44 protein-coding genes, 1 tRNA gene and 1 pseudogene (2 of these 46 only partly in view) are annotated in these 57671 nt (G+C 54.2%); 21 read left to right on the plus strand and 25 right to left on the minus strand.

All coding sequences use genetic code 11. The features are described 5' to 3' along the window. Positions 1-631: the 5' portion of a TIGR03915 family putative DNA repair protein gene (locus NST69_RS32600; RefSeq protein WP_342548114.1), read on the minus strand. The gene continues 239 nt to the left of window position 1, outside the view; the window shows 631 of its 870 coding nt (coding positions 1-631); the start codon lies at positions 629-631; its stop codon lies beyond the left edge, outside the window. Further along, complete coding sequence (locus tag NST69_RS32605) at positions 631-1941, minus strand: putative DNA modification/repair radical SAM protein (protein ID WP_342550246.1); 1311 nt, start codon at positions 1939-1941, stop codon at positions 631-633. Before NST69_RS32605 ends, NST69_RS32600 begins: the two co-directional genes overlap by 1 nt. A gap of 193 nt (positions 1942-2134) precedes the next feature. Between NST69_RS32605 and NST69_RS32610 the strand changes: the two genes are divergently transcribed. The 3 genes from NST69_RS32610 (at position 2135) to NST69_RS32620 (ending at position 6866) form a co-directional block, all read left to right on the plus strand. After that, positions 2135-2326, plus strand: a complete 192-nt coding sequence (locus NST69_RS32610; RefSeq protein ID WP_036726332.1) for a hypothetical protein — start codon at positions 2135-2137, stop codon at positions 2324-2326. 310 nt (positions 2327-2636) lie between these two features. Continuing rightward, on the plus strand, positions 2637-5423 hold the full coding sequence (locus NST69_RS32615; RefSeq protein ID WP_342548115.1) for a glycoside hydrolase family 3 C-terminal domain-containing protein: 2787 nt from the start codon (positions 2637-2639) through the stop codon (positions 5421-5423). A 156-nt stretch (positions 5424-5579) separates the two neighbouring features. Further along, positions 5580-6866, plus strand: a complete 1287-nt coding sequence (locus tag NST69_RS32620; RefSeq protein WP_036726365.1) for a glycoside hydrolase family 18 protein — start codon at positions 5580-5582, stop codon at positions 6864-6866. 102 nt (positions 6867-6968) lie between these two features. On the opposite strand, the gene NST69_RS32625 is transcribed toward NST69_RS32620, so the two are convergent. After that, entirely contained in the window at positions 6969-7364 is a 396-nt protein-coding gene (locus NST69_RS32625) for a hypothetical protein (protein ID WP_036726335.1), read from the minus strand. Positions 7365-7655: 291 nt separating this feature from the next. Here NST69_RS32625 and NST69_RS32630 point away from each other — a divergent pair, with 291 nt between their 5' ends. Together NST69_RS32630 and NST69_RS32635 are read left to right on the plus strand one after the other, a co-directional pair. Next, entirely contained in the window at positions 7656-10718 is a 3063-nt protein-coding gene (locus tag NST69_RS32630; RefSeq protein WP_155991487.1) for an S-layer homology domain-containing protein, read from the plus strand. A 135-nt stretch (positions 10719-10853) separates the two neighbouring features. After that, on the plus strand, positions 10854-11759 hold the full coding sequence (locus NST69_RS32635) for an AraC family transcriptional regulator (protein WP_036726336.1): 906 nt from the start codon (positions 10854-10856) through the stop codon (positions 11757-11759). Positions 11760-11877: 118 nt separating this feature from the next. On the opposite strand, the gene NST69_RS32640 is transcribed toward NST69_RS32635, so the two are convergent. Both NST69_RS32640 and NST69_RS32645 read right to left on the minus strand, forming a co-directional pair. After that, the gene (locus NST69_RS32640; RefSeq protein WP_340956759.1) at positions 11878-12864 is read right to left on the minus strand and encodes a hypothetical protein; all 987 of its coding nucleotides are present in this window, start codon (positions 12862-12864) and stop codon (positions 11878-11880) included. Then, a complete protein-coding gene (locus tag NST69_RS32645) occupies positions 12861-13235 on the minus strand; it encodes a helix-turn-helix transcriptional regulator (protein WP_051478092.1) in 375 nt (124 codons plus the stop codon). The genes NST69_RS32640 and NST69_RS32645 overlap by 4 nt, the downstream gene beginning before the upstream one ends. 254 nt (positions 13236-13489) lie before the next feature. Here NST69_RS32645 and NST69_RS32650 point away from each other — a divergent pair. Beyond that, positions 13490-13573: transfer RNA gene (locus NST69_RS32650), tRNA-Leu, on the plus strand. A gap of 409 nt (positions 13574-13982) precedes the next feature. Here NST69_RS32650 and NST69_RS32655 read toward each other — a convergent pair. Next, positions 13983-15269 carry a Gfo/Idh/MocA family oxidoreductase gene (locus NST69_RS32655; protein ID WP_342548116.1) on the minus strand — a complete coding sequence of 429 codons (1287 nt, stop codon included), beginning with the start codon at positions 15267-15269 and terminating at the stop codon, positions 13983-13985. Between the two features lie 127 nt (positions 15270-15396). Here NST69_RS32655 and NST69_RS32660 point away from each other — a divergent pair, with 127 nt between their 5' ends. Together NST69_RS32660 and NST69_RS32665 are read left to right on the plus strand one after the other, a co-directional pair. Then, the gene (locus tag NST69_RS32660) at positions 15397-16212 is read left to right on the plus strand and encodes an AraC family transcriptional regulator (RefSeq protein WP_339312299.1); all 816 of its coding nucleotides are present in this window, start codon (positions 15397-15399) and stop codon (positions 16210-16212) included. Positions 16213-16338: 126 nt separating this feature from the next. Then, positions 16339-17058, plus strand: coding sequence for a bZIP transcription factor (locus NST69_RS32665; RefSeq protein WP_340956753.1), 720 nt, complete (start codon positions 16339-16341; stop codon positions 17056-17058). Between the two features lie 66 nt (positions 17059-17124). Here the strand turns inward: NST69_RS32665 and NST69_RS32670 are convergent, their stop codons facing one another. The 7 genes from NST69_RS32670 to udk form a co-directional block, all read right to left on the minus strand. Then, positions 17125-18438: a 6-phospho-beta-glucosidase gene (locus tag NST69_RS32670; RefSeq protein WP_342548117.1), complete on the minus strand. Its 1314-nt coding sequence runs from the start codon at positions 18436-18438 to the stop codon at positions 17125-17127. A gap of 6 nt (positions 18439-18444) precedes the next feature. Further along, positions 18445-19440: a BadF/BadG/BcrA/BcrD ATPase family protein gene (locus NST69_RS32675; protein WP_342548118.1), complete on the minus strand. Its 996-nt coding sequence runs from the start codon at positions 19438-19440 to the stop codon at positions 18445-18447. A gap of 12 nt (positions 19441-19452) precedes the next feature. Beyond that, complete coding sequence (locus NST69_RS32680) at positions 19453-20445, minus strand: LacI family DNA-binding transcriptional regulator (protein ID WP_036726344.1); 993 nt, start codon at positions 20443-20445, stop codon at positions 19453-19455. 198 nt (positions 20446-20643) lie between these two features. Beyond that, positions 20644-22032 carry a sugar ABC transporter substrate-binding protein gene (locus NST69_RS32685; RefSeq protein ID WP_342548119.1) on the minus strand — a complete coding sequence of 463 codons (1389 nt, stop codon included), beginning with the start codon at positions 22030-22032 and terminating at the stop codon, positions 20644-20646. Between the two features lie 56 nt (positions 22033-22088). Further along, positions 22089-22967: a carbohydrate ABC transporter permease gene (locus NST69_RS32690; protein WP_342548120.1), complete on the minus strand. Its 879-nt coding sequence runs from the start codon at positions 22965-22967 to the stop codon at positions 22089-22091. Next, positions 22964-23857 carry a sugar ABC transporter permease gene (locus NST69_RS32695; protein ID WP_340827743.1) on the minus strand — a complete coding sequence of 298 codons (894 nt, stop codon included), beginning with the start codon at positions 23855-23857 and terminating at the stop codon, positions 22964-22966. Before NST69_RS32695 ends, NST69_RS32690 begins: the two co-directional genes overlap by 4 nt. 480 nt (positions 23858-24337) lie before the next feature. After that, a complete protein-coding gene (udk, locus tag NST69_RS32700) occupies positions 24338-24967 on the minus strand; it encodes a uridine kinase (RefSeq protein WP_036726376.1) in 630 nt (209 codons plus the stop codon). Positions 24968-25162: 195 nt separating this feature from the next. Between udk and NST69_RS32705 the strand changes: the two genes are divergently transcribed. Continuing rightward, complete coding sequence (locus NST69_RS32705) at positions 25163-26254, plus strand: beta-eliminating lyase-related protein (RefSeq protein WP_342548121.1); 1092 nt, start codon at positions 25163-25165, stop codon at positions 26252-26254. 129 nt (positions 26255-26383) lie between these two features. On the opposite strand, the gene NST69_RS32710 is transcribed toward NST69_RS32705, so the two are convergent. The 4 genes from NST69_RS32710 to NST69_RS32725 form a co-directional block, all read right to left on the minus strand. Then, entirely contained in the window at positions 26384-27898 is a 1515-nt protein-coding gene (locus NST69_RS32710) for an oligosaccharide flippase family protein (RefSeq protein WP_342548122.1), read from the minus strand. Positions 27899-27942: 44 nt separating this feature from the next. Then, a complete protein-coding gene (locus NST69_RS32715; RefSeq protein ID WP_342548123.1) occupies positions 27943-29049 on the minus strand; it encodes a polysaccharide pyruvyl transferase family protein in 1107 nt (368 codons plus the stop codon). Next, positions 29046-30035 (minus strand): glycosyltransferase, encoded by a 990-nt coding sequence (locus NST69_RS32720; RefSeq protein WP_209879324.1) that lies wholly within the window; start codon positions 30033-30035, stop codon positions 29046-29048. Before NST69_RS32720 ends, NST69_RS32715 begins: the two co-directional genes overlap by 4 nt. Before the next feature lie 210 nt (positions 30036-30245). Further along, positions 30246-31121: an aldose 1-epimerase family protein gene (locus tag NST69_RS32725; protein ID WP_342548124.1), complete on the minus strand. Its 876-nt coding sequence runs from the start codon at positions 31119-31121 to the stop codon at positions 30246-30248. Between the two features lie 195 nt (positions 31122-31316). Between NST69_RS32725 and NST69_RS32730 the strand changes: the two genes are divergently transcribed. From NST69_RS32730 to NST69_RS32740, 3 genes are all read left to right on the plus strand, one after another. Continuing rightward, a complete protein-coding gene (locus NST69_RS32730; RefSeq protein ID WP_342548125.1) occupies positions 31317-32546 on the plus strand; it encodes a Zn-dependent hydrolase in 1230 nt (409 codons plus the stop codon). Between the two features lie 58 nt (positions 32547-32604). Further along, positions 32605-32820: a hypothetical protein gene (locus NST69_RS32735; RefSeq protein ID WP_342548126.1), complete on the plus strand. Its 216-nt coding sequence runs from the start codon at positions 32605-32607 to the stop codon at positions 32818-32820. A gap of 101 nt (positions 32821-32921) precedes the next feature. Then, a complete protein-coding gene (locus NST69_RS32740; protein WP_340956730.1) occupies positions 32922-33653 on the plus strand; it encodes a class I SAM-dependent methyltransferase in 732 nt (243 codons plus the stop codon). A 581-nt stretch (positions 33654-34234) separates the two neighbouring features. On the opposite strand, the gene NST69_RS32745 is transcribed toward NST69_RS32740, so the two are convergent. The 5 genes from NST69_RS32745 to NST69_RS32765 form a co-directional block, all read right to left on the minus strand. Next, entirely contained in the window at positions 34235-35062 is an 828-nt protein-coding gene (locus NST69_RS32745; RefSeq protein ID WP_342548127.1) for a carbohydrate ABC transporter permease, read from the minus strand. Positions 35063-35074: 12 nt separating this feature from the next. Next, positions 35075-35956 carry a sugar ABC transporter permease gene (locus NST69_RS32750; RefSeq protein WP_342548128.1) on the minus strand — a complete coding sequence of 294 codons (882 nt, stop codon included), beginning with the start codon at positions 35954-35956 and terminating at the stop codon, positions 35075-35077. 234 nt (positions 35957-36190) lie between these two features. Continuing rightward, complete coding sequence (locus NST69_RS32755) at positions 36191-36988, minus strand: response regulator (protein WP_342548129.1); 798 nt, start codon at positions 36986-36988, stop codon at positions 36191-36193. A 27-nt stretch (positions 36989-37015) separates the two neighbouring features. Next, positions 37016-38788: a histidine kinase gene (locus tag NST69_RS32760; RefSeq protein ID WP_342548130.1), complete on the minus strand. Its 1773-nt coding sequence runs from the start codon at positions 38786-38788 to the stop codon at positions 37016-37018. Positions 38789-39583: 795 nt separating this feature from the next. Next, the gene (locus NST69_RS32765) at positions 39584-40903 is read right to left on the minus strand and encodes an extracellular solute-binding protein (protein ID WP_245368380.1); all 1320 of its coding nucleotides are present in this window, start codon (positions 40901-40903) and stop codon (positions 39584-39586) included. A gap of 312 nt (positions 40904-41215) precedes the next feature. On the opposite strand from NST69_RS32765, the gene ald reads away from it, so the two are divergent. Together ald and NST69_RS32775 are read left to right on the plus strand one after the other, a co-directional pair. After that, on the plus strand, positions 41216-42349 hold the full coding sequence (gene ald, locus NST69_RS32770) for an alanine dehydrogenase (protein WP_342548131.1): 1134 nt from the start codon (positions 41216-41218) through the stop codon (positions 42347-42349). Positions 42350-42866: 517 nt separating this feature from the next. Then, the gene (locus tag NST69_RS32775) at positions 42867-44138 is read left to right on the plus strand and encodes a helix-turn-helix domain-containing protein (RefSeq protein WP_342548132.1); all 1272 of its coding nucleotides are present in this window, start codon (positions 42867-42869) and stop codon (positions 44136-44138) included. Here the strand turns inward: NST69_RS32775 and NST69_RS32780 are convergent, their stop codons facing one another. After that, entirely contained in the window at positions 44139-44447 is a 309-nt protein-coding gene (locus tag NST69_RS32780; protein ID WP_081751072.1) for a GNAT family N-acetyltransferase, read from the minus strand. Between the two features lie 147 nt (positions 44448-44594). Between NST69_RS32780 and NST69_RS32785 the strand changes: the two genes are divergently transcribed. Both NST69_RS32785 and NST69_RS32790 read left to right on the plus strand, forming a co-directional pair. Beyond that, entirely contained in the window at positions 44595-46298 is a 1704-nt protein-coding gene (locus tag NST69_RS32785; protein ID WP_342548133.1) for a DUF4127 family protein, read from the plus strand. A gap of 123 nt (positions 46299-46421) precedes the next feature. Further along, the gene (locus NST69_RS32790; RefSeq protein WP_340978248.1) at positions 46422-47150 is read left to right on the plus strand and encodes a protein-glutamine gamma-glutamyltransferase; all 729 of its coding nucleotides are present in this window, start codon (positions 46422-46424) and stop codon (positions 47148-47150) included. A 12-nt stretch (positions 47151-47162) separates the two neighbouring features. Here NST69_RS32790 and NST69_RS32795 read toward each other — a convergent pair whose 3' ends face one another. Then, entirely contained in the window at positions 47163-48779 is a 1617-nt protein-coding gene (locus NST69_RS32795) for a response regulator (RefSeq protein ID WP_342548134.1), read from the minus strand. After that, a complete protein-coding gene (locus tag NST69_RS32800; RefSeq protein ID WP_340978251.1) occupies positions 48754-50646 on the minus strand; it encodes a sensor histidine kinase in 1893 nt (630 codons plus the stop codon). The genes NST69_RS32795 and NST69_RS32800 overlap by 26 nt, the downstream gene beginning before the upstream one ends. A gap of 81 nt (positions 50647-50727) precedes the next feature. Here NST69_RS32800 and NST69_RS32805 point away from each other — a divergent pair, with 81 nt between their 5' ends. From NST69_RS32805 to NST69_RS32825, 5 genes and pseudogenes are all read left to right on the plus strand, one after another. Continuing rightward, positions 50728-52203 carry an extracellular solute-binding protein gene (locus NST69_RS32805; protein WP_340978253.1) on the plus strand — a complete coding sequence of 492 codons (1476 nt, stop codon included), beginning with the start codon at positions 50728-50730 and terminating at the stop codon, positions 52201-52203. Between the two features lie 250 nt (positions 52204-52453). Continuing rightward, a pseudogene (locus tag NST69_RS32810) lies at positions 52454-55016 on the plus strand (collagen-like protein). 598 nt (positions 55017-55614) lie between these two features. After that, positions 55615-56544, plus strand: coding sequence for an ABC transporter permease subunit (locus NST69_RS32815; RefSeq protein WP_339257691.1), 930 nt, complete (start codon positions 55615-55617; stop codon positions 56542-56544). 46 nt (positions 56545-56590) lie between these two features. After that, the gene (locus NST69_RS32820; RefSeq protein ID WP_036723737.1) at positions 56591-57484 is read left to right on the plus strand and encodes a carbohydrate ABC transporter permease; all 894 of its coding nucleotides are present in this window, start codon (positions 56591-56593) and stop codon (positions 57482-57484) included. Between the two features lie 54 nt (positions 57485-57538). Then, positions 57539-57671: the 5' portion of an ABC transporter substrate-binding protein gene (locus NST69_RS32825; protein ID WP_339252957.1), read on the plus strand. 1421 nt of this gene lie beyond the right edge of the window; only the first 133 of its 1554 coding nucleotides appear in the window; it begins with the start codon at positions 57539-57541; the stop codon falls past the right edge of the window.

The raw sequence follows: 57671 nt of genomic DNA on the forward strand, positions 1-57671 counted from the left end.
GGTACGCTTCCTCCGTCTCATCCGGCTCGGGCGGGGTCCAACCGTTTAAAGGCACGATGGCCTCACGCCCGGGCTCATGAATCAGCGCAGCCCCATGGGTCTGATCGTAGATCATGAAGCTCTCCCCCTGGAACCGGTCACAGAAATGCTCCTGGATTACAGGCAGCACATAACCCTGAGGCTCAATCACTGCGGCCATGACCGGGCCGTATACGGAGAAGCGAACGAAGCCCGTATACAGATGCGCTTCATGCCGGAGCTGCTGGACAGCCTTCATCAGCGTGTTAACGGTGTCATCCGCCAGCATATTCATCACCTTGCGGCCATGCCGGAAGCCGAGATACAGGAAGTTCAGCAGCAGCATTTCCTTCTCGGGAGCGCAGCTCCAGAAGCCCAGACGCACCAGCTCCTCGGCTTCGCGGCTGATCCGCAGCGGCAGGGACTTCAGTACCCGTGCGGCCTTGTCTTTGTCGGTCTCAATCCATTTCGCTTCCAGCAGCAGGCCTATTTCCCCGCCTTCAGCATGAATCGCCAGCGGTATCTCCTTCCAGGCATAGCTCTCAAATACACAGCACAGCAGACCCTCGAAGCTTCCGTCATAGGTGTACGCCAGTGCGGACGGCTTGAACATCAGGCCTTCGCCCCCTTGTTGAAGCTGTTCCAGTCCCCGGCGGCGGGCAAGGTGGAGAGGTTAAAGTCGTCGAACAGCGTGAGCTGCTCCACCTGCGGCTGCTGGAGAGCGAGCTGCTCCCCGGACATGAGTGAGCGAAGCAGCGTATGCTCGCTTACCTTCAGCCCCTCCAGCGGCTTATCCTTACAGGTGATGAAGAACTGGGCACGCTTGAGGACCACTCCCAGCTTCTTCAGCGCATGGAAATCGAGCGATCCGGCCCGTCTGGCCTTCACGATCCGCTGTGCGCTTCTAACGCCGATGCCGGGTACACGCAGCAGCATTTCGTACGGGGCGCGGTTGATCTCAACGGGGAATTGCTCCCGGTGGTTAACGGCCCAGCTGCATTTGGGGTCCAGCAGCGGGTTGAAGTTCGGCACGGCCTCATCCAATAATTCATTCGCCTTGAAGCCGTAGAAGCGCAGGAGCCAATCGGCTTGATAGAGCCGGTGTTCCCGCAGCAGAGGCGGCTTGGTGTCTAGAGCGGGCAGGAGGGAATCCTCCACCACCGGGGTGTAGGCCGAGAAGAAGACACGTTTGAGTGCGTACTTGTGGTATAAGCCCTCCGTCAGATTAAGGATCTGGTAATCGGTATCTGGCGTGGCTCCCACGATCATCTGGGTGCTCTGTCCAGCCGGAGCGAAGCGGGGGGCGTGATTATACCGGACGATATCGGAGCGGTTCTCCTTAATCCGGTTCGTGATCAGCCCCATCGGCTTCAGGATGGACACCTTGCTTTTATCGGGAGCGAGCCGTCCGAGACTCTCCTGCGAGGGCAGTTCAATGTTGACGCTCATGCGGTCGGCAAGCAGCCCCAGTCTGGACAGCAGGGCATCGTCTGCTCCGGGGATGGCTTTTACATGAATATAACCGTTGAAATGATAGACATTGCGCAGCAGCTCAAGCGCTGAGATCAGCTGCTCGGTGGTGTAGTCCGGATTGCGCATAATGCCTGAGCTAAGAAATAGTCCCTCTATATAATTACGGCGGTAGAATTGCATGGTGATATCTGCGATCTCTTCAGGGGTGAAGGCTGCCCGGCGAATGGGGTTGGACTTGCGGTTGATGCAGTACGCACAATCATATACACAGCCGTTGGTCATTAGCACCTTCAGCAGCGAAATACAGCGCCCGTCCGCCGCGAAGCTGTGGCAGATGCCCATCGCGGAGGTGTTGCCGAGCGCCCCGGCCTGGCCCTTGCGGTCGGAACCACTTGAAGTGCACGCTACATCGTATTTGGCGGAAGCGGTCAGAATCTCTAGTTTCTCCATTACATCCACGGTCTCAATCCCCCTCATATGTGAGCATTATATATCGAACATACGTTCTTGTCAAAGGTATACCCCCCTTCTTGGCCGCGTGTAAAATGTATGCGCATTCCGTCTTGTGCTATAATAGAAACTGATGGTTCATGGAATGAGGAATCATACGGTTATTGAAATCCGGGTTAGGAGTGTTGCTGAAGTGAGAGGATATAACATATGGCGGCCCATCATGCTGATTGCGGTTGCGCTGCTGACAAGACAGTTAGTGACAAGTATTTGCCTTATGTTCGGCATGTCGCAGGAATCGGCAGGCAGTGTAGCCATGCTGGGCATGATCGTTGCCGCTCTTATTATGTACAACCGCATGATGAAGGGCCGCCGCCGCAGATAAAATCGATAGAAGATCCGGCCGTATCTCTTCAGGCGGAGCGGATTGCATAGGAACAGGCTTGAGAGACGCCCGCACAGGTGTCTTTTTTATTAGAGGTGTCTTTTTAGCTAAAAAAATTTATGCAGACAGATGTGCATCCCGGTGATCCGGCAAGCGGTGCTTGAATAATCTGGCTGGAGCTTATATTCTTAGAAGGATATGCTATATGATGGACCATACAGATTCAAGGCAACGTATATTCCCTGCAGGGAGGGCGTTATCTATAGAATCAACCCACAGCATGGGAAATGAACATACAGGAGGAAACCAATTGAGTACACAGAACATTGGAGTGCCGTTAGAGGGTTTTGCAGAATTTAGCCGGACGGTAGCCGCAGAGGGTGCGGTACTGCTTAAGAATGAGGGACAGGTGCTTCCGCTGGGTAACGGTGAGAGCGTCGCTGTTTTTGGCAGAATACAGGTGAGCTATTACCGCAGCGGTACAGGATCGGGCGGTAGCGTTCACGTTGCATATACGACGAATCTGCTGGATGGACTGCGCAGCAAGAAGAACATTAGCGTGAATGAAGAGCTGGCTGCAGCCTACGAGGCTTGGATCGGGCTTAATCCGTTCGATGACGGCGGCAAGGTATGGGCTGCGGAGCCGTGGAACCAGAAGGAAATGCCGCTTACGGACGAGCTGGTGAAACAGGCAAGAAGCCAGTCAGCCAAAGCGGTTGTGGTCATTGGACGTACGGCGGGCGAGGATCAGGATAATGCCGATACCGCAGGCAGCTACCGGCTGACGGAAGATGAGAAGGCGATGCTTGTCTCGGTTACGGCTCATTTTGAACAGACGATTGTGGTGCTCAACGTATCCAACATTATTGATATGAGCTGGGTAAATGACGCCGCTTATGTGAACCCTATCTCTGCAGTGATCTATTCCTGGCATGGCGGCATGGAGGGCGGCCACGCGATCGCCGATGTTCTGGCCGGCGAGGTTACGCCAAGCGGCAAGCTGACGGACACCATCGCTTATTCCATTGAGGATTACCCGTCGACCCGCAACTACGGCAATGAGTTCAAGAACCTGTACGAGGAAGATATCTATGTGGGCTACCGTTATTTCGAGACCTTCTGTCCCGATAAGGTTCAGTATGAATTCGGCTACGGGATCTCTTACACGACCTTCAAGCTGGAGCCGGAGGAAGCGAAGCTGGTGAACCAGGCGGGCGAGCCGCAGATTGAAATCGGCGTCACCGTAACGAATACGGGAGCAGTATATGCCGGTAAAGAAGTAGTGCAGGTGTATGTTGAAGCGCCGCAAGGACAGCTGGGTCAACCGGCCAAAGCGCTGGCAGCCTTCGCTAAGACTAAGCTGCTGGAGCCTGGCGAGTCTCAGCGCCTTACTGTAAGCTTCCCGCTCCATTCCATGGCTTCCTATGATGACGCCGGAGTGACCGGGCACGCTTCCGCTTATGTGCTGGAAGCCGGAACCTACCGCTTCTATGCAGGAACCAGCGTCAAAGCGGTATCAGCAGTGCTTCTGGATGGACAAGAAGGCTATGTGTTGGATGAGCTTAAGGTCGTGGAACAGCTGCAAGAGGCTATGGCGCCTACCGAGAGCTTCATGCGGATGAAGCCGGGTGCCCGCAAGGCAGACGGTTCGTATGAGCTTGTCTCCTCCGAGGTGCCAACGCGCAAGGTGGATCTGGCGGAGCGGATTGAACGCAATATGCCGCAGCAGCTTCCGCAGACTGGCAATCAGGGATATACCCTGAGAGATGTCCATGACGGAAAAGTCAGCATGAGCACCTTCATTGCCCAGCTAAGCGACCAAGATTTGGCGGCGATTGTCCGGGGCGAAGGAATGAGCAGCCCGCTGGTCACTCCGGGTACGGCTTCGGCGTTCGGGGGCGTGAGCGACAGTCTGTTCAGCTACGGCATTCCGGTTGCAGCTACAGCGGACGGCCCTTCCGGCATCCGTATGGACAGTGGAGCGAAGGCTACACAGGTATCGATCGGAACCCTGCTCGCCGCTACATGGAATGCGGAGCTGGTGGAAGAACTGTATGTCATGGAAGGCCAGGAATTATTGCGCAACCAGGTGGATGCGCTGCTGGGACCGGGGCTGAATATCCGGCGCAGCCCGCTGAACGGGCGTAACTTCGAATATTTCTCCGAAGATCCGCTGATTTCGGGGATCTTCGCTGCCGCATGCACACGCGGAATTATGAAGGGCGGCTCTAATGCGACGCTGAAGCATTTTGCCTGCAACAACCAGGAGAAGCACCGCAGTAAGGTCGATGCTGTCGTATCGGAACGCGCGCTTCGTGAGATCTACCTGAAGGGCTTCGAAATCGCAGTCAAGCAGGGCGGAGCCAATTCGATCATGACCTCCTACAACCCGGTGAACGGGCATTGGGCGGCTTCCAACTATGACCTCAACACCACGCTGCTCCGCGGCGAATGGGGCTTCCAGGGGATCGTCATGACCGACTGGTGGGCGATCATGAACGATGTGGTGAACGGAGGACCGGCAGACCGTAAGAATATGAACTGGATGGTCCGCGCCCAGAACGATCTGTACATGGTCGTTAGTAATTATGGGGCAGAGGTTAATGCTTACGATGACAATACAATTGCATCTCTGGAGAACGGCACGCTTACCCGCGGGGAGCTTCAACGCTGCGCGATCAATATCTGTGAGTTCATCATGAAGGCGCCGGTATTCTCCAGAAAGCACGAGATTATTGAAGCGGTCGATACGTTCAAGGCTGATCCGGCTATCGGGGCTGAGCAGGTGCAGGTGCTGAGCGAGAACGCTCAGGTAACCCCTGCTGTGTCCGGGCCGACCTATATTCAGGCTGACGAGGCGGGCCAGTACCGCATTATTGTCAGCATCATGTCTCCTGAGCCTGAGCTTGCGCAGAGCGCCTGCAACCTGACCCTGAATGGACAAGCGGTAACCACCATTCAGACGAACGGAACGGAAGGCCGGTGGATCCGGCAGAAGCTGGTCAAGGTTGAGCTGGAAGCCGGACGGTATGAGCTGAAGCTGGACTTCGTCAAGCCCGGCCTGCAGGTTGAATGGATTGAATTCAAACAGGTATAGCATCAGGATCATTTATAGCATGAGCAGCAAGGCACCCTCCGGGGTGTCTTTTTTTGCAAATATTGAATTTACATGATCCGCCTGATTCCGCATACCCGCAGGGCCGCCGAATAAAATAGAGATAAAACGGCTACTATGAAGGGATGGCAGGAACGTATGCAAATACATGTAGTGCAGCCGGGCCAGACGCTGTATGGCATTGCGCAGGCCTACGGAGTAAGCACTGATACGATAACTGAGGCGAATCAGCTCTCTGCGCCGGGAAGCCTGGTGGCCGGGCAGGCGCTGGTAATCCCGATTGCCGGGCAGTATTATTGGGTGCAGCCGGGCGACAGCTTCTACAGCATCGCCAAGCGGTTCGGCCTGAAGGCAAGCGAGCTGGCGGAGGTGAACGGGCTGACACTGAATCAGCCGCTGCAGGTTGGGCTCCGTCTGTACCTTCCCCCTGGACCGAGGCGGCAGGCGGAAGTGAACGCGTATGTGGAGCCCCGGGGGGAGAGTGTCTCCCAGCCGCTGCAGAATGCTGCGCGTGAGGCTGCTCCTGAGCTGACGTATCTCGCACCGTTCAGCTTCCGGATCAAGCGGGACGGAACGCTGGTCCCGCCGCCCCTGGACGGCCTCGCCTCCATTGCCGCAGAGCAACAGGTGACGCTGATGATGGTCGTGACTAATCTGGAGGATGCCCAGTTCAGCTCGGAGCTCGGGCGCATTATTCTGAATGATCAGGAGGTTCAGGACCGGCTGCTTGAGAACATCATTGCGGAAGCGAAGCGGCTGAACTTCCGGGATATCCACTTTGATCTGGAGTTTCTCCGGCCGGAGGACCGTGAAGCGTACAATACTTTTCTGCGGAAAGCGGCAGAGGTCATTCATAAGGAGGGCTTCCTGCTGTCCACCGCCCTTGCCCCCAAGACCAGCGCGTCACAGGTTGGGGCCTGGTATACGGCGCATGACTATAAGGTCCACGGAGAGGTGGCTGACTTCGTCATTATTATGACGTATGAATGGGGCTATAGCGGGGGGCCGGCGATGCCTGTCTCGCCCATCGGGCCTGTCCGTCAGGTGCTGACCTATGCAGCAAGCGAGATGCCTGCCGGTAAAATCATGATGGGCCAGAATCTGTACGGTTATGATTGGACGTTACCTTACGTAGCGGGCGGACAATATGCCAAAGCGCTCAGTCCGCAGGCGGCTATTGATCTGGCAAGGAACAGGAATGCAGCCATTCAATATGACTATAGAGCCCAGGCGCCGCATTTCAATTACACCGATGACGAGGGGCGGCAGCATAAGGTATGGTTTGAGGATGCCCGCTCGATTCAGGCCAAGTTCGATTTGATCAAGGAGCTCAGGCTGCGGGGCATCAGCTACTGGAAGCTGGGCCTGCCTTTTCCGCAGAATTGGCTGCTGCTTACGGATAACTTCAAGGTGGTCAAAAAATAGACCGGAGACCGTGCTGCCAGCGGCGGCGTAAGAAGCTCCACACCAAAACGGATGTGCCCCTGGGAAATGGCGGCACATCCGTTTTTTTTGAAAATATTAGTGTTAGCCCATTAAGCCCTTGAGCCCGCCCAGAAAAGGCCGGATTGACTTGATCATATTGTAGCCCATCTTCATCACCGGCATGGCCTTCTGCACCATTCCGAACATGCCCATGAACCGTCCGAGACCCCCGCCGACGATACCGGCTGCCCCGCCTCCCCCGCCCATCAGCGAGCCGAGTAGAGGCATGAAACCGGATACCTCTGCTTTCCGCGCAGCTGAAGAGGATTTCCGTTTCGGGGATGACCCCTTACGTGTGCCGGGTCTGGACAGAATCACCGCCTCCTGGTTCAGGTCTGTAATCCACCCTACATAGGAACGCCCATTATGCAAAGTGATGCAGACCGGCTGGCCCTTCAGCTGCTGTGCCCGCTTGCGGAGCTTTGTTGAATTTGCCATTCGTCATTCACCTCACTGTTCTATTTACTCTATTTTACTCAGAACCTGAGGGGCGGCTTGTGCGGGTATGGAGTTCTGCGGATTATTTTTGAACAACCCGGGGCTGTCTTTGGGGGCGGGATGATCTAAAAATATACAAATTGTGAATTCAGGTTAATTGTAGTGAAATATTTTACAGTGAAAAAAAGGGAAACGGATATGCTTGTAGAATTACCCAGAAGTACTGGGTTTGGAGTGAGAAAGCATGACTTTAGTCCCGGTTCTAATTCTATTGGGGAGTGACCTAATCTCTTGGCTATCCATCGTTCATTCAGAAATACTTGCTTCATCGTCTTATTATTTATTCTTCTACCATTTGCACGGAGTTACGCCGATGCCGGACAAATGGCAGACATCAAAGGACACTGGGCGGAATCCGATATTCAGCAGTGGCTGGATCAAGGACTTATTACCGGCTATCCCGATCATACCTTCCGGCCGGGGGCTGAAGTATCCAGAGGTGAGTTTGTAGCGCTAGTGAACAGAGCGTATAAGTATTCGGATACGAAGGCTATCAGCTTCAAGGATCTGAAGCCGGAGAATTTTGCGTACATAGAAGTGCAGAAAGCGACCGCTCAAGGATATATCAGCGGATTCAGCGACAATACCTTCCGTCCTGACAAGCCAATCACAAGACAGGAAACTGCAGTTATCCTATCCAGAATATTAGGCTTTGATAGTAAAGGAGCAACGGCCTCCATCTCTGCACAGGACGCGAATCTTATCCCTGCCTGGAGCAGACCCGCCGCTCAGTATCTTCTGGATCAGGGGATCATGAGCAAGAATGCGGCTGGAGCCTTCCAACCGCAGCGCAATATGACCCGTGCCGAGACTGTAGTGGTCATTAAGAAGGCGCTGGCGCTGAGCACAGTGGTCTATGATAAGGCGGGTACTTTTGGCGAGGCTGCAGTTAGCACAGTACAGCATAATGTAAGAATTATAGCTTCCAATGTCACGCTCCGCAATATGCATATCCGGGGTGACCTCGTCATTGCTAAAGAGGTGGCAGATGGGGATGCTTACCTTGAACAGGTTCAAGTAGACGGTGTAACACGTATTGAAGGCGGAGGCAGCAACAGTATTCATATCCGGAACAGCAAACTAAACACAGTATCTGTGAATAGGCTGAATCATGCGGTGAGAGTTGTAGCCGAGGGTACAAGTGTTGTGCAGGACGTACAGATTCTATCCAGCGCGGTTATTGAAGAGAAGGATCTTACCGGCGATGGTTTTGTGAATGTAACCGTGCTTCCTCCTGCCCAGACATCTTCATCAGAGCGCACAGTGGTGCTTGCCGGAGTCTTTAAGAAGGTTTCTGTAGGCGGCAGCCTCAAAGAGTTCAATGTTCGCTCAGGCAGCATAGCTAATTTGCTTATCCAAGAAAACCTGGTAATCCCTACTCTGAATTTCAGCAAGAATGTTGTCATTGATCAGCTGGAAATGAAGAGTAAGCTGAAGATTTCCGGCGAAGGCCAAGTCAAAAGTGTTGTATTGTCGGAAGGTGTACCGGACCCTAAGCTGCCAAAAGAACAACAACCTGCTGCACCTGTAACTGGCAGCGGGGGTGGAGGCTCCTCTAACCCTGGCCCAGGCGGCGGTAGTGGCGGTGGTTCTCCTGATCCGGGTACTGGTGGTGGGAACGGGTCAACTCCTGTACCGGCGCTATCTGTAACCGGAATTACCGCGGCCAATGGTATGGTTGAAGTTCAATTCAACCGGAACCTGGACAGCATACCAGATGCTGCTGATTTCGCAGTTCTCGAACAGGTCAATCATGGCGAGTTTCATAAGGTAGAGGTTACTCTGGTTACGCTGCTTGATAATAAAGCAACAGTACAACTTACAATCCCTTCGATAGCAATTAGCGAGGCTGAGCAATTGGCGGTATACTCCTTGTCATATAAGGGTGGAAGCCCTGTACTATCTGGAGCGATTACTGTGCCTAAGGCTAATGTAAGTGTAACAGGGCGCGTATTTATTCAGCCTTATACAGGGACCAAGCCGTTTCCTGCCTTCAACAAACATTTCTACTTAAGGGGAGCTAAGGATACAAAGGGAACTTATTCGGCTACCACTGTAAAGGACGGAGAGTTTTCTTTTGACAACGTGGTACCGGGAACTTACTTTGTATATATCCCTTTCTCTCCATACAACTATTATTCAGAGGAATTTACAGTGGAAGCAGGGAAGGACTTAGTTCTGCCTGATATCATCATCGTTCAGAAAACACCTGAACCAAAGGTTGAACCAGTCGTGTACACAGATGTTTCTTATCTGAGCGGTAGCATTATGTATCTAGCGCAGCCTTTTAAAGTTAAGGTTGAGCTTGAGGATGGGAAAGAACTGAATATTCACTCTGGAGAATTTTACTCTTTCTTCAGCTTCAGGCTATATGACTATAATCCTAACCTGCTTTTGAAGGACAAAGACAAATTATTTGTGACTCTTTATGATGACAACGGATGGACCTCTGAGCGTTTTGAGGTTACTGCAGTTGAGCGGCCACTGACGAAGATGCCTGTTGTGACTAGCGTGGTATATAATGATACCAGAATCATCAGAGGTACAACGGAAGATTCGTCGAGTGAAATTACGATAACCCGCGAAGATGGCAAACTTGTTCATAATTCCAGCAGTTATGGAGGCGTTTATCAATTATACCTATGGGGCGACACGCCATTTACTGTTGGTGAGAAGCTAATGGTCTATGCGCAAACTTTAGGAAAAAGAAAAAGTGAGCCTACCATTATCACTGTCGTAGCTGCTACTGCTGTAACGGCACGACCGGTTGTAACGGAAACAGTATACGAGGACGATTGGGCAATCTTCGGCACGGCTGAGGGAGAATCTATCGTTGTTGTCAAACGTGCGGACGGAACCATCGTTGGAGAGGAAAAGAGCAGCGGTCAGGAATACGGCGGGAAATATTCGGTTCCATTAAATCCGCGTCCTATTGTAGGGGAGACTCTATATGTAACCGCCAAGGGATACGAAAAACTCCCTAGCAAGCCTGTTGAGGTTGTAGTAGCCAGCAAACCAGTTACTCCGACACCTACGGTGGTTGGTGTGGTTTATAGTGATAGTGCGGTGATAGTAGCCTATGTTCCTCGTATTTCCGGCATCTCAGGTTTCTATCTTAAGACTAAGGATGGTGTTGTAATTGAAGAAGCTTTTACGCTCGGTGAGCAAGGTCACTTCTTGAATGTCAAGCTTGCTCCAAATACACAATATCAAGTGACAGCAGTCGGCCCATTAATGAAAGAGAGTGAACCTTTCTTCTTCACAGTGATAGACCGAGCCAAAGAGACCGAATAATGAAGCGAATATAGTAAAATATCAAAAGGACACCTGCGGGTGTCCTTTTTGATCGACCTTTAATACTGTGCAACTCAAGTCATATCTACACACTAGGCCTCTGCTAAAATCAGCAGTGAAAGGAGGAGGACATCAATGTACGAATGGAATGAGATGGTCCAGCGCATGATTGACTGGGTGGAGGAGGATCTGGCGGTTTCGCCTACGCTGCTGGAGATGTCGAGACATTTAGGCTATTCGCCGTATTACTGCACCCGGCAATTTCATGCGCTGACTGGAATAACGCTGCGGGATTATGTCTGGCAACGCCGGATTGGCCGGGCGGCACTGGAGCTTAGGGACACGGATGCACGCATTCTGGATATTGCCGTGAAGTTCGGCTTTTCCTCTCAGGAGGCGTTCACGCGGGCCTTTCTCAGAGCCTTCAAGCTCACTCCCCATGCTTACCGCAAGGCTCCACAGCCGATTCCGCTGGCCATTCGTGCCGAGGTGTTCTCTCCTTATCATTATCTGATCAGGGAGCGGGATAGAATGAGACAGGTGCATTTACAGGAAGCGGAGATTAAGCTTGAGTTCTTACCGGCGCATAAGTTTATCGGCATCCGCGATATCGGATCTAACAATTACGGAGGATTCTGGAAGAATGGGCATGACTGCGATGAGGTCTCTGGAACCCTGGAGAGTATGTCGCACCATACGCTGCCCGGGCAGCTCGGCCAGACGGCAGGCTGGTTCTATCAGGAGGGGCGCAAAGGCTATCTGTATGGTATCCTTGTCGCGGCTGACTACGACGGGGCGGTTCCGGAGGGCATGGAATGCCGGGATATCCCGGAATCGGAGTACCTGGTCTTTTTTCATCCGCCATTTGATTACTTGCAGGATAATGGGCAGGTGATGCGTATTGTTGAGGAAGTTGCTTGGAACTATGATCCTGCGGTTATGGGCTATGTGTGGGACGAAGAGGAAAAACAGGATTATCAGCGGCATTTCCCCGAGGGTTACGGGTATGCGGTGCTGCGGCCGGTCCGTAAATTAGACTAACTTCAGACAGCAGCTTAAGCAAAAGCATCCGGCGCTTCTGCTTAAGCTGCTGTCTGTTGCACAAAAATTCTACGTCAGGCCAAACCTGGCACTAGAGCCGTTATACATCAATACACTATTAAGTTAGGCCCAGCACCACTTCAGCCAGAGTATCTCCCTGATGCTCCAGCGAAGCAACCTTCGCCAGCAGCTCTGCCTGCTGCTCACGCTGCCGGCCCGTCCAACTGGCTCTGGGGGCAGCGCCGGCTGTTCGAAGTATGGCCGGGTCGGACATCTCCTTATAGTATTTATCCAGCAGGGCAGCCAATTCCCCATAGATTTCCGTCATCGCCGCCAAGGCAGCCTGTTGTTGCGGGTCATGCACCAGCGGCAGAGAGTCGCGTAAGTAGGCGGCGGCGCAGCGGTGGGCATCTGCCAGGGCCATCATGCAGAAGTGATTGACGGATAACCTGCGGCTGAAGGCTTCTTCGTCCGCTGCGGCATACCAAGGGTGATCCTGCAGTCCCTCTCTCCATAGCTCCAGCGCCTTGTATCCTATAGCATAAGAGCTGCTGTTGGACAGGCTCTCAGCCTGCATAGACTCCAGCTTAACGCGCAGCGATGCATATAGATTCTCAAGTGCAGACGGGGCCTCCATCTGATCTCCCAGCCTGATAATCCGGTAAGGCCATTGATCCACATGGAGATACCCTTGGCTTATCCTCGTATGAGCCTGGAACTTAGGATCAGCTTCAAGCTCACTGAAGGTCTCATCGTCAAAATAACTGCGGCACAGCAGCACATCCCCCTCGGCCAGATATCCTGTAATGACTCCCCACTCCGGCGCTACCCTGAGGTTAATCGCAAGTGGCAGTCTGCCTTGGCGGATATCTTCCAGAATCGCCAGCTTCTCGGCTGTGCGCTGCTGCGGCTCCAACCGGTTGGCCCGGCGGGCACTTAGTCCATAAGCCTTGCAGGCGGGAATGGAGTAGTCATAGACGACAAGGGCATCCGCAGCACTGTAGTCCCATACCGGTTCAAAAGCCATTCTCCAGCAGGCTCCCGAATAGCCCATCACCTGCTCGTAGGTGGTCTCTACGCCTCTGGCGGTAAGAGCGAGCGTCATGGCTCCTGCCCAGGAGCAATCCCGACCCCATCCCATGAGTGGGGAAAGAGGTGCTCCCCGGGGATTAAGCTTAAGCGGTCTGAAGCTACGAACTGGTTCACAAGCTGGGTAACATCCAGCTCCTGCTGTCCATCTGTATAGATTGCAGAGAGCACCACAAGCTCCTGGGGCAGCAGAATGCTGTCAATCGAGTGGTTCAATGCGGCGGATAGCAGGGGAAGGGTGGCTGTCTCCGGCAGAGACTTGCCAGTCTCCCATTTGGATACCGCCTGTGCACTGACATGGAGCAGTTCCGCTAATTGTTCCTGGGATAAGCCTTTTATTTTGCGGAGGGTAGCAATTCGTTTGCCAACTTTGTCACTTACGATCATACTCAGTACAACTCCTATAATGGATTCCGACGTCGTAAGTCTATTATAATCTCCGTTCTCGAAATAACCCATATACTGGAGTAGGGCACGCGGTATAACGTAATCAACTGTAAGTTGAGGCTAGCTATGACGCACCAGCTAGACCCCTTCTCAAAGTGGCTGTGTCCCGCTTTAACCATGATTAATAAAAAAGACTTGTTCTTTTGAAGAATTCATGATATATTACTTCTTGCGTTGCATTGAATGTTTTCTTTGCGGTCATGGCGGAATTGGCAGACGCGCTGGCTTCAGGTGCCAGTGGTAGCAATATCGTGGAGGTTCGAGTCCTCTTGACCGCATAATGGTTTTAACCGTGATGCAAGCGAAGGCCCTTCTTAAATGAAGGGTCTTTTTTTTGTTGAGAAATGAATGTAGGTGAAAAACCGAACACAATGTGCCGGTGCGTGGTGAGTGGGCGAAATGTAGGTGAAAAACCGAATACAACGTGCCGGTGCGTGGTGAGTGGGCGAAATGTAGGTGAAAAACCGAATACAACGTGCCGGTGCGTGGTGAGTGGGCGAAATGTAGGTGAAAAACCGAACACAATGTGCCGGTGCGTGGTGAGTGGCGAAATGTAGGCGAAAAACCGAATACAATGGCGCCAAGTAGAAAGCTAGACAACCCCCCTTTCACCACGTACCCGTGATCAAAGGGGGGCTTCTGCATTATCGTGCGGGGTTCATCGCTGCTGCGAGACCACACGCTAGTTTACTCCTGCCAGATGTCAGCAATCCGCACCGGCTGGCCGGTCTTCATGGAGCGGTTGGCGGCAATGCCGGTCATAATGGACATCGCGCCGTCCTTGTGCGAAGCTGCGCGGTTGAAGCGGTCTTCCTGCTTTTTATCAAAAATATCGCTCAGCAGCACCGGATCACCGCCGCCGTGTCCACCGCTGCTGCTCTCGAACTCTACGCGGTAAGGCTCCTTAAAGTGCGGATAGATCATAATGCTGACGCCTTCCAGCGCGCCTTCGTTTTCTTTTTTGCCGCCGGAATTGACGTAGGACTGCTCGGTAATCCGCCCCTCCATCCGCCCCTGAGTCCCGTTGAACACGATGATGAAGCCCTCCCACGGCATATATGCGTTAAGCGAATAGTTCATGACGGTCTTGTTCTTGTACTTGACCATGACATTCATGGTATCCTCGATGCTGATATTGTCCCCGAATACGCTCTGGTCGCGCTGGTACCCGTCCTCGTGTTCGGCGTCCAGGTACATGCTCTTCAGGTGTTCGTTACGGTCCAGGTGAAGCGCGAACGGGTCGTTCTCGGCAGCCTTGCTGCCGTAGGCACGCTGATAGAACTCGGTGATGCCCCGTTTCTCGGCATTCTCTCTCCCGTAAAAGCGCAGATCGCCCATGGCGAAAACCGTGTCCGGCTGCGACCCCAGCCAGAAGTTCATCAGGTCGAAGTGATGCGTCGATTTATGCACCAGCAGGCCGCCGCTGTTCCGCTTGTCGCGGTGCCATCTGCGGAAATAGTCCGCTCCATGCTGGGTATTCAGCAGCCATTCGAAGTTCACGGATAGAATCTCACCCAGGACGCCATCCATAATGACCTCACGGATCTTCGTGTTATGCGGCGCATAGCGGTAGTTGAAGGTTACCCGCAGATTCTTGCCGGTGCGCTCAATCGCATCGAAGATCTCCCGGCATTTCTCCTCGTCAATCGTCATCGGCTTCTCGGAAATGACATCACAACCCAGCTCCATAGCGCGGATAATATACTTGTGATGCGTCCGGTCAATCGTAGTCACCAGCACGAAGTCGGGCCGGGTCTCGGTGATCATCCGGTCGAAGTCTTCAGCCTTGTACGTAGGAACTTCATGATAATCGTATTTGCCCGTAAGCATATGATTGGCGAAATTCATCCGCGTCTGATTGACATCGCAGAAGGCCACCAGCTCGGAGGTTTCGTTGTAAGCGGTAACAAGAGCGCCATAGAAAAATTCAGCCCGGCCGCCTGTGCCGACAAGTGCATATTTCTTTTTGGACAAGGGGATCACTCCATTTACTTGGATTTGATTCTATTTTATAGTATAGAAAATGCAGAAAGTAAACGGTATTTAGTTATTTTTGCTCAAAAGTGTGCTTATCTTATCCTTTCAGGAGGCTTGGTGCAGGGTGGAACCTATTTTTCAGATTGAGCAGCTGAAGCGCATCGGGCATTTCAATATGGACACCGACCATTTCCATGATTTCTACGAAATATATTATCTGCTATCCGGGGAGCGGCACTATTATATCCGTAACGGAAGGTACGCGCTGGAAGCCGGAGACCTCGTGTTTATTAACAAAAATCATCTGCACCGCACAACCGGCGGAAGCCATCTTCCGCATGAGCGGGTGCTGATCAGCTTTGACGATGCCTATCTGGAGCCCGTGGCACCCGGGGCAGACTGGATGAATGTGTTCGAAGGGGAGAGCTTCCTGCTGCGGCCTACGGCGCATGAACAGGGACTCATCACAGACCTGCTCCAGGCGATGCAGGAGGAACAGAAGGAGGGGCTGCGCTGGAGCACTGAATATACAAGGATGCTGCTGCTGCAACTGCTGATTACGCTGGAGCGGATAAGGAGGGCGAAGCCCGCCCTGGTCTCACCGGAGCAGAGCGAGGGGCAGCGCCGGGTATACGGCATCATCGAATACCTGGACAACCATTACAGCGAGCGGCTGAGTCTTGGGGGAATTGCCGAGCGGTTCTTCATCAGCGCTACGTATCTGTGCCGGATTTTCAAGCAGACGACAGGCTTCACCATCATTGAGTACCTGAACTATGTCCGCATCCGTGAGGCGAAGGTACTGCTCACGCAGACGAAGTGGCCGGTCACCCGGGTGGCGGCGGAGACGGGATTTGAGAGCATTGCGCATTTCGGGCGGGTGTTCAAGGCCATTACAGGACGTTCACCCTTGCAGTACCGCAAGCAACACCGGGGGTGACGATTACGGCTCGCATCGGCTGTTTCTTTCGGCAATCGCTGCGAAAATGTTACATATTTTTCTATCTTTTGACACAGGGTTGGTCTTATAATGGTGAAGAATTAAATACAAGTATTGGGGTGTGTTATGAAAATGAAATCAGGGGGCCTTTGGCTTGCTGCTGCTATGCTGGCGGTAACCGTAACCGGGTGTTCCTCGGACAATGCAGGCGCTGGCAGAGAGAGCATGGAGAAGCTGAAGACAGAGATTAGTGAGCTGCAAAAGGAGAACAAATTCCTAAAAGAACAGAATGATAGGTTAAAGGAGAGCCTGGTAAAGCCCGTGACAGCGGAAGAAGAGGGCGGTACGGCTGAACTTCTAAATAACGGGGGCAGCCCGGCAGCAGCTGAACCCGGGGAGGACCACAAGCTGATCGTAAAAGGCACGCCGCTTGTTATCGACGGGACGGGTGAGTATACCATCACCAAGACCTCTTATAGCAAGAAGGTTACTCCGTCCAATCCCGGATCATTCTATACCTACTATGAAGCCAAGGAACCGGGCACAACCTATCTGGCGATCACGCTGAAAGTGAAGAACCTGGCAGGTGAGGCTATGGAGGCAGACGAAGTAGCGGATGTGGAGGTCAAATACGACAATAAATACGAGTATAGTACCTTCGATACCATGGAAAAGAACGGCGGGGAAGATTTCACCTATACCAATATCTCGAGGATTGAACCGCTGAAGAACGGCACGCTGGTGTTCCTGGCCGAGGTCCCCGACGAAGTGAAGTCCAGCGGCAAGCCGCTGTATGCCGACTTCAAGATCGAGGGAGAGACCTACCGCTATACCATTGTGAAATAAAAGAAGAGCCTGTGCGGCCGCAGAGTGATCTGTGGTTAGCATAGGCTCTTTGTTGGTGTTAAGGGATTAGTCCTGACCGAAAAAGGACGGCAGATACTCCCTGTTCGCTTCCAGCATCTCATCCAGCATCGCGATAGCAACCTCCACTGAAGGGACAAGGGGGTGATGCGCTAGGGCTTGAATCGCCAGGCTGCGGTCACCGGTGACGGCAGCGTCGATGGCTAGCTGCTCATAGGTCTTCACAGCATGAATCAGTCCCTTGGCCATCGGCGGAATCTTCGTCAGCGGCAGCGGGAGGGGGCCGGTCTTCGTGACGACACAGTTGACCTCGATGCTGGCATCGTCCGGCAGGAAGTCTAAGATGCCCCGGTTCGCCACATTCAGTGTCTGGATGTCATTGGTGCCGCTATAGAGCGAGCGCATCAGGTTCACGGCCGCTTCGGAATAAAAGGCTCCGCCGCGCTGCTCCAGCTGCTTCGGCTTCTCATTCAGCGCAAGGTCGCTGTAGATGGCGAACAGCTCCTCCTCCACACGCTTGACGACTTCGGCACGGTTCCCGCCTTGTGCGGCGGCTTCCTGCTGCTCCGCAAGCATCGCATCGGTCATGTAGAAGTACTTCAGATAATACGAAGGCAAGGCATGCAGCGATTGCAGGAACTCGGGGTTCCATTCGCGTGCCGGAACATTCTTTGCACTGTAGCCTGCGGTATCCGCCAGCATCTCCTGCAGCTTGTCTTCACCCTCCACATCAATACGGGTAATCCAGTGCAGGTGGTTCAGGCCGACGAACTCGGCGTAGATCCGGTCCGGGGCAATGTCATATTTGGCCGATACCTGCTTGATCAGGCCGATCGGGGCATTACAGAGACCAATGCTCTTCACCTTGGAGTACCGTAGGACCGCTTCGGTGACCATACCTGCGGGATTGGTGAAGTTGAGCAGCCAGGCGTCCGGTGCCAGCTCCTCGATATCACGGCAGATGCCGAGAATGATCGGTATGGTGCGCAGTGCCTTCAGCATGCCGCCGGGACCGGTCGTCTCTTGGCCGATCACACCGTATTTCAGCGGAATCGCCTCGTCACGGGCACGGGCATCCAGCATACCGACACGGATCTGCGTGCTGACGAAGTCCGCACCGGCAATGGCCTCGCGGCGGTCGGTGGTGAGATGGACCTCGATCGGCAGACCGGACTTCTCCACCATACGCTTCGCCAGAGCGCCCACGATGTTCAGCTTATGCAGGCCAGCCTCAATGTCTACAAGCCACAGCTCCCGGACCGGAAGCTCCTTATGATGCAGGATGAAGCCTTCTACCAGTTCGGGGGTATAGGAAGACCCTCCGCCGATGACGGCAATCTTAAGACCTTGGTTCGCTGTCACAATGAATCACTCCTGTCTGGTGGTAGTGGGAATAAGCTCGAACTCCCTGTAAGCACGCATCGTCTCATACATACCCTGGCTGACGGTGATCCCGTCGCTCTCCAGCGCCGACCAGAGAGCGCCGACCACAGGCTCGGTGGAGAGGGTGACCACTGCCGCGCCTGGTGCCGCTTCATGCACAGCCTGCTCAATCGGCCCGCGAATCCAGCCCCGGTCGCCTCGGGTCAGCACGCTTCCGGCCAGGACCACATCAAATTCATCGTTCTCCATACCGAGCCGATGAATGACGGCCGCCGCAGCCTTGCCCAGTTCCACGCCTTGGCGGTTCAGGATCGCCAGCGCTGCGGCATCGCCCTCAGCCGCTGCCGGGAAAAGCAGGCGGGCCGCATCCAGCGGCACCTGCTTCCCGTGATCCAGGAAGTCATCGTACATGTCTTCCACCCGCCCATAGCCGAGCAGCTTCAGTAGTGGCTCCGTCAGCAGCGTGGGCGCTTCGCGACCGTCCCAGGCCCGGATGACTGTGCGGAATACCTCGATATTCAGCGCGCCGCCGCCGCCGAAATCGCCGTACATATAATCGAACCCGCCGCACTGGAAGTGGCGGCTCTGCGGATTACGGCCCGCCGCATTGGTGCCGGTGCCGCAGATCAGGGCTACGCCGTAGGAGCGGTTTGTGCCCGCCCGCAGGCCGATCATCGTATCACCGCTGATCGTGTACTGCGTGAAGCCGATCCGGAGGATCATCGGATGCAGAATGTTATAATCGGTCTGGCGGTCTGCACCGGCAAGCCCCAGATAGGACTGCCGGATCTGATCCAACCGGAGCCCGGCTTCCGCCAGCGCCATGGAAGCCGCTTCGCGGATGTTATTCTCCGCCTGCGTCACGCTGGTCTGGTGATTGCCGTTGCCGCTCCGGCCTTTGCCTAGAATACGGCCCTGTTCATCGCTGATGAGGGCGTAGGTCTTGCTGCCTCCCCCATCGATCGCCAAGTAGTAAGCCAATGTTTGTACCTCCTAAAGTGTAATCTTCGTCGATTCCCGCACAATCAGCTCCGGATCGATCTTAATATTGGAGCCGCGCTTCATCTCCCCGCTGATCCGGCGCAGCAGCATGTCGGCGGCGGCGACGCCGATCTTATCCGCCGGCTGGCGCATAGTGGTCAGATGCGGGTGGAGCTGGGAGGCGATATAGTGGTCGTCGTAGCCGACTACAGCAACCTCCTCCGGCACCTTTACGCCTGCCTCCATCAGGGCATTGATCACCCCGAGGGCGATATTGTCATCTCCGGCGAATACCGCCCCCGGCAGCTTACCCTCTGCGAGCCAGCGCTGCGCCGTGTCGTAGCCCATGGTGATCTCAAATTCACCGTGTACGATCTCGAACGGGGCGAGGCCCTGCTCCTGCAGCGCTTGCAGGAAGCCCGCGCGCCGCTCCCGCGTACTGCGGAACATCTCCTGCCCGCAGAGATGGGCGATGGAGGTATACCCCAGCTCCAGCAGGTGGCTGGCTGCGGCATACCCGCCTTTGAAGTTGTCGATGGTGATCGAGTAGCTGTCATTCTCCGGCAGCTGGTTGTCGATCAGCACATAGGGAATGCCCCGCCGCTTCAGCTCGACAATATAATTGTCCTCTTTGATCGGGGAGAGCAGGATAAGTCCGTCCACCCGGTCTTCCTGGATCAGGTAGTGGCTCTCACCGGAGCCAATGCCATCATATACGGAGATCGCCAGATAATATCCGTGCAGGGCCAGCGTCTCATTCAGTTCCTTGACCACAGCATCGAAGAAGGAATCCTGCAGGGTCGTTACAATCAGGCCGATGATGCCGGTCTTGCCGCTGGCCAGACTGCGGGCTGCTGCATTCGGGCGGTAATCCAGCTCCTTGATCGCGTCGAGCACCTTCTGGCGGTTGTTCTCCCGCACAGACGTTGCTCCGTTTAATACCCGCGATACGGTGACCACGGACAGCCCTGATTTTTTGGCTACATCAAAAATACTTACTTTCATTTCAAGCGCCCCTTGCGGCAGATTGTCCTGTGCTTTTAAAATATAGATTTTATATGTTTCACACGATACATTATCCTTCTATTTCTCGCTGAAACGGTACCGTCCTTTAAAAGGACGGCAAAGCCGTTTCCACTTGTTCTATCTCCAGTATACAGGCCGCACCGGGGTTTCGCTAAACATATAACCATCGCCGGGCCGCTACCTCTTGATGATCTCCGTAACCTTCTTCTGAATCACCGGCATAACCTCTTCCAGGGTCTTGTGACCCGTCTCGACCGGCTGCAGCTCATTGATGAACATGTCGTTGATCTGCGAGTAGTTGGTGATCAGATGGTTGTAGGATTCATAACCGTATTTGACTGCGCCTTCGTAGACCTTCTTCACATCCTCAGGATCAATGCCGTCAAAATGCTTGTAATACACCTCAGCCGCTTCCGTATTGACTGGCGGATTGCCGCCGCTCAGCTCGATGGACTTCTCCTGGATTTCAGTGGTCATCAGGTATTTGATCCATTCAAAAGCCTCCTTCGGATGCTTCGAGTCCTTCAGAATCAGCAGCGGATCAACGAACAGCGTGCTGCGCACCTTGTCGTTGCCTCCCCATGGCACAGCAGCTACGCCAATTTTGAACGGGAAGTCGTTAGCTCCGGCGAGGTTCCAGGAGCCGCCGATCGACATGCCAATCTTGCCTGCGACGAACGGGTCGCCGTTCTGTCCGGCTACGCTTTTACTCCACTCGGAAGTCGGGGACACCTTCTCCTTGAACACAAGGTCGAACAGCTTCTGGTAAGCGGCAATGACCTCGGGTGAATCGAAATGCGTCTCGGAAGGAACGCCGCCGTTGGTCCAGGTATCCTCAGAGTAAGGCTCGGCCCCGAAGTACAGCGGCCGCATATCCCGCTCCGCCCAGGTGAAGTCTACGCCGTATTGTGTTTTGGCAATATCGTCCGAGACGATTGTCATCTTCTTGGCATCCTCCACCATACGGTCAAACGTCCAGCTCTTATCTTCATAATCGCTCGGCGGGTAGGAGACGCCTGCGGCATCGAACATATCCTTGTTGTAGAGCATCAGGGTGACGTACATATTGACCGGTATGCCGTAGGTATGACCGTTTACAGTGTATATTTTCATCAGATTCTCTGGGATGTTGTAGTCCTCCGCCTTGAAGCCGTCTTCCTTAATAAGATCCGTCAGATCCAGCAGCATATCCTTATTGTAATATTCGGCAAAACCGCCGTAGCCGTAGTGGCTCGTCACATCCGGGGAATTACCGCCGGCAATCAGTGTCTGCAGCTTGCTGTCGAACTGCTCATACGGTGCCTTCTCCACCTTGACCTTGATGTTCGGATGCGCCTTCTCGAAATCCGGGATCAGCTTCTCGATAAAAGTCCGGTCCTCGGAATCAATGGTATAGTGGGATATCGTCACTTGCTCCCCCGAACCGCCGGTATTCCCGGCTCCGCTGCCTCCAGCCGCCACATTGCCTGCCGATTTGCCGCCGCTGCAGCCCGCCAGGACTGTGGATACTGTCAGGGCTGATGCTAGCAGCAGCGCATATCTCTTGCTCTTCATTTTATTCTTCATTGTCCAATCCCTCCTGAATTTTTCAAGTGTTGTAAACCCGGGATAGCTTTGCTGCCTTACTTGATGCCGGTCAGTACGATGCCTTCGACGAACTGCTTCTGGGCGATGGCAAACAGGGTGACGATTGGAACCATAGCCAGGACGGAGGCGACCATCAGCAGATGCCACGGCGGAATGCGGAAGCGCGATGAGGTGAGGGAGGCCATCCCCACGGGAAGCGTGAATTTGTCCGACGAGCTTAGATAGAGCACTGGGGTCAAGAGATCATTCCAGCTGTAGATAAAAGCAAAGATCGCAACCGTCGCCAGCGCCGGCGCAGACAGCGGCAGCGCGATGGTCCGCCACATCCTCAGCTCGCCGCAGCCGTCAATGCGTCCGGCATCGAACAGCTCCTCAGGCAGCGTGGAGAAGAATTGCCGCAGCAGGAAGATGTTATACGCCGAGCCGAAGAAGGCAGGCACAATCAGCGGGAGGAAGGTGTCGATCCACTGCATTTTGGAGAACAATACGAACTGCGGAATCATAATGGCCGGATAAGGCAGCATCATCGTGCTCAGCAGCAGGATGAACCAGAAGTTGTTGCCGCGCCCCCGGTACCTGGCGAACCCGTAAGCAACCAGCGCCGAAGAGAGCAGGGTGCCGAATACGGAGAAGCCGGCGATGATCAGGCTGTTCTTGTACAATGTGCCGAACTGGAGAGTCTCAAAAATATCGACATAATTGCGTAAGGCCCAGCTCTCCGGCAGAAACGTCGGCGGGAACTTCAGCATCTCCCGTTTTGACTTCAGCGAGGTGGAGACCATGAAGAACAGCGGCAGCAGCATTAGGAACGTTGTGACTAGCAGCGCGGTGAAGCTGGCAATCTTAACGGGCTTGATTCTTCGGCGGAGCCGGGGGGACGGGTCAAGCGAGCGGGTGGCCTTAACGGTGCTCATCGGCTGCTGCCTCCTTCATAATGGACATAACGGCGCGACAGCCTCATAATGACCGCCGTGAACAGCATGACGACAATCAGCAGGACCCAGGCAAGCGCGGAGGAGTATCCGGCGCGGTATTCCTTGAAGGCACTGGTATACAGATTGTAGACGTAGAACCAGGTAGAGTAATTGGGTCCGCCCTGCGTCATGACGAAGGCTTGCGTGAACACCTGGAAGGAGTCGATCAGCCCCATAATCAGTTGGAACAGCAGGACAGGCGAGATCATCGGCAGCGTAATATTCAGGAAAATGCGGAAGCGCCCTGCCCCATCCAGATTGGCAGCTTCGATCAGGCTGGCTGGGACTCCTTGCAGACCAGCGAGGAAGAGGATCATGCCAGAGCCCGCTGTCCAAAGGGACATGATAATTAGGGCATACAGCGCTGTATCGGGATTCATCAGCCAGGCCGGGCCGTGAATGCCGAACCAGGAAAGCATATAATTGAAGAGGCCGATCTGCGGATTGAAGATCCAGTACCAGAGGAGCGACATGGCCACACCGGAGACCATACTCGGGAAATACATCGCTGTGCGGAAGAAGCCGCGCCAGGGGATGGTCTGATGCAGCAGCAGGGCGAACCCCAGGCCCAGCAGCAATTGTACCGGCACGCTGATGAAGGTATATCTTAGGGTGACCTTCACGGAACGCCAGAACAGTTCATTGTGGAACATCTCCGTGTAGTTGGCGAGGCCGATGAATCTGGGCGGATGAATGATGTCATAGTCGGTGAAGCTGTAATACAGCGATGACAGGATCGGGTACAGGGCGAAGATCAGGAAGCCGACCAGCCACGGGGAAATGAACAGATACATGTAGAACGTCTGCCGCCGGCTCTCACTCTTAATCACGGACACACCAGCCTTTCATTGTTAAAAGTATAAGCGCTTTAACTTTAATGATAAATAAAAATTTAGTTTGCCAATTTTATTATAGTGGACAAATTATAAGTTAAATCGCTTTAACTTTAATGCCGTCCGTTGACCTAATCATAGTGGATGATCACCAAATAATCAACCCTTTATTTCGGTAATAAAGCGTTACCAGTCAATAAATATAACAAATAAATGGATGATAATGCTGAAAACGGTGAAAATTCCGGTGTGAACAGGGGTTTTATGTAAGATAACCTGACTTTTGAGGCGTGATTTCATGAAAAGCTCACCTGCGGGCGACCGGTTGTTTGCCGGTTTTCGCCTACAATGGGCCCTGCTGCCTTCGAGCCGAGAAATGTGTTCGGTTTTTCGCATATGTTATATCTCCCGGAACAGAAAAAATCCGTCCGGCATTGCCGGACGGTCCTTGCACCATATCAGCCGGTGCGGCTTAATTCAGTTCCATTGGTGATCGCCGGACAGATACTTCTCGGTCAGTACCGACAGCAGTTCGATTCCGACTTGATTCTGTCCGCCTTCCGGGATGATCAGGTCCGCGTATTTCTTGGAGGGCTCGATGAAGGCCTCGTGCATCGGCTTCACCGTGGTCAGGTATTGCGTATGGATCGAACGGATGGTCCGCCCGCGTTCCTCGATATCCCGCAGCACCCGGCGCAGGATACGCACATCGGGATCGGTGTCCACGAACACCTTGATGTTGAGCTGCTCGCGCAGCTTCTCATCGGACAGCACATGCAGTCCTTCCAGAATGACGATATTATTCGGGGCGAGCTCCACAGTCTTCTCGGTTGAACGGGCATGAACCGTGAAGTCATACACGGGAGCGAAGGCGGCTTGTCCCGCTTTGAGACAATCCAGATGCTCGATCAGCAGTTCCGTGTCAAAGGCCAGCGGGTGGTCATAGTTAATGGCACCGCGTTCAGCCATGCTGAGGTAAGAATGGTCTTTATAGTAGTTATCCTGGGATATGAATGTTACTTTGTCAGAGCCAAGACGGTCAATCACGGAGCGCGCTACCGTTGTCTTGCCGGAGCCGGTCCCGCCGGCGATACCAATAATAAGCATGGTGAATTTATAAACCTCCCTAAGCAATTGCCTTTGCAATTCCAATATTGTAGCACAGCGGTCAACTTATTTCACCTTGCTGGAGAGGAATATCATGTGAACATTCTAATAATTCGGTTATTTTGTAGAGGAATGATATAATTTCAAGGATTCATACAGATCGGGTGCTACGAAGAAGGGGGCTAGGATAATAAAATGAACGAGGAGAATGCTTTAATGGAGGCGTTCGGCAGGACGCAGGTGCAGCTTGCAGGCCATGGCGGACGGGACGTAGCCGTACTCAAGAAGGCGCTGGATAGTGTAGAGGACGGTCTCGCTGCGGACATGTACGGGACAGGGACGGTGATTGAGGAGTTCCAGGCGGAGATGGCAGAGGTGCTGGGCAAAGAATGCAGCGTGTTCTTCCCCAGCGGCACGATGGCCCAGCAGATTGCCCTGCGGATCTGGAGTGACCGGGAGGGCAGCAAAAGAGTCGCTTATCACCCGCTATGCCATCTGGAGATTCATGAGCAGGACGGGTTAAAAGAGCTGCATCATCTGGAGCCGCTGCTGCTGGGCAGTGCAGACCGTCTGATTACCCTGGAGGATGTGAAGGGGATGGGACCGGGGGTTGCCTGTCTGCTGCTGGAGCTGCCGCAGCGGGAGATCGGCGGACAGCTGCCGGAATATGCCGAACTGGAAGCGATATCGGGGTATTGCCGGGAGCAGGGAATTAAGCTCCATCTGGACGGGGCGCGGCTGTTCGAGGTGCTGCCTTACTACGGCAAGACGGCGGCCGAGGTCTGCGCGCTGTTCGATAGCGTGTATGTCTCCCTGTACAAAGGCATTGGCGGGATTGCCGGAGCGATCTTAGCCGGCAGCCGGGAGTTCACGGAGACCTCGAAGATCTGGAAGCGCCGCCACGGGGGCGACCTGATCAGTCTCTATCCCTATATTGTCCCGGCCCGGTATTATTACCGGCAGAGAATCGGCAGGATGTCAGAATACTATGAGCAGGCCAAGGAGCTGGCAGCCTTATTCAACAGCTGCCATAAGGTATCCACGCTGCCGGAGGTTCCGGTCTCGAATATGTTCCACATCCACTTTGCGCTGCCTCTGGAGCAGCTTGCCCCTGTATTGATTGGGATCTATAACGAGACCGGCATTGGCCTGACACCACGGCTCAAGCCAACCGGCGAGGCTTCCTGCTATTATGAGATCAATATCGGCGATCATTATGGCGAAGCGGACCAGACGGCCCTCAGAAACATGTTCCGGTTGCTGGATGAGCGGCTGAAGCAGCTCTGATCAGCAAGCTTGCCAAGTTAAGCGAAGAAGCCTCTGCGGATCTTACCCGCAGAGGCTTCTTCGCTTAGGCACAGCATGGAGCAGCGCCTAAGCGCGGCATGCCAATCAGCGCCCGCCTCACGTAGAGTCCTAGGCCTGACTCCGCAGAGCCATTTTTCGCACCGGTCCGGCCACCATCTGCTTCTCTGCCCCGTTCAGTCCGAACAGCCACATAGTAAGCACATAGATGAGGGAGTACAGGATGACATACATGCCCAGGTACACGTAAGAAGTGATGCTCACGAAGCTAAGCAGGAACCCGCACACACCGGACAGCAGCACCACCGGAATGAAGACGCGGATGATCTGCAGCCAGAAGTGAAGGATATCGAACTTCAATTTATATTTGTAGTACACATTATTCAGGCATACATTGATGATCATCCCGATAGCCGTAGCAATGGCGCAGCCTGTAATCCCCCAGATCCGGATGAACCAGAAGGTTAAGGCCACCTTCAGAATTGCAACTGAGAAGTAGATAAAGGCCTTCACCCTGTGCATATTCATCGCTTCCAGCATGGTGGCGAACAGCGATTGCACAATCGACGTGATCTGGGGAATGATGATGATCAGCGCAACCGTGTACGCATATTTGTAATCCTGGCCAAGCCAGATCAGAATGAAGCTCTGTCCGAATAACACGAAGCCCGAGACGATGTAGCCTACGATCAGCGCCTGGATTCTGCCTATTTTGACCAGCTCCAGCATTAAGGCCGCCTGATCTGCCCCCTTGACGATCATCTTGGTGAGCTTCGGCAGATAGAAGCTGGCCAGCACATTGGAGAAGTTGAGAATATACGTGTTGAGCTGGGCGGCGATGGCGAAGATGGCGATGGGCGTAGCCCCGAGGAACATCCCGATGATCAGCGGATCAGCATTCGTATAGATCTGGAAGGCAATCGAGGATAATAAGATATACGACGAATAGCAGAAGATCTCCTTGAACAGCTTGGTGTCGAAGCCGTGGAACCGGACCCTCAGATTCAGCTTGGTGCGGCAAAAGACCACGTTGATCACGCCGATCGCCAGGTTCAGCACAAGCGCAACGGTGACCATACCTGTCGATCTGAAATCGAACAGCAGGACCAGCACCATCATGGCCGGAGACAGGACCACGCGGATCAGATTGATGATTTTGAGATAGACGAACCGCTCATAGGCCGTAATGATCGAGCTGAAGATATTCAGCGGGAACGAGACAGCCACATTGATGGCGGCAATGATAAATATCGTCTTCAGAATGCCCAGCTCAGCTGCATCGAGGCTGCTGAAGATCGCATCGAAATTAAACACCAGAATCACACTGGCAAGTAAGGAGAGGAGTCCGATGGCTGAGAACAGCAGCAGGAACATTCCGTTGATATTGCGCTGGCCTGCGGAGTCATTCTCAGAGATGTATTTCGCATTGAAGCGGATGACCGCGCTGCCGAAGCCCAGATCAAGCAGGACGATATAGGCGATGATGGAGTTCACCAGCGCGAATAATCCATATTCGGATTTCCCCAGGGTCGACACAATGAACGGCGTCGAGCCCAGGGAGATAATAACGCCTAGGAATACCGAAGCATAGGTTATGATTGCAGCAAGTTTTATATTTGTTTTCAAGGGTGGGATCGCTTCCTCGCTACAGAGAGTGTCTTGTGCTTATCTTAAGCGGTAACGATAGACGAAGCAGGTTCTCTAGCGCTGCTGCTTGCCATGGATTCAATGATCTGGCTGTAATGCTGGACCGAGAACTCATTATTGTACCGTGGGCGCTGGATCGTCTTCAGTTCTTCCAGCAAAGCCGGGATTTGCTTCACATCGTTCGTGAATTTCACATAGCCCAGATGCTTGATCCATTCGTAGCTGCCTACGACCTTATAATTGTAGTTCCCCAGTGCAATACAAGGTGTGGACGTAATCGCCGCAAAAATCATCCCGTGCAGCCGGTCCGTAATCACAACCTCGGCCTCCTTGAACTGATTCCATAAGGTGTTCAGCTCGTGATCCCGGTCTTCCAGGGAGACAGGGCGGAGAATGCAGGTATCCGTGAAGGTGGTGGTGCTGTAGTGCTTGGAGGTGTACTCCTGGATGACCTTTTTATCCTGCTCGCTGAAAATGCTCTCCTTATCGGCTCTAATGCACAGAAGGGCACCGTGGCGCTCCTTGGGAGGGTCAGTGATATCCAGGGACATGACAATGTCCGGCGTTAACAGCACTGCGTTGTTTCTGAAACCTGCTTTCATAATTTCGTACGACGTTGCCTCTCTGGCGACCAGCGTGAGGTCTTTGTGGGAGCCATAGAGGTCCTGTGTCTTCTTGAACTCCGTGCGGCCCAGCTCGGTATCACCGAAGTAGATGGTCTGCGGGAAGACGATGATTTTGTTATTTGGGAATTCGGAGATAATCTTGCGGCGCACCTCTTCCTCGCGGAAATACTCGATTCCGAAGTTGCCCCCGCCCTGAAGCACGAAGATATCCTCCGGCGAACAGAATTCCTCCAGGCACTTCATGTTATGCATCAGCCGGTTGGCGACAATCTCAATCAGGGTATAGTCGGGAAAAGCTTTTCGCAAAAAATTCATCTGCGCATAAGTGATGGCGTGATCGCCCAGATTGTCATGCTCGGGGGAGCCGACGACGTAAATGGCTTTCGTCTTGTCTTTATATGCATTCCGGTAGCTCAGATAGCCCTTATAATATTGATAGACGGGAATATTGCTTACATAATTGCGGAAAGACAGCGGCAGGATCTTCTCAAGGGCTTGGCTCATATCATATTACTTCCCTTCAAACGGAGTTTGGAATAATACAGCATTTTGTATACCGTGGAGCTGGTCAGAATAAGCAGGGCTGCGGTCTTCATCTCCCGGCGGATAATACGGTTGCGCAGGATCGCGGAGGTATGCTTGCTCAGGAACCCGCCCAGCTCGGCCAGATATTCCTTGTTAACTGCAGTCTCGCCGGTAATCAGCTGGAAGTTGCACAGCTCAATGCCCTCGGTTACGGTCCGGGATAACGAGATTTCTTTGGCGATCGGATAGTTTTTATCCTGAATCGTCTCGTAGATCTCCAGCGCCGCACAGAAGCGGTCGTAATATTTCCGGTTGTTCATCGCTCCGGTGATGCTGTCGCTTCGCTTCAGATACAGGTATTTGGGGGAGTCCAGCGAGACGGTCTTGTTCGCCTGGAGGAATAATTTATAGGTGGTAAAAATGTCTTCAAAATATCGGCCGACCGGATATCTCACCTGGCTGAACAGCTCGGCCTTATACAGCTTATCCCAGGCCAGGTTCTGGATCTCGGTATCCTCCAGCAGCTTGTCAAAGGCATGCGCATTATCGTATACACGCACCTGGTGCGTGAAGGACTTTTCCAGCTTGACATCATCCTGTACCTCGCAATGACCGCATACAGCGATATCTGCATTGTGGGCGGTGATGAGTCCGTGCAGGGCTTCATACATGTCCGGTTCTATCCAGTCATCGCTGTCGACGAATCCGATATACCGGCCCTTTGCCACATCAATACCATAGTTCCGGGCATCGGACAATCCGCCGTTCTGCTTATGAATAACTACGACACGGGGGTCCAGCTCCTTGTAATACTCGCATATCTCGCCGCACTTATCGGGTGATCCGTCATTGACCAGAATCAATTCAAAGCTGCGGAAGGTCTGCGCCAATATCGAATCCACACACTTCCTCAGGTACAATTCCACGTTGTAGATAGGCACAATAATACTTATCTCTGGCTTCACTCGAGCAGTCACTTCCTTTCCCGGTTCTGATTCGGGTCTACGCGTCACTATATTTGTGATTATCTTACTATCCGGGTCAAAAGGTTGTATATACTACTAAAGTGTACTTATCGCTTGAGGAGGGGTGTGAACTGCCTGACGAGAAGCCGCTGTTCCACAGCAAAAAGACCACAGCACCGTGGGGTGACTGCGGCCTTCGCCTGTTGAAATTTAGTTAAATGTAATCGCCAGCGCGCTGGTAAACTGGCTGCCCGGCGGCAGGGAGATGACATTCTGCTTCTCCCGGATATCGCCGGTGAAGCCGGAGGTATCTGCCACACCATGCCAAGGCTCGATACACACGAACGGTGCATTCTTCGGCTGCCAGATGCCGAGATCGGGGAAATTGGTGAAGGCGACTGTTACGCTCTTGTCAGACTGTCTGCTTTTCAGGGCAACCGATTTGGACTGGACATTGCGGAAGACGAGGGCGTCATGCGCGAACATGTCGTGGTTCAGCGGCAGCTTGTTGTCCCCGCCGAGCATAGTCTCGCTCTGGCCTGGAGTAATCAAGCCATTCTCATTCAGGAATAAGCGCTCCAGGCGCTCCGGCTGTTCGAATTCAAGATAGTAGTCGGTGAAGCTTCCTTCTCCGCCAATCGGGCAGTTGAACGCCGGATGGGTGCCGAGCTGGAAGAACATCTCCTCTTCTCCGGGATTCTCCACCCGGTAGCCGATGTCCAGCGTGCTGCCGTTCAGCGTATAGGTGAGATACAGATGGAACGGATACGGGTAGCTGGCCAGCGTGTCCGCGCTGTGGGAGAGTCGGAAGACGGCATGTGTATCGCTGGACTCCACCAGCGCGAATTCGCTGCGTCTGGCGAAGCCGTGCCGGGCCAGCGGATACGCCTGCCCGTCTACCCGGACTGCTTCGCCTGCGGCTCCCCCGATCATCGGGAACAGCACCGGGGAACGGCCTGTCCAATAGGCGGCGTCTCCGTTCCACATATATTCAGTGTCTGTATCCGTTCTTTTGAAGCTGACCAGCTCAGCACCGAGTGAACTGATCTCGGCCACGGCCAGGCCGCTGCGTAAAATAGTGTTCATGCTTTTACCCCTCTCGCCCTGCAATATGTAATCCTGATGTCTCATATTCTAACAGACTTCCCCGCAGGCGCCAGCATATAACGGAAATTCTCCAGCCTATAATTTTTACAGTATGTACAATGACAAACATGTGGAATTCGTTAACATATAAGGATAGCAATCATTCCATATCAGCGGAAACGGGGGAATAAGCCGATGCAGGTTAAGCAACTATTGGTGAACGGTGGGCGGCTGAAGAATACGATTGAGGCTTTTGCCGATTTCGGGCGGACAGATCATAACGGAGTTACCCGGCTGTCGCTGTCGGAGCAGGATGTGCGGGTGCGCGGCTATTTCACCGCCTGCTGCGAAGAGCTGGGCATGAGCGTGAAGGTGGATGATCTGGGCAATATGTATGCCACTCTGGCTGGCTGTGAAGATGGGCCGCCCATCGTGATCGGCTCACATCTGGATACTGTGAAGAAGGGCGGCAGATTCGACGGTGTGCTGGGGGTGATTGCCGGCCTTGAGGTGGTGAGAACCCTGGTAGATCACGGGATTAAGCCCCGGCTGCCTGTCACGGTGATGAACTTCACCAATGAGGAGGGGGCGCGCTTCGAGCCGTCCATGATGGCTTCTGGGGTCTTGTCCGGCAAGTTCAATAAGGCAGCCATGCTGGAGAAGAAGGACCCGGAAGGCATCAGCTTCGGCGAGGCGCTGGAGGCCAGCGGGTATGCCGGGGAGGCGGAGAACCGGATCAGGGAAGCGGCGGCTTATCTGGAGCTGCATATTGAACAAGGCCCCGTGCTGGAGAAGGAGAACGTTAAGATCGGTCTGGTTGACTGTGTTGTGGGCATGGTCTGCTATGAGATTGAAGTGACCGGGGAATCGGATCATGCCGGGACTACGCCGATGGATATGCGCCGGGATGCGCTGTTTGCCGCTACAGATATTATTACGGAGCTGCGCCGCAAGCTGGCCGTGCTGGACCCTGAGCTGGTCTATACGATGGGGCGGATGAACGTGCTGCCGAATATCCACACCGTTATTCCGAACAAGGTGATCTTCACCGTGGAAGCGAGACATAAGGACATGGATGAGGTCCGTGAAGTTGAGGCGATTATTCACGGCCTGCCGGAGGAGCTGCTGGATTGCAGTGTATCGAAGACGAAGCTGTGGGGCCGCGACACGGTATGGTTCGATCCGGGGATCTGTACGCTGGTGGAGCAGGCCGCGCAGAAGCTCGGTTACAGCAGCCGGAAGCTGGCCAGCGGCGCAGGGCATGACGCCCAGTTCGTGGCCGGGTTCCTGCCGTCGGCGATGATTTTCGTCCCAAGTGTGAACGGGAAAAGCCATTGCGAGGAAGAGCTCACCTCCTACGAGGATTGTGAAATGGGCGTGAATGTGGTGCTGGAGACGGTGCTGTCGGTGCTGTCCCGTGCCTGAGCGGCGGGTAGGCTAAGGTAGGCTGGGTAGGAGAATTGTATAGGAGAATTGTATAGGATTGCCCCAAAAGACACTTAACCGGTGTCTTTTTTTCGTATCGGTGAAAGGGCACGGACGGAATCGGAATGTACGTGAAAAACCGAACACATTGGGCACGCGGGCCGGAGATTCGCCGGATGATTACACGATCTGGGGCGATTATTATTATCTGGAGGCACTGATGCGGCTGGAACGGGGAATTCCGGGGTATTGGTACGAGCGGCCTGTGCTATAGATCCCAGCTATGTGGGATGGCGGTTTCCGCGTCCGTCCCTGATAATCGGTACATGACCTGTTGTGGTTATGTACCGATTATTACTTTCGGAGGGGATATAATTGAAGGACAGCATGAGCGGGGCAGGCAGCCCATGGGAGCAGGCAGACGGGGATCAGTATGTACAGAACATCAGCCGCAAAATCCCCGGGTACGCGCTGCAATATGACTTGATGGATACGCTGCTGACAGCGCGGCTGGGCAAGAAGGAAAAGCCGGAGTTGCTAGTCGTGGGAGCAGGCGGAGGCCAGGAGATTCTGAAGCTGGGCCTAAGCCACCCGGACTGGAGGTTCAGCGGCCTGGACACCTCGCAGAGTATGCTCCAGGCTGCCAAGCAGCGGCTGGAGGCTGCGGGTCAACCGGGTCTGCTGGATAGAGTGCGGCTGCATCGTACGGAAATTAGTGACTGGAGCTGTGCTAGAGCGTACGATGCCGCAACCTGTATGCTGGTGCTTCATTTCGTGCAGGGGAGGGAGAGTAAGCTGGCGCTCCTTCGCAGCATTGCCGCGCGGCTTCAGCCGGGTGCGCCGCTCTGCCTGTCCGCCATCTGCGGGGTGCCGGGTACTCCTGCATGGGAGCTTCAGATGGCAGGCTGGCGGCTGCATATGCTTGGTAACGGGATCGCAGAGGAACAGTGGCAGACCTTCGAGCAATCATTCGGCGTAATCTCTCATCCGCTCCATGCTGAAGAGATAGAGGAGTTGCTGGAGGAGGCCGGGTTCACTGCCGTATCCCGATTCTTCGGCGCATATCTGATTGACGGCTGGGTGGCGGTGAAGGCGGAGGAACAATAGCAACTGCACATTGTACAACGGAATGCTGTAGAAGAGGCTTCGAAATAGATTCTATTGTATTCCGTACAATCGAATATTGAAAAAAGGCCTTTTTTCAGCCAAATCACAACATTCCAATGTATGAAATACAATAGAATCTCATTTTACGGTCAGCAATACGTTTTCTATTGCAGGAAATACAATCAGCTACTTGAATTAAAGAGTTGAAGCCAGCAACGGGCGCAGGTTCAGCCTAATATCAGCTCGATGTTCATACTCAGACTTTAATCAGAGATAAGTGTATTCTGTGCAACTAAAAACAGTGCGCCCGAAGGTATTCTTCGTCTAACTGTATTCTGTACAACTATATTTGCCCGAATGGGCGAAAATCCAGATATAGAGGTATTTTAATTGTACGAAATACATCTAAACAGAGATTTGGCGGCACATCCGGCGATTTAGTTGTACAGACTGCACTTAAGCCTACCCTCGCACCTTAATCAGGCACGATCAGGCATGGCAACCCTAAGCAAGCGATGAGTTAAAAGTAATTTTCACATGTTTTAAGCTGATGCGGCACTACTACCTAGTTCCCCGCACTGTCACCCCTTCACCGCCGAGCTGGCCACTCCTTCAATGATGTATTTCTGGCCGAGCAGGAAGACGAGAATCATCGGGATGATACCGGCCGTTGCGGCGGCCATCATGCCGTTGTAATCGACATTGTTCTCCAGGATGAAATTCTGCAGCCCGAGCGGAACGGTGAACAGATCCTGGTCGATTAGGAAGACGAGCGCGTTCTCATAATCATTCCAATGCCAGGAGAAGTCGATAATCGCCAGTGTCGCCAGCGAAGGCTTGGCCATCGGCAGGATAATCCGCGAGAAGATGCGGAAATGGCCTGCTCCGTCGATGAAGGCGGCCTCCGAGATTTCATGGGGTACGGAGAGGAAGAACTGCCGCATCATGAATACGCCGAAGATGGTGAACATGCCGGGCAGAATCAGCGCCCAGTGGGTGTTATAGATGCCGGCCCAGTCGAACATGATGAACTTGGGCACGAACAGCACCTGCGGAGGAACCATCATCATGGACAGATAGACCAGGAACATCGTGTTACGTCCCTTGAACTCAATTCTGGCAAAACCATAGGCTGCCAAAGCGGACAGGGAGACGGCGCCGATGGTGCTCAGCACAGCGACCTTAAGGGAATTCAGATAATAAGGCACGAAGCTTCCCTGGCCGGACCAGACCTTCACATGATGACTCCAGTTGAAGTGGTCCGGAATCCACTGGATCGGATAGCGGAATACTTCCGCAGGGGTTTTGAAGGAGGTGCTGATCATCCAGAGGAAGGGTACAATCATGACGATGCTGAAGAACAGCATGATTAATGTGGCGATGATTTTGGTAACGGCGGCTTTATTCATATTCTCAGCTCCTTAGTAGTGAACCCAGCGTTTCTGGCCCAGCCATTGAACCACGGTGAAGATCAGAATGATCAGGAACAGGGCCCAGGAGATCGCTGACGCATAGCCCATCTCGTAATAGCGGAAGGCATTCTGATAGATGAACAGGGATAATACGGTGGTGCTGTTCCCGGGCCCGCCCTGCGTAATTGCCTGGATGATGCCGAACTGCTTGATCGACATGATCAGCCCGGTAATCAGCAGCAGAAAAGTAGTGGGACTCACCAGCGGCCACAGGATGCTGCGGACCGTCTGCCAGGTGCGGGCACCGTCGATGGTGGCTGCCTCCAGCAGCTCGCCGGACACCTCCTGCAAGGCAGCGAGGTAGATAATCATGTTATAGCCGAGCATGAACCAGATCCAGATGATATCGATCGCATACATGGACGTATCCATCGTGGACAGCCAGCCGGGAGGGTTCTCGATGCCCATAGAGCGGAGAATGCCGTTAATCGGTCCGTTATTCGGGTGGAACAGCAGCATCCAGACGAAGGCTACGGCTACGCCGCTGGTAATGTAGGGCATGAAGTACAAGGCGCGCAGCAGCTTTTTGAGATACACGGAACGGTTCAGGATGACAGCCACCAGGAACGCCAGCCCAATGGATACAGGAACAGAGAGCAGGAACAGCAGCGTGTTCTTAATGGCAATATAGAAGACCTCATCCCCCAGCATCCGCCGGATATTGGCTAGCCCGATGAACTTGGTATGGGGACTCATAAACTTGTAGTCTGTAAACATGAGATAGAACGAATACATAGCCGGTATGATAAAAAACAGTATCACGCCAATCATATTGGGTCCGATAAACAGATAGCCCAGCAGCTGCTGACGTCGCATCCAGGTTGCTTTCACAATAGCCCCACTCCTTTAGGTCTTAATAAGTACATTACAAGCATAGCAAGCGCCCTTCTAAGGGATAAGGAACAAAACCACCCACTTCATGGCACAGAAATATACAATTACACAAGCGGCAGCAGGCGCTTCGGTCTTAGATATGTTCTATCCATGTTCCGGCCAGCAAGAATAGCGGCATTCCCGGAAGGAATGCCGCTGGAGCAATACTATGATCGTTATCTGAAAAGCAGGCTATAAGCTCAAGCGATCCGGCTTCTCCCGCTGCTGATGCCGGTATTGGCTGGGCGTCTGCGCGGTCAGGCGCTTGAAAATCTTGATGAAGTAGTTGTCGCTCACGAAGCCGACCCGGTTGCCGATCTCATAGACCGGCAGGTCGGAATCGGTCAGTAGCCGGATCGCCTGGTCTACCCGTACACGGTGCAGATAATGGATGAGGGTGTGGCCGGTTTTCTTTTTGAACAGGGTGCTGACATAATTCTCGGCCATCATGACATACTGGGACATCGACTTCACCGTAATATCCTCAGCGTAGTGTTCGTGCAGATAGTGCAGGATCTTCTGAATCTCCGGGTGGCTGGTCAGCTCCTCATGCGCCGGAAGAGACGGGGGCGGGGGAGACTCCTTAGGCATATCCGGCTCTGCCTTGCGGTTCTTCTCCAGCTCGCCGCTGATCTTACGCAGTGTGTCCCGGAGTGAATTCACGCTCATCGACAGCTTCAGAATATAATTGGACGCCCCGTATTCCATGGCCTGCCGCACATTCTCGAAATCATTCATGCAGGTCAGCATGACGAAGCGGGAATCAAATCCTTCCTCACGGGTTCTGCGCAGCAGCTCGACGCCATCCATCTCCGGCATGACAATATCCGAAATCACCAGATCGGGCGTATCCCCGCGGATCATCTCTAGCGCCTCTGCCCCGTTGCCCGCTTCTCCGCTGACCGTGAAGCCAAGCTCCTCCCAGGCGATAATCTCGCGCACACTTTCCCGTACGAATACCTCATCCTCCACCAGCAGTACCTTCCACATGTGTAATCCCTCCCGTAGTTATGCGCCTCAAGCCGGATGTTCGTTGCCGTAAGGTGTGGACATTAGCAGCGGCAGCGTCAAGCGGACCGTAACGCCTTCGCTGGTTGAGAGCACCTCAAGCTGTCCCTCTTCCCGGAACAACAGCCGCAGCCGCTCCTGAATGTTACTCAGTCCGATGCCCGGACGCTTGCGCGGAGCCTTGGGGCCGCTGCCCTGCTCCATGCCTACGCCGTTGTCCCGGATCTCTACGACCAGCCGGTTCTCTTCGCGGTGGACGTTCAGCTCAATAAGGCCGTGGCCGGGCAGTCTGCTGATTCCGTGAATGATGGCGTTCTCCACCAGCGGCTGAAGGCTGAGCTTCGGCACCAGAGCATACAGAATGTCCTCGTCATACGTGAACGTACAGTCGAATTTGTGCGCGTACCGGACCTGCTGAATATGGACATAGGCCTCAACCAGCTCGATTTCATCTTTTAGATGGATCAGATCCTTATCGGTGTTCAGACTAGCCTCCAGCAGCTTGCCGAGCGACAGAGTCATGTTCGTAATATCCTCGTTATGCTCACGGATGGCGATCCATTTGATCGTATTCAGCGTGTTGAGCAGGAAGTGGGGATTCGTCTGGGCCAGCAGCATCTGAAAATGCACGGCCTCCTTCTGGCGCTCCTCCGCCTTCAGCTTCTGGATCAGCAGGTGGGTGTCGTCAAGCATCGTATTGAAGGTCCGGGTCAGTTCCAGGATCTCGCCGCTGAATTTGTGCTCCGGCAGGCGGATCTTCAGGCTTTTCTGCACCGCCGCCTTCATCTTGTTCTGCAGATGGGACAAGGGCCGCGTAATGGTCGTAGCAATCACGAAGGTCATCATCAGGAAGATGCTCGTCAGCACCAGGAACGTAATGAAGTATTGCTGCTTCAGCCCCTCGATTTCCACGAACAGCACAGACAGCGGAATCCGGTTGACGATATACCAGTCCAGCGACTCCACATAGATATAGTTAATCAAGGCGTTCGAGTCTTTATCGATAAAATACTGCTGTCCCGGCTGCCCGGCAAAGCCGGCCTTCACCTTCTCGGATAACTGGCTGCCCGGAACCGACTGGGAGATATCCTCGCCCGAGCGGGTAATCAGGAAATACTGCTGCTCCAGATCGGACTGCTTGTGGATGGAGCGCAGCCAGTACGTGTAGTCAATGCTGATCCGGGCCATTCCGTATGGCTGGTTCCGGGCATCCTCCAGATAGGCGTATAAAGAGAGAAGATAGGCGCTAGTAGAGACATCGCGCAGCACGTAGTTGGCATCATTAGGCACCCAGTGATAAGAGCTGTTGTTCATCTGCCCTCTGTCGAACCCGGGATTTCCCCGCAGATCCGAATAGACCAGTGAATCCTTGGGCGGGTAAGAGGTGTATGCGCTCTCAGATAAGTCCAGAATCATGAAGTAGACCGAAGGATTATACAGGAAGAAGCTGTTGTTCAGGTTCTTGAAAATATTCTCCATCAGCCGCTTATTCTCTAGCTCATTACGCTGTTCAGGATGGAGCAGTACAGACTTCACAGTGTCATCCTGCTTTAGGAACAGCAGCGTCTTGAAGGCGATGCTGATCTGGTCCTCCAGCGTACGGTACATCTGCTCCAGCTGATAGTGGCTCTGCTGGCTGATTTTCTTCTGGACCAGCGTCTCAATGCGCTGATAGTTATAGATATTCAGCGCGCCGAACGGCAGCAGAATCAGACACACAAAGGCGGTGAACAGGCGGTATTTCAACTTCTGGGGAATCAGCACACGCAGCAGCTGTGACACAGGGAAGCACCTCCAAGCCGGTTGATATGCTAGATTATAGCATACTCCCTCCGCCGGATTGGCGATATTTCAAATTGCATGGTTTTGTTCCAGCAGGCACGGGAGGATGGCGGAAATGCATAGTTTTGTTCTATTCGGGCTGCTTGACAGAGGGACAAGAAAGACGGAGCGGATGGTTATCCGCCCCGCCTTGTCAAGGGAGCTCCTGGAGTATGGAGAGGTATAAGATGTCAGTTTAAACGTATGATGTTGTACTTCAGCGCAAGCAGAAGAAACACGCCAGCCAGGAGAATGACCCCCGCCGAGACTAATCCGCCTATAATGATTGTCCTGTCAAAGGGTTTGAAGCTTTTGAGCATTTCATCACTCCTTTACAAAGATGATCACTCTTTCTTGATTATAAGCTATCTGCCAGTGTGGGCGGTAATGAAGTATCCTGGACGCATGTGCCGCCTATGTCTGTGTACCGACGGACTCACAGGCTCCTATTTGGCGAAAAAATCACCTTTATGCTGGCAGGCGGACTCAGAAGCCTTTATATCACTCCAGGTAGCCGGAAATGAAGCGAAAAATGGTAGTTAAGCGCATCTGAGTCCGCGTAGCCTCCAGAATAGCCGAATTTGCCAAAATAAGCGCATCCCAGTCCGCAAGAACCCGCGTTCATTCAAGGCATAGTCTGTTCCTTTAGGGTAAGACGAAAGAAAGAGAGGCGCCATGATTTCCATGGCAAGCCTCCTGTATGATGCACGATACTTCTCTATTTCTTCGCTATCTCCGCTGTCTCCACCCAAGCCGCTACTTCTTCTGCTTCAAATACTCGTTATGCCGCGCTGCCATGGCCTGCACGGTCTGGTCAAGCGACTGCGAGCCGAGGAAGTACTTCTCGTACTCCTGTGAGCGCAGGTCCATTACCTCTTGCGGCAGGCTGCGGACATAGGTTGGCGTCTTATTGTCGAACATGACGTACATCAGGGAGTCCAGATCGTAGGAGTCACTTTTGTCGCCGATGAGGCTCTTGAGCGCATCCTCCTGCTTGGCATCCTTGGAGGCCGGGAGTCTGCCGCCTGCTGCCATCGGGGACATGCCGCCATCGGAATACCACTTCAGGAACTCCCAGGCCGCTTCCTGCTTCTTGGACTTGGCGTTAATGGAGATGTAATCGCCGAGGCCCCCGCGGGTCACGTAATCACTGGCGGATTCAGCAAGCCGGGGTACCGGAGCGAAAGCGATTTTGAAATCACGCGGGAAGTCGGTGAAGTTATTCGAGCTGCGCAGCAGCCACGCCCCGATATTGAGCATCGGCACCTCTCCGCTGAGGAAGACCTGCTCCACCGGCATCTTGGAAGTCAATTGCTCGCCGAGCGGCGGCGTAGTCTTATCGTCCTGCATCATCCCGTTCAGCGTCTCCAGCCATTGTCTTACCAGCGGATGATCGAGATTGGAGGTGCCGTCCGGCTTAGTGTAGCCCTCCTGGGACAGCACGGAGTCGATGGGGTCCACGAAGGGCTCCATATTTTGAATAAAACCGTACGAATCCCCGTTCTTCAGCTTCTTCGCATACTCGCGCAGCTCATTCCAGGTCCATTCCTTCGGAACCGGCAGGCCTGCCTTATCGAGGGCGTCTTTGTTCAGGGCGATGAAGAACGGGCTCTTGGTTGTCGGAACGCCGTAGAACTTGCCGTCAATCTTCCAGCTCGCAGTGTCCGCGCCCATCTTCTCTTCAATGTTGTAATCGGTGAAGCCGCTGAGGTCCAGGGCCAGTCCCGATTCCACCCGCTTGGCGGCATGGGAGATTGTATAGTTCACGAACAAATCCACATCCTGGCCGGTAATCATCGCCGTATCCAGCTTCAGATTGCCGTCGTCGTCATTGACATAGCGTACATATTCCACCTGAATATCGGGGTGCTCCTTGTTCCAGTTGTCCACCACCTGCTGCGGACCGGATTCCGGGGGGACACCGCCCCACATTTTGAGCGTTACCGGTGTATTCTTACCTGTGGCAGAGCTTCCATTGTCTGCTGAAGATGAATTGCTGCTGTTCCCGCAGCCTGCGGCCAGGCCCATGATCAGAACGAGCGAAGTGATTCCGGCAATAACACGGCTCTTGTTCAAAAGCGACAACCTCCCTGTGTGTACTGTATAAGCTTGCAATTCAAGAATAGCAGATGGCCGGAAGCGTCAGAAGGAACAAAAAACAGGAGAATATGGAACATAACTTTATAATATCTCCCCGGATTAGGGCTAGGGCGGCAATAGTGCAGGGAAACGTTCTATTCGGGGAGCAGCTGGTGCGGCGTTTCAAGTCCGTTGTGTAAAAACACAATCATGTCAGATCATGTTTTTCTTTTTACCCAAAATGCAGCTCCGGTCTGTATGTTATGATTCTTCACATAAGAGAACCCTAACTGACAGGAGCGATGAAAGATGATTATTGGCGTACCGAAAGAGATCAAAAACAACGAAAACCGGGTAGCGATCACCCCGGCGGGTGTTGTCAGCCTGACCGCAGAGGGCCACAAGGTGCTGGTGGAAGCAGGAGCGGGTGTAGGCAGCGGATTCCAGAATGAAGATTATGCCGCAGCCGGTGCTGAATTGGTGGCAGAAGCCGCCGCAGTGTGGGCCGCCGCTGAAATGGTAATGAAGGTAAAAGAGCCGCTGGCCAGCGAATACGGTTACTTCCGTCCGGGCCTGATTCTCTTCACTTATCTGCATCTGGCTCCAGAGCCAGCTCTGGCTGCCGCCCTTAAGGACAAAGGCGTATTCGCCATCGGCTACGAGACGGTAGTGGATGGACGTACGTTGCCGCTGCTCACACCCATGAGCGAGGTAGCCGGACGGATGGCTGTACAACTGGGCGCACAATTCCTGCAAAAGAACTACGGTGGACAGGGCATCCTGCTCTCCGGGGTTCCCGGCGTAAGCCGCGGCAAGGTCAGCATTATCGGCGGCGGTGTGGTCGGCACCAACGCAGCCAAGATGGCCATTGGCCTCGGCGCTGAGGTGACCATTATCGACCTGAGCGCAGACCGGCTCCGCCAGCTTGACGATATTTTCGGCGCACAGATCAGCACCCTGATCTCCAATCCGTACAACATCGCCAAGGCTGTTGCCGAAGCAGACCTGTTGGTAGGGGCAGTGCTTATTCCGGGAGCGAAGGCGCCTAAGCTGGTAACAGAAGCGATGGTGCAGACAATGAAGCCAGGTTCCGTCATTGTCGATGTGGCGATTGACCAGGGCGGGATTGTGGAGACGATTGACCGGGTGACCACGCACGATAATCCTGTCTTCGAGAAGCATGGGGTCCTGCACTATTCGGTCGCCAATATGCCGGGCGCAGTCGCCAAAACCTCGACCATTGCCCTAACCAATGTCACCGTTCCATACGCCCTGCAAATTGCCAACAAAGGCGTATTCCAGGCCATTGAAGATAATGCCGGTCTGAAGAGCGGCGTCAACGTAGCCAACGGCAAAATCACCTGCCAGGCCGTAGCCGAGGCGCTTGGAGAAGAGTACTTCACGGTTGAAGCTGCTGTAGAGCAGGAGTTCACGCTGATCTGATGTGTGGTGGGGGAGTAAACAGAAGAATTTGTGTCAGAGTCCGGTGAGCAATCACCGGGCTTTTTTTTGGCGAGTGGACCAGGCGGATGTAGGCGAAAAACCGAACATAATGGGCTGGCGCGAGGTGAGTGAGGCGGATGTAGGCGAAAAACCGAACACAATGGGCTGGCGTGAGGTGAGTGAGGCGGATGCAGGTGAAAAACCGAACACATCGGGCCAGCGTGAGGTGAGTGAGGCGGATGTAGACGAAAAACCGAACACAATGGGCTGGCGTGAGGCGTGTGGGCCAAATGTAGACGAAAAAGCGAACACAATGGGCCAGCGGGGGGCGAGCGCGTCTGACACCGCCCCATGTAAGCTATCGCTCCACGTTATTTTGCTTTTGACGCAAATTCTTCATGATATGTCAGGTTTTCTACTGAAATCTGTTTTATTCCTATAGGCAACTGCCAGACGCTGTAATATAATGTAATCACTTATATAAGCTTCGGCTATTCTTGGGGTTGGGGTGGGAACATTGACAGAAGCAGAGCCATCATTTGACCGTTTTTTTGACAGTATGGAATCCCTGGCGGATACGCTCAGCGAATCGCTCCAGTCCCAGGTTACGATTGAGGACAGCAATCATCATGTGATCGGGTACAGCTCCCATCAGACGGAGAGTGATCCGGCGCGGATCTCGACCATCATTGGCAAAAAGGTGCCCAGCACGGTCATTATCGGTCTGCGCAAAAAGGGAGTTATGCATGAGCTGGAGAGCAGCACTCATCCGATCCGCATCCCTGCGGTAATGGAGGTCGGGCTTGGCCCGCGGCTGGCCATGTGCATCAAGCACCAGCAGGAGATTCTGGGCTATATCTGGGTGGTAGACCGGGGGAATCTTACCGAAGGGCATGCGGAGCGTATCGTGGAGAAGGCTGCCGGGATTGCCGGACGTTATCTGCTGAAGCAGCGCGGCTGGAAGACGAAGCAGGAGAAGACGTTCGAGGACTTCTTTTGGAAGCTGCTGACCTCGCATTATGAGAGTGAGCCGCGAATCCGCCAGGAGGCAGAGGCCGGGGCGATTCTGCTGCCGGAGCGTTATTATATCGGGGTGCTGGAGAGCAGAAGGCCGGTGGATGAGAATTTTTTGCAGAAATTCCGCAGGGTGATGGCTACCTATACCGGGCAGCGGCTGCTTTTTCAGACCGCCGAGCAGAACCGGCTGATTATTCTTTTCTCTTTTATGTTTCCGGTGGTGGAGGGGACCGGGCGGCTGTCTTCGTTCCTGCATAAGCTGCTGGGAGAGCTGGGCCAGAGCGAGGGTGGCAAGCTTACGGCTGGGTGCAGTCCCGAATACCGTGAATATGCCTCGGCCGCCGAAGCATACCGCGAAGCGCTCCAGATTCTGGAGATGAAGAAGCTGCTGCCTTATCATACCCGTGAGCTGCTGCTCTATGAAGAGATCGGGTTCTGGGCGTACCTTCCGGCGATTCTGGAACAGAAACGGAGCCGCCCGCGCCGGAGCCTGCTGCTCTATCCTTTGAAGGAGCATGACCGTGAGCATAAGAGCGATCTCCTGAAAACCCTCGCCGTATATTTGTCGCTGGACGGGAATTTGAAGGAATCGGCCGCTTTTCTGCATATTCATACCAATACCTTAATGTACCGCCTGAACCGGATCACCGAGATTACAGGCAGGAGCCTCAAGGAGACCGACTACCGTACCTCCATCTACCTGGATCTTCTGACCGAGGAGACCGCGCAGGTAAATCTATGGTTCCAGGAGGCTGCCGGGTCCAAAGAGTAGCTAATGTTTTCGGGCGATCCGAAAGGCATTGGTAGCCGCTTCAAAGCCGATTTGAGGATAGAACGTTAAAGCTTCCTCAGAAGACAAGAGTACGATGGCTACTTGATCTCCCAAGGTCTGCTGAAGGAGTTCTACCAGGTCTTTGCCTATATTTTGCTTCTGATACTCTTTGATGACAGCCAAGTCTGAGAGGTAACAGCAGTAGCAATAGTCTGTGATGGCCCGTGCTAAGCCTACTACACGCTCACCGTCCCAGCAGCTGATAATGCCTCCGTGTATATTAATTTTTCTGAATAATACTGAATTAATATAGAGAGTCTGCCTTTCAACTGGGTAGGCTTTTTATATTTTTTATTATTTTTTAAGTTCTGGTTGTAATCCATCTGTGTAAATTACCTTATATAGTGAGGGCATCTGTTCTGAGCCTATCTGCTAACTAGAGGGAGCGTGACATCAATGAAGAAAGTGCTATATGTACCATTGGATGACCGGCCTGTTAATCTGGATGATGTGATTGTGCAGGGGAGATCGGCGGGCATTGATGTGATCACACCGGATGTAACGGATCTTAAGAATCGCCTGGATTCGCAAAAGACAGCATCGGGCACAACCCTGCTGACCACCTCCTCACCGGCCTACGGAGATACCGCCAAGATCCGGCAATGGATTCTGGATCATGCGGCGTCGTCCGTGGACGGTTTTATTCTCTCGGCGGACATGCTGGCCTACGGGGGGCTGATTGGCAGCCGCCGTCTCCGGGCGCATGCGGGTGGTGTCTACCCGGCGTATGACGCTGCAACTACAGACTTGCTGGATGTCATCCGTGAAGTGAAGCAAGCTTACCCGGACAAGCCGGTGTATGTAATGGATACGATTATGAGGCTGGCCACCACCTCTTTTGCGGAAGGGCTGGACCTCGCGGCCTATACGGAGTCCCGCAACTTCATGCTTCAGCCGCGCAGGAGCTTCACACAGTTCGAAGATATTCTCAGTGGATATAACCTGTCACCGACTGGCGACTATGGCAGTACGGCTACTTTTGATAAAGAGCAGTATTACAATACCAGAGCGCATAAGTTTAAGACGAACCGCTATATTCTGGAGGTGCTGGCGCAGGAAGGCTCTATTGATTTCCTTGCAGTCGGTGTGGATGATGCCAATACCCAGGGCGTGCAGATTAACGAGATTCACTATATGGAAGCAGGCATTAATGAATGGCTGGGCGGGACCCAGGGGCAAAATCCGGACCGGGCCGTCATTCTCCCGGATGCAGACGGACTGGGACAGTCCTTACTGGCGCGGATGGCGAATCAGCTCTACCGGAACGGGGCCACAACCAGGTATACCGTTGAATATTTCGGACCGCATGGCTCTACCCTTACGAGTCCGTATGAATATATGGATGTGCATCAGAACATCCTGCGCCATCTGGATATTGTAGGGGGTGAGGCGGTAGGCGATGCCCGTCAGGTGGAGATTATCGCGATTACTGCTGCGGATCAGGTGCTGGCTGCGGTTAACCGTATCGAAGATAACGATTCCCGCCTCGTCCCTTCGGTAGTGATTGACTGTGTCGGCGCAGGTGCAGCAGATGCAAGTATAACTGAGGCTCTACTGGGCAGCAGGCATACTGGCGCGCTATTAGGATATAGCGGCTGGAATACGCCGGGGAACAAAATCGGCCTCGCACTGGGCATGGCCCAGGCCCGGTATGCTTATATCGTTACAGAGACCGATGCGGCGGCGCTGGATCTTGCGGTTAACGCTCACGGCTCGCTGCTGTTCAAGCGCTTCCTGAAGGATTACTTCTACAAAAGGCTGGCGATTGGCGAGATCCGGACATACTCCAGAGCCCATTCGCTCTATGAGAATGTTGCAACGTTTACAGATCAGAATATGTTGTTGTTCAATAGCCCGGAGGATTACGCTCATCTCGAGGCCCTGCTGAGAGAGCGGATGCAGACACACACGGCCACGCTTGCCGGGACGGGCGCCTTCCTGACCGGAAGTGCTGAACCGGCGTGCAGTATCCGGCAAATTAACGGGGGCAGTTGGGTCTTCTCCGAATACGCCAGTGCAGTACTTCCATACGATGATCCCGATTATATTTGGGGCCGTGCCTTTGAGATTACTTTGAATCCTCATGTCACGTTAGAATAATAGGTGTTTCTGACCGGCAGCTCTCCGTGGATAGATTACGGGGGGCTGTTTACGCACCAATAGGAGGCCCGACACGTACAATAACCTATATTTCATGGCAAGAAGACGAAAGGGGGAAGCAGAATGGGGTATGGATACGCGGCTCCGGCAGATCCGGCATTTGAGAGCAGAATGCGGGGGGAGATTATTGCGGCAGCCCGGGCAATGAATGTAGGGGGGACAGATTTCTCGACCTTCGAGAATTCCCGCTGCAATCCGAGGTACTGGACCCGTACAGGAGGCGGTGGATTTGAGCTGAATTCAAATGTCACTCCTTCGGCGGCGATTAATGATATTTTTGTGAATGGACAGCTGTATGCCTTTGAATGTGCTATGGCGATGGTGATGATTCTCTATAAAGCGACCATCAACATGATCGGAGAGGCGGCCTTCAACCGTAATTTCACCGGCCTGTACCTGTGGGACTGGAACTATGACAGCAATCTGAAGCTGATTACCACGTTCAACCGCAATGAGCTGCAGCCGGGCGATGTGGTCTATTTCAAGAATCCCGACCATGATCCGGCTAAGCCGGAATGGCAGGGGGAGAACGCGATTATGTTGTCCAGGGACAGTTACTACGGACACGGGCTCGGGATTAAGAATGCCACTCAGATGATAACCTCGCTCAACAGGGAGCGGGTGCCGGGCAGCCGGACGTCTGCCTATCTGGCGGATGAGGGGCTTCACCCGGATTTTGCCTATATTGCTTCTCTCGGCAACTCACGACTGAGCCCGCCGGTCTCCGCCAAAGTGAATGTAAGAACGGCCATCTTCTCCAGAATAGGTACGAAATCCTATATTGTCCGCTAGAGCGGCAGCGGTCTAATCCTTGGCCGAACGGAACTTGAGCGGGTGCAGGCCGGTGGTTTTTTTGAAAACAGTACTGAAATAATGGGGATTCTCATAGCCGACCCGCTCTGAGATCTCCATGACCTTCAGGTCCGTGGTCAGCAGCAGCTCCTTCGCCTTGCCTATGCGGATCTGGGTGATATAGTCGGTAATGGTTCTGCCGGTCTCCTTCTTGAACAGCAGGCTGATGTAGTTAGGTGTCAGAAACACCTCCTCGGCAATCCTGGACACGGACAGCTCCGAGGCGTATCCCTCCTGAACGATGGTGCAGATGCTGCTGACGATCCGGCTGTTCCTGGAGGTGTTCTTGCCTGCTACATAAGCGCTTAAGTCATGCAGGAGCGACAGCATATACGCCTTAAGGCCGGTGATCGTGGTCTGCTGGTACAGCTTATCCATAATGCTAATCCGGTCGCTTAGCACCTGCCCGATATCCTCATCTATCTCATACAGGGCTCTGGCGGAGGTGAAAATCATCTCTGCGCAGATACTCTGCACGTATTCAATTCTATGCTTGGGACCGGCCAGTCCATTGAACAGCTGCTCCAGCAGCCGGGTGACGGTGTCTGTATGTCCTGCCTTCAATTCATTCATCAGCCGGGCCTGGAGTTTATAGATAAAGGTGCTCTGCAGCTTCTCCGTGTCGGGCTGGATATCATTAATGTAGAGGACGGAGGCAGGCCCGGTATAGAATTTGTACACCAGCGCAGCCAGCGCATCCTTATAGGAATCCTCAAGCTGGCCCGCCAGCGGACAAGCCCGCCCGATGCCGACGGAGGCATCCAGCCGCAGATACTTCTGAATATTAGCGATGATTTGTTCGCAGGTCTCGGAGATGGAGTGGGACGGAGGTGTCTGCGGGGTGCAGATCACCATAATGAATTCGTTCTCGCTGGCTACGAAGCTGATGGCGCAGGGGTGGCTGTCCAGGCTCTCCTGAATGATATTCTGGATGGAAAAGTAGAGCAGTTGCTTATGCTCCTCCGAGTATTTATCCACCGCGCTCCGGTATTCATCCAGTTGGAGTACACAGACGCTGAGAAGCGTCCCCTGCTGGAAGGGCAGGGCGAAATACTGTATCTTCTGCCAGATCTCCTCCTCCCTGCGGTAGAGGCCGGCAATCAGATTCTGGAGGAATTTCTCCCGCAGCAGCGGCATACTGTCTTGAAGCTGCTGCTTAAGCTGCTCCAGATCCAGCTGCTGCTCGCGTTCCTCTGTCAGCTTGGCCACCGCTTGGCTGAAGACACTGCGGATCTCGGGCAGCTTGACAGGCTTCAGAATATATCCCTCGGCGTTCACCTTCAGCGCCTCCCGGGCGTAGGAGAAGTCCTGGGCGCCGCTGATAATAATAATCCGGGCTCTGCAGCCTGCCTCCCGCAGCTTCTCTGCTACCTCCAGCCCCCCCATTAGCGGCATCATAATGTCGGTGAACAGGATGTCCGGCTGGAGCTTCAGGCATAACTCGTAGGCTTCCAGCCCGTCCGAGGCTTCCCCGATAATCTCAATCCCGAACTCTTCCTGCCAATCGAACACACGGATCAGACTGCTGCGGATAAACGGCTCGTCATCCGCTATGATCATCGTTAACATCTTCATTCACCTCATTCCAAGTAGTGACCACCGGGAACCGGATGACAGCCAGCAGACCGCAGCCGTCTTCGGTATTGTCGTAATAACGGATGCCGTAGGACTCTCCAAAAAACTGCCGGATCCGCATATGCACATTGCGGATGCCGTAAGACTGGCTGCCCGGCTGCGGGTCTGCCAGCAGCTGGTTCAGCCGTGCGGGATCGGCGCCTATTCCATCGTCGAACACGGAGATACTAAGCAGCTCCTGCGTCTGCTCTACCCGGATGCGGATCGTGCCTGTTCCCCGCCGCCGCTGGATGCCGTGAATCAGGGCATTCTCCACCAGCGGCTGGAGACTAAGCTTCACCACCAGACATTCCTCTGCGAGCGCCCGGTCCGTCTCCTCCAGCTCATAGTGAAGCCGGTCCTGGAAGCGGAACTGCTGAATCTGCAGATAGCTCTCGACCTGCCGCAGCTCATCGCGGAGCGGGATAATATTGCGGCCCTTGCTCAGGCTGTACCGGAAGAAATCCGAGAGCGAGGTGACCATGCTGCTGATCTCGGGAATATCGTGGTTAATGGCAATCCAGTTAATGGAGTCCAGGGTATTGTAGAGAAAATGCGGATTGATCTGGGCCTGGAGCATTTGCAGCTCGGCTTCCTTTTTGCGCAGCTCGGTGACGTAGAGCTTGTCGATCAGCGCCTTAATCTGCTGGAGCAGCTTGTTGTAGCGGTTGAATAAATAGGAGAATTCGTCCTTGCGCCGGTAACGGATGGGGATATTGAAGTTCCCGCTCTCGGCATGCGACATTGACTGGATGAACTTGCGGATCGGAGCGGAGATATTCTCGGACAGCAGCAGTGCCATCAGGAAGGAGACGAGCATGCAGATGACTATTACGATATACATCACCCGGCGGAAGGAGATCAGCTCCCCATTCAGCTCACGGACAGGTGAGAAGGACAGGATGGTCCAGCCGGTATTCTCCAGTGTCTTGTACGAGACGAGCATCTCCTCGCTGCCGATGGAGTGGCGGAAGGAATGCAGAGCGGATGAGTGGTCTGGAGAGAGAGGGTTGCTGGTACTGTCAGCAGGGCCTATAGTCAAGCTAAGCTTGCTGTAATAATCCTGAGCGGCGATATTCTGGCCGATGAGTGACGGCTCGGGGCTGATGGCGATCGTTCCGGCTCTGTCTGCGATATAGACCTTGCTGCCGGGGGTAGGCTTATAATGCTCCAGCAGCGTGCCGAATTCGGCTACCGGGATATCAAGGGTGAGCAGTCCGACATAGGGCAGCTGTGCATGCCGGATACCGAACAGGCGCTTCGCGAATTTGAGGGTGAATCTGGAATCCAGCGAGCTAAGGCCCACCACGGCAAAATCGGCTTTGGCCGGAATGCTTAAATACCAGGGCTTCAAGGTAATAAGATCGATATTGAATACACGCCGTGAGAAATTATATTGGGTATATTCCGGCCGGTTCAGCATATAGAGCATAGGGACGAAGCTGTTGCCGGAGGTCCCGTTCGCGGGGAAATCCTCAAGGATTTTGCTAAGGGCGGCCAGCTCATTAATGATTCCGGTGCTGTCTGCGGGCCGGTTGGAGGAGATGAGGTCAGCGAATTCAGAATTCAGGTACAACGCGGTCATGGATTGATTGGCGGCTTCGAACCGCCGGGCCAGATTATCCTGAACCAGATTGAAGTTATTCTCAATCGATGTATTCATATTCCGGGTAATGATCCCGGCGGATTTGTTATAGATGGTGACCGAGATGATCGTGGTCGGGAGAAGAACGAGGAAGAGAAAGTAGAGGATCAGCCGGCTGCGGATGCTGAAGTTATACAGGAAGAGTGCCTTCGACAACGAATCGTAATATTTCTTCATCGGAGTCCTCCTTCAGCAAGTCAATAACTGGTATACATTGTAAAACGCGTGAAGTCAGGATGTCAACGCAGGAGGTGCGGTGTGAAAAGGTTACTGTTCTATCTTATTGCCATCTTAGGGTGCGGGCTGGCTATCTACACTTTTGTCTATGACCGCCCGCTGCTGCCGGACCTCACTCAAGGCGAGAAGGCCCTGCCGGCGGTGCAGACCACCCGGGTGAGGGTCGCCCTGTCTGACTGGACGGAGAACCTGGAAGTGAAGAATGCCATCAGCCATTATAATAAAACGAATCCCGATCAGATTGAGATCGTAGTGATGAACCTTGCTACAGACGCCTACGACGATACCTTAAATATGCTGATGACCTCCGGGCAGGGGCCGGATGTATTCAGTGTCGATAACGCCTGGCTGGCCACTTACGTCAACAAGGGGTATCTTGCTAATCTGTCTGCTGATCTGGATGCCGGATGGCTGTTGCGTTTTCCGGTATGGGCCAGGAAGTACGCGTCCGGCCCGTTGTTCAAGGGCGGAATCTACTTCATGCCCTCCAGTATTGATACCGTGCGTCTGATCTACAATAAACAATTGTTCCGGACCGCCGGACTTGACCCGGAGCAGCCTCCGCTTACCTTCGCCGCACTGGAGCAGGGAGCCCTGCAGATCAGCCGGGCCGGAGCACTGGTCAATAAATACGGCTTCGCGTTGCCCGCCGGGGATAGCCGGGCCAGTCTCCAGGCCGGACTGGAGCTATCGAATACCTACAGCGGTTATTATCTGTATGATTACCGGTCGGGCCGTTATGACCTGAGTGTGTATGCCCCTTGGCTGCAAATGGTACGGGAGATGAAGCAGCAGGGCAGCCTCTACCCGGGGGAGACGCTGCTGAAGCTGAGCAGTGCGCTCCGGCAGTTCGCGGACGGCAATATCGGCATGATGTATGTTACCAGCAAAGATTATGTCAAGCTGCAGGAGTATATGCCTAAGGATGACTGGGGAGTGGCGCTCCCTCCGGCAGCGGAGCTGTCACGGCGCGGTGCCGGGGCTCTGATGATGGTCCCCCAAGCTCCGCTGGTGGTGAACAGTGCGGCGCAGAGCCGGGAGGCTGCGGTGAAGGTCTGGCGTTTTCTTCAATCGAAGGAGTTCCTGGGCATGCTGTATCAGCAGGCGCTCGCCCTCCCGGTGACAGACGGGATTATGGATAAGCCGGGCGCTTCACGCGGGCTACGCCACTTCAGGGAATTCTATCCAACCGCAGCAGAATCGATCTATCCGCTATCCCCGCAGATCATGGACCAGTATGATCCGAATACGGTATCCATGGAGCCGCGTTATTCAGGCGACCGTCCAAGAATGCAGCTGTATCTGCGGATCATCGCGGGGGACATTCCGCTGGACCAGGGACTGGGCAGCGAGAGTGAGCGGCTGAATCAGATGCTGGACATTGCAGCTACCGGGTATTCTTTTCGGCGTGAGGAATATATCTATCCGCAGTTCGATCCCCGCGCCCCGTTATTGGGGGAGAGCCTGCAAAACCGTTCAAGCAGCGGACGGGAATAGAATAGGCTTCTATTCAGGGACCTTTCCAGGCCATTGCGGCTGAGGAGAGGGCCCTTTTGTGTTGTCTCCTATTTATATGGGATGCCTGCCGGAATCTAGCTCTACTGCACACACCGTGCCGGAATCGCAGAATATTACTATATTGATCCATCTTTCTGCTGCTAGCTTCTATGTAGTCAAAAGATAGATTAAGCGAGGAAAGGGGAATCTATCAGGACAATACAAATCTGTCGTTAAAGGAGACTGGGAAATGACTCTACTATCCACAGGACCACTGGAAAACAATGCAGTAGGAGGGGTAAGACCCACTACACAGGTTACGGTCAGACTTGATAACCGCAGCAGCATTTCAGCTTATACAGTATTGGTACAAGGGTATTACATGCTCGGAGGCATTAGAAATCTGTATGTCAGCCAAACGCTGGATGTGGCTGCCAACGAAGCGATAACAAACACTTATTATGCGGATCTGGACGCTTTTGAATTTCTGTTTGTCACGTCTGCCATGACGGATGACCCCATCCAGATTTCGGTGTGGGGCAAGAGCAGCACCGGCCAGCTCGTCACCGCCCACCGGCTGGTCTCGGCTGAACTGCTGGGCGATACTGGTGTAACGGGGGCCACTGGGGCGACTGGAGCAACCGGCGTGACGGGCCCGACAGGTGCAACTGGCGCAGGAGTGACGGGGGCGACTGGAGCAGGGGTGACCGGTGCGACCGGCGTGACGGGCCCGACAGGCGCAACGGGCGCGGGAGTGACTGGGGCGACTGGAGCAGGGGTGACCGGTGCGACCGGCGTGACGGGCCCGACAGGCGCAACTGGCGCAGGAGTGACGGGGGCGACTGGAGCAGGGGTGACCGGTGCGACCGGCGTGACGGGCCCGACAGGTGCAACTGGCGCAGGAGTGACGGGGGCGACTGGAGCAGGGGTGACCGGTGCGACCGGCGTGACGGGCCCGACAGGTGCAACTGGCGCAGGAGTGACGGGGGCGACTGGAGCAGGGGTGACCGGTGCGACCGGCGTGACAGGTCCGACAGGTGCAACTGGCGCAGGAGCGACCGGGGCAACGGGCGCAGGAGTGACCGGGGCGACCGGGGCGACCGGGGCAGGGGTGACCGGTGCGACCGGCGTGACGGGCCCGACAGGCGCAACTGGCGCAGGAGTGACGGGGGCGACTGGAGCGACCGGGGCAGGGGTGACCGGTGCGACCGGGGCAACGGGAGTAGGTGTGACCGGAGCGACCGGAGCAACGGGAGTGGGAGTGACCGGAGCGACCGGGGCAACGGGAGTGGGAGTGACCGGAGCGACAGGTGCAACGGGCGCAGGAGTGACTGGAGCGACCGGGGCAACAGGCGTGGGAGTCGACCGGCGTGACAGGTCCGACAGGTGCAACTGGCGCAGGAGCGACCGGGGCAACGGGCGCAGGAGTGACCGGGGCGACCGGGGCGACCGGGGCAGGGGTGACCGGTGCGACCGGCGTGACGGGCCCGACAGGCGCAACTGGCGCAGGAGTGACGGGGGCGACTGGAGCGACCGGGGCAGGGGTGACCGGTGCGACCGGGGCAACGGGAGTAGGTGTGACCGGAGCGACCGGAGCAACGGGAGTGGGAGTGACCGGAGCGACCGGGGCAACGGGAGTGGGAGTGACCGGAGCGACAGGTGCAACGGGCGCAGGAGTGACTGGAGCGACCGGGGCAACAGGCGTGGGAGTGACCGGAGCGACAGGTGCAACGGGCGCAGGAGTGACTGGAGCGACCGGGGCAACGGGAGTGGGAGTGACCGGAGCGACTGGAGCAACAGGCGTGGGAGAGACCGGAGCGACCGGGGCGACTGGAGCAGGAGTGACCGGGGCGACCGGGGCAACGGGCGTAGGCGTGACCGGAGCGACCGGAGCAACGGGAGTAGGAGTGACCGGAGCGACCGGGGCAACGGGAGTAGGCGTGACCGGAGCGACCGGAGCAACGGGCGTAGGAGTGACCGGGGCGACCGGGGCAACGGGCGTAGGAGAGACCGGAGCGACCGGGGCAACGGGAGTAGGAGTGACCGGAGCGACCGGGGCAACAGGCGTAGGAGCGACCGGAGCGACCGGGGCGACTGGAGCAGGAGTGACCGGGGCGACCGGGGCAACGGGCGTAGGCGTGACCGGAGCGACCGGAGCAACGGGCGTAGGCGTGACCGGAGCGACCGGAGCAACGGGAGTAGGAGTGACCGGAGCGACCGGGGCAACGGGCGTAGGAGTGACCGGGGCGACCGGAGCAACGGGAGTGACCGGAGAGACTGGAGCGACCGGAGCAACGGGCGTGGGGTTGACCGGGGCAACCGGCCCGAATTTGGCAACGGAAGGGTTCTCCGCATTCCTGCCGACGTTCTCGGTCTCGACCAGTACTCAGCTTACCGGCTGGACTGTAACTTCGCCTTACTATGACAGTGCGACATTTAATGAGACTACAGGCAACTACACGATTCCGGTATCCGGCAGATATTCGTTTGAGGCAACCATTAACTACAGCACTACGGCTGCCATCTCGGTTGCATTGGGAGCGGGAATTGATCCGGCTTTTGTAGTGCGGAGAACATCCCCGACAGTAACGGATCTGGTAACCGGATTGTTCCCGCTGCTGAATGTTAACATTGCGCTTCTGCTGTCTCTGCGGACGATCCTGGGTAATGGTACGGTAACATTGACAGGTGAAGTTGAACTGACGGCAGGCGATGTGATCGGACTCTTCTATGTATCAGATGGATTAACCGTGCCATTAGATCTTGGAGGTGCCTCTTCGGGTGTTGTATGGTCTGTGCACAGACTCACTTAACCGCTGCAGACTAGTTTAGACCCACAAGCTTCAGCTAAAAGAGCGTTCCACAGCGGTCATCGTGGAGCGCCTTTTTGCATTTTGTCCCTTCGGCTTCACTGCCTTCCGCAAATGGGTTCTGGTACAGAAAGCAGTTGGATTTTCGCCACTTACTCATGAACAGAAGTCTTAATGTACGGAAACAGTTGGAGAATCAGCACTTAAAATTCGGCAAATATAGCAGAGTAGGGGAAATACGCGAAATTAAATGACGTTTATCCAACTAAAACCCGAAAATAATCCAAAATATCCATATTAAAATACGTTTATCCAATTAATTTACCTCAAGCCAGAGCGAGAAAGGGCGCGCTGTCCACCTCATAGCAGAGTGAGAAGGGGCGCGCGGCCACCTTACGCCAGAATCAGGACGAGGGCGGAGCTCTCCCATCCCTTGTGACCGCCGTTTCGGCTTGGCCGGAAGTGAGACCCTTCCAAACTCCGTAGGATTTTGAACTTTTATTATAGATGGCCTTATTTAGCATGGAGCCGCCTGCGGGTACACTTAAGTCAGGGAAGAGAGGGACTGCTGAAGGAACACAGGAGGCGGAAGACAATGGTTATGAAGACGAAAAAGAGACACGGGCTGAAGCATCTGCTGAAGCATAAGGTGCTGCTGCTGATGCTGCTGCCGGGCGTAGTATTTTTGCTGATCAACAACTATCTGCCGATGTTCGGAATTGTGATTGCGTTCAAGAATATCAATTATGTGGACGGGATTCTCGGCAGTCCGTGGGTCGGGCTGGATAACTTCAAATTCCTCTTCGCCACCTCGGATGCCTGGATTATCACGCGCAATACGGTGCTCTACAACTTCGTGTTCATTGTGCTTAATCTGCTCTTCGCCGTATCCATTGCGGTTGCCCTGAATGAGCTGAGGAACAAGCTGGCCGCCAAATTCTATCAGAGCATCATGTTCTTCCCCTACTTCCTGTCGATGGTGGTGGTGAGCTATTTGGTGTTCGCTTTTCTGAATGTTGAATACGGTTTCATCAATAAAGGGGTCTTCGCCCTGTTCGGGCTGGATGAGCTGAACTGGTATTCGGAGCCGAAGTATTGGCCGTTCATCCTGCCGCTAATTAACCTCTGGAAAGGGGTGGGCTATGGCTGTGTCATCTATCTGGCGGCGATCATCGGCATTGACAACGAGTACTATGAAGCGGCCCTGATCGACGGCGCCAGCAAGTGGAAGCAGATCCTGCATATCACGATTCCGCTCATCCGGCCGGTCATTATTATTACAACGATTCTGGCGATCGGAGGCATCTTCCGCTCCGACTTCGGGCTGTTCTACCAGACCACACTGAACTCCGGGGCGCTGTACCCGACTACACTGGTCATCGACACCTACGTCTATAACGCGCTGATTAATATGGGCAATCTGGGGATGTCGGCAGCGGCCGGATTATACCAATCGGTGGTCGGCTTTTTCCTGGTCCTCGGCTCGAACTGGATCGTGCGTAAGGTTGACAAGGATCAGGCGGTTTTCTAGCTAAAAGTCTGGCAGCGCACGTACCCTGTAGAAGGAGTGGAAATCCGTGGCTAATAACGAAATATCCCGCTTCACTAATGTTCTCCTCCATATTATTTTTATCATCCTGTCCCTGGCCTGCCTGCTGCCAATTGTACTGGTCTTCATGATCTCTATTACCGATTACGATTACATCGTCCGTAATGGCTATCAATTCATTCCGGAGAAGCTCAGCCTGGAGGCTTACGCCTATATATTCAAGGATTATAGTGTGGTGTTGCGGGCCTATGGCGTGTCCTTCTTCGTCACCATCACCGGAACGCTGGTCAGCGTGTTCATCTCTTCCCTGTATGCGTATCCGATATCGCGGGCGGATTTCCGGTACCGGGGGGTGTTCGCTTTCCTGATCTTTTTCACCATGCTGTTCGGCGGCGGGCTGGTACCGTGGTATATGGTCTACACCCAGGTGCTCGACCTCAAGAACTCCATCTGGGCGCTGGTTGTGCCGATGCTGCTGTCCCCGTTCAATGTGCTGATTATGAAGACGTACTTCCAGATGAGCGTGCCGCCTGCGCTGATTGAAGCCTCTACGATTGACGGAGCGGGGGAGCTAAGGACGTTCTTCCGGATTGTTTTCCCGCTGTCTTTGCCGGTCTTCGCGACCATTGGGCTGTTCAATACGCTGCATTACTGGAATGACTGGTTTAACAGCATGATTTTCATTACCGACACAGACCTCTATTCCCTCCAATATCTCATGTACAAAATGATCTCCCAGGCAGACTACCTGAGCCGCAACGGGGCACTTATTCAAGGCTCGGCCACCGAGCTGGCCAAATTGCCGGGGGAAACGATCCGTATGGCGATGGCGCTGATCGGCATCGGGCCGATTGTGCTGGCCTATCCGTTCTTCCAGCGGTATTTCATCAAAGGACTGACGCTCGGCTCTATCAAAGGCTAACCTCGGAACCTACCGATTAGCATATATCTGTTCCATCAAGGGGAGGAAAAAAGTATGGCAGGTAAAAAAGTCACAGGTCTGCTGCTGTCGCTTGTGCTGATAGCCGGATTCACCCTGGCCGGATGTGCGGGGAACAATGGCAATACAGCGGCGCCTACAGAGAAAACGGGGGAAAGCACCACAGCTC

Source organism: Paenibacillus sp. FSL P2-0089 (genome assembly GCF_038595095.1).
In the GTDB taxonomy this organism is placed as follows: domain Bacteria; phylum Bacillota; class Bacilli; order Paenibacillales; family Paenibacillaceae; genus Paenibacillus_AQ; species Paenibacillus_AQ silagei.

What these genes read in the sequence shown, in the direction of transcription:
- NST69_RS32605 (WP_342550246.1), bottom strand. Translation starts at nt 1,941, where the DNA reads ATGGAGAAACTAGAGATTCTGACCGCTTCCGCCAAATACGATGTAGCG.
- NST69_RS32620 (WP_036726365.1), top strand. Translation starts at nt 5,580, where the DNA reads ATGCAAATACATGTAGTGCAGCCGGGCCAGACGCTGTATGGCATTGCG.
- NST69_RS32625 (WP_036726335.1), bottom strand. Translation starts at nt 7,364, where the DNA reads ATGGCAAATTCAACAAAGCTCCGCAAGCGGGCACAGCAGCTGAAGGGC.
- NST69_RS32635 (WP_036726336.1), top strand. Translation starts at nt 10,854, where the DNA reads ATGTACGAATGGAATGAGATGGTCCAGCGCATGATTGACTGGGTGGAG.
- NST69_RS32640 (WP_340956759.1), bottom strand. Translation starts at nt 12,864, where the DNA reads ATGACGCTCGCTCTTACCGCCAGAGGCGTAGAGACCACCTACGAGCAG.
- NST69_RS32645 (WP_051478092.1), bottom strand. Translation starts at nt 13,235, where the DNA reads ATGATCGTAAGTGACAAAGTTGGCAAACGAATTGCTACCCTCCGCAAA.
- NST69_RS32665 (WP_340956753.1), top strand. Translation starts at nt 16,339, where the DNA reads ATGAAAATGAAATCAGGGGGCCTTTGGCTTGCTGCTGCTATGCTGGCG.
- NST69_RS32680 (WP_036726344.1), bottom strand. Translation starts at nt 20,445, where the DNA reads ATGAAAGTAAGTATTTTTGATGTAGCCAAAAAATCAGGGCTGTCCGTG.
- NST69_RS32685 (WP_342548119.1), bottom strand. Translation starts at nt 22,032, where the DNA reads ATGAAGAATAAAATGAAGAGCAAGAGATATGCGCTGCTGCTAGCATCA.
- NST69_RS32690 (WP_342548120.1), bottom strand. Translation starts at nt 22,967, where the DNA reads ATGAGCACCGTTAAGGCCACCCGCTCGCTTGACCCGTCCCCCCGGCTC.
- udk (WP_036726376.1), bottom strand. Translation starts at nt 24,967, where the DNA reads ATGCTTATTATTGGTATCGCCGGCGGGACCGGCTCCGGCAAGACAACG.
- NST69_RS32705 (WP_342548121.1), top strand. Translation starts at nt 25,163, where the DNA reads ATGAACGAGGAGAATGCTTTAATGGAGGCGTTCGGCAGGACGCAGGTG.
- NST69_RS32715 (WP_342548123.1), bottom strand. Translation starts at nt 29,049, where the DNA reads ATGAGCCAAGCCCTTGAGAAGATCCTGCCGCTGTCTTTCCGCAATTAT.
- NST69_RS32725 (WP_342548124.1), bottom strand. Translation starts at nt 31,121, where the DNA reads ATGAACACTATTTTACGCAGCGGCCTGGCCGTGGCCGAGATCAGTTCA.
- NST69_RS32730 (WP_342548125.1), top strand. Translation starts at nt 31,317, where the DNA reads ATGCAGGTTAAGCAACTATTGGTGAACGGTGGGCGGCTGAAGAATACG.
- NST69_RS32745 (WP_342548127.1), bottom strand. Translation starts at nt 35,062, where the DNA reads ATGAATAAAGCCGCCGTTACCAAAATCATCGCCACATTAATCATGCTG.
- NST69_RS32755 (WP_342548129.1), bottom strand. Translation starts at nt 36,988, where the DNA reads ATGTGGAAGGTACTGCTGGTGGAGGATGAGGTATTCGTACGGGAAAGT.
- ald (WP_342548131.1), top strand. Translation starts at nt 41,216, where the DNA reads ATGATTATTGGCGTACCGAAAGAGATCAAAAACAACGAAAACCGGGTA.
- NST69_RS32785 (WP_342548133.1), top strand. Translation starts at nt 44,595, where the DNA reads ATGAAGAAAGTGCTATATGTACCATTGGATGACCGGCCTGTTAATCTG.
- NST69_RS32790 (WP_340978248.1), top strand. Translation starts at nt 46,422, where the DNA reads ATGGGGTATGGATACGCGGCTCCGGCAGATCCGGCATTTGAGAGCAGA.
- NST69_RS32795 (WP_342548134.1), bottom strand. Translation starts at nt 48,779, where the DNA reads ATGTTAACGATGATCATAGCGGATGACGAGCCGTTTATCCGCAGCAGT.
- NST69_RS32800 (WP_340978251.1), bottom strand. Translation starts at nt 50,646, where the DNA reads ATGAAGAAATATTACGATTCGTTGTCGAAGGCACTCTTCCTGTATAAC.
- NST69_RS32815 (WP_339257691.1), top strand. Translation starts at nt 55,615, where the DNA reads ATGAAGACGAAAAAGAGACACGGGCTGAAGCATCTGCTGAAGCATAAG.